Consider the following 57,671-nt stretch of genomic DNA (forward strand, 5'->3'; position numbering starts at 1 on the left):
GGCAAGGGGTATCGCCTTCCTTGTCGGCGCCTCGGATCCTGAACTCTACGCAGTCGCTCCAGGATACTTCCCGCTGCCATGGCTGTTTCCTCCTCTCTCCAACTCTCATCTCGTCCAGCCTATCTCATCATTATATCCACCCCTCCCCCTGTTTGAGAACTAATAAGCCCTAGGGTCACCGGCCCCGAACGCACCCTGATGGAGCTGGAGGTCATCGACGACTACACCTTCAAGTGTAAGTTCGCCCATCCCAAGCCCCTCTTCATCTACAGCCTGGGCCGCCTGACCAACGCGCTCTATGCCCCCGGCCACTACATGAAGCAGTTCCACATGGAGCTGACCGACGACAAGGACGCCCTGGCTGCGGCGGCCACCAACGCCGGCTTCGAGACCTGGGTCCAATACTACCAGGACCGCAACTGGTGGTACCTCAACCCGGACAAGCCCAGCGTCGGCCCGTGGCTGGCCAAGAACCAGCTCTCCACCGAGCTCTTTATCATGGAGCGCAACCCGTACTTCTTCGCGGTGGATGCCGACGGCAACCAGCTCCCCTACGTGGACAAGGTCACCCACCGCCTCTTCGAGACGCCCGACGTCTTCAACCTCTGGATCATCAACGGCGAGATCGACTTCCAGGCTCGCCACGTCCAGTTGGGGAACTTCACCCTCTACAAAGAGAACGAAGAGAACGGCGACTATCGGGTGCTCATCGGCGTCAGCTCCGGCCATGTGGCCATGCAGCCGAACCACACCACCAAGAACCCACGGCTGCGGGAATTCTTCAACAAGCGGGAGGTGCGCATTGCCCTCTCCCTGGCGGTGGACCGGGAGGCGCTCAACGAGCTGGTCTTCGATGGGCTGATGAAGCCGCGCCAGTACAGCCCGCTGCCCATGTCGCCCCAGTACTATGAGAAGCTCTCCAATGCCTACATCGAATACGATCCGGAGCGGGCCAACCAGCTTCTGGACGAGGCCGGCTATGCCGAACGGGACAGCGAGGGCTTCCGCCTCTGGAACGACGGCAGCGGCGAGCAGATCAGCTTCATCATCGAGGGGACGGCGGAGCCCGGCTCCCCGGATGAAGACGCCGTCCAGCAGGTGATCCGCTACTACGCGGACGTGGGCATCAAGGCCAGCTACAAGTCGGTGGAACGCTCCCTGTACGAGGAGCACTGGGCGGCCAACGAGATCGAGGCGGCCTGGTGGGGTGGCGACCGCACCGTGGTGCCTCTGGTGGCGCCGGGCATCTTCCTGGGCACCATCACCGACCGCCCCTGGGCCGTGGCCTGGGGCCTCTGGCGCAACGATCCCACCAACCCCAATGCGGAGGAACCGCCGGAGGGCCACTGGATCTGGGACATCTGGTCCCTGTGGGATCAGATCGCGGTGGAGCCGGACGAGGAGAAGCGCAACGAGCTCTTCCGTCAGATCCTGGACATCTGGGCCGAGGAGTTGCCCATGATCGGCTACCTGGGCGAAGCGCCGGCGCTGGTCATCGCCAAGAATGGCGTGCGCAACTACCTGCCCGGCATGCCCATCGACGACCCCACGGGCGACGAGCACTTCCTCAACACTGAAACCTACTTCTGGGAAGATCCGGAGAACCACGTGGCCTGATCCGGGCATCAGCCGCCCGGCGTCGGCCGGGGGAGGGCGCGGGCAACTGCGCCCTCCCCATCCCGGTGCCAGGCGGCTATCCCGTGACCTGGTTCTGTGTTTGTGTCATGCTTTGGGAGCGGTGAAATGGCGATCTACATCTTGCGGCGGATCCTCTTCATGATCCCGACCCTCTTCGCGATTTCGATCCTGTCCTTTGTGATCATCCAGCTGCCGCCGGGGGACTTCCTCACCTCCTACGCGGCCCAGCTGCGGGCACAGGGCGACATCGTGGACGAGGCGCAGCTGGCCGCCCTCCGGGAACGGTACGGCCTGGGCGAGCCGGTTTACAAACAATATTACAAATGGATGAAAGGCATTCTCCTGGAAGGCGACTGGGGCCAGTCCATGGAATGGCAAAAACCTGTCAAAGAGCTGATCTGGGAACGGCTGGCCCTGACCATGGCCATTTCCGGCTCCGCGCTGCTGGTCAGCTGGTTTATTGCCATCCCCATCGGCGTTTACTCGGCGACCCATCAATATTCCATCCTGGACTATACCATGACGCTGTTTAGCTTTATCGGCCTGGGGACGCCCGGCTTCTTGCTGGCCCTGGTTGTCATGTTCTGGGCCCAATCGGCCCTGGGCATGAACGTGGGTGGGCTCTTTTCCCAGGAATATATTCTGGCGCCATGGAGTTGGGCCAAATTCGTGGATATGCTCAAGCATATCTGGATCCCCCTGATTATTGTGGCGGTCGGCAGTACGGCCGGCAACATCCGCATCACCCGGGCCAACCTGCTGGATGAATTGAACAAACCCTATGTGGAAACGGCCCGGGCCAAAGGGTTGAAAGAAAGTCGCCTCATCTGGAAATATCCGGTGCGGGTGGCCTTGAACCCCTTCTTCAGCACCGTGGGCTGGTCCCTGGCGAGCCTGATCTCCGGCACCACCCTGGTGGCCATGGTGTTGAGCCTCCAGACCACGGGGCCCATGTTGTTGCGTGCCCTCACCTCCCAGGACATGTACCTGGCCGGCAGCTTCATCCTGCTCCTGAGTACCCTGACGGTGATCGGTACGCTCATTTCTGACATCCTGCTGGCCGTTGTGGATCCACGCATCCGGCTCAGTTAGGATGCGTCCCATGGTTGGGCAGCCAGACGGAAAACCGACCGGGTTTTCCAAACCGTTTCCACCATGCGGTACGCGCCTCTCAGTTTAGGTATCAGAGGGCGAGGAGAAGAGATCCATGCAATCTGTGGAAAAGACCTGGTACGAACAGGTTGAAGAGCTCGATTCCACGTTGGAGGATGAGCTCGAAGAAGAATTTTTCTCGGAAGACGAGGAAAAGATCTATGTGGCGTCCTACCTCAAGCTCATGTGGTGGCGCTTCTTAAAACACCGGATGGCGGTCATCAGCGCGGTGATTGTGATCCTCCTGTACTTCGTGGCGGCCTTCGCCGAGTTCGTGGCGCCCTACGACCCGGAGAACTCCTTCGTCCAGTACAAGCTGGCGCCCCCCTCCACCATCCGGATCATCGACAACGAGGGCAACCTGCGGTGGCCTTTCGTCTACAAGATGGTGCGAGAGCGGGATCCGGAGACCCTGCGCAGTATCTATGTGGAAGATCGCACCGTGATGTACCCCATCCGCTTCTTCGTCCAGGGGCCGGAGTATGAGCTCTGGGGTCTGTGGAAGTCCGATCTCCACCTGTTCGGTTTAGACGCCCCCCGGGAGGAACAGGGGCTCTTCCTGTTGGGTGCCGACCGGCTGGGACGGGATCTTTTCTCCCGGCTCTGTTACGGCGCCCGCATCTCCCTGACCATCGGCCTGCTGAGCGTGGTGGTGAGCCTGGTGCTGGGGATCTTGTTGGGCGGCATCTCGGGCTACTACGGCGGCACTATCGACAACCTGATCCAGCGCCTCATCGAGTTCATCCGCTCTATTCCGGAAATTCCCCTGATCATGGCCCTGGCCGCAGCCCTGCCGGCCGACTGGTCCATTGTTCGCCTCTACTTCGGCGTGACCATCCTGCTCTCCTTTGTGGGGTGGACGGGCCTGGCCCGGGTGGTGCGGGGGCGTTTCCTCAGCCTCCGGGAGGAGGACTTCGTCATGGCGGCCCGGCTCGCGGGCTCCAGCGAGATGCGCATCATCCTGCGCCACATGATGCCCTCCTTCCTGAGCCACATCATCGCCTCGTTGACCCTCTCCATCCCAGGCATCATTCTGGCCGAGACGGGTCTGAGTTTCATCGGGCTGGGCCTGCGCGCACCGGCCATCAGCTGGGGCGTGCTGCTCCAGGAGGCGCAAAACTTGCGCTCGGTGGCCCTGGCCCCCTGGGTGCTCACCCCCGGGCTGGCCGTAGTCCTGGCTGTGCTCGCCTTTAACTTCCTGGGGGACGGCATCCGGGATGCCGCCGATCCATACGCCAAATAGGAGTGACTCGGATGGTTAACACAACTGTGATTCAAGGTGCACCGCAGGCGGCCGCTTCTGCCGCAGGCAAAAATCAAAAGCTGCTGGAAGTACGCAACCTGAAGACCCACTTCTTCCTGGAGCAGGGCATCGTGCGCGCGGTGGACGGTGTGGATTTCACCGTCTTCCGAGGTCAGACGGTGGGCCTGGTGGGTGAAAGTGGCTGCGGCAAGTCGGTCATGGCCCGCTCTATCCTGCGCATTGTGCCGCCGCCAGGCCGCATCGTAGACGGGGAGATCCTCTTCCACCAGGGCGTGGGCAAGGGAAGCACAGGCCAGAGCGGCCAGGAAGATGTCATCGACCTGGTGAAGCTGGACCCCATGGGCAGCAAGATCCGCAGCATCCGCGGGGGAGAGATCTCCATGGTCTTCCAGGAGCCCATGACCTCCCTCAGCCCTGTCCATACCATCGGCAGCCAGATCATCGAGGCCATCGTCCTCCACCAGCCGGTGACCAAGGAAGAGGCCCGGGAGCAGGCCATCCACATGTTGGAGCGGGTCAACATGCCCCACCCCAACCGCACCATCGATCGCTACCCCCACCAGTTGAGCGGCGGCATGCGCCAGCGGGCCATGATCGCCATGGCCCTCTCCTGCCGGCCTTCCCTGCTCATCGCCGACGAGCCCACCACCGCGCTGGACGTGACCACCCAGGCCCAGATCCTGACCCTGATGCGGGATCTGCAGGAGGAGTTCGGCATGGCCATCATCTTCATCACCCACGATCTGGGCGTCATCGCCCAGATGGTGGACTATGTGGTGGTCATGTACCTGGGCCAGGTGGTGGAAATGGCCGACGTCAACACCATCTTTTACGATCCCAAGCACCCCTACACCCAGGCGCTACTCCGCTCCATCCCCCGGCTGGGCCGCAAATCGGCCCAGGGGCAGACTGGCCGTCTGACGGCCATCCGCGGCTCTGTGCCCGATCCCTACGCCCGGCCCCAGGGGTGCCCGTTCCACCCCCGCTGCCGCAAGGCCATCCGCGGCGTCTGTGATCAGCAGGATCCGCCTTTCCTGGAAGTGGAGGAAGGCCACAAAGTGCGCTGTGTACTGTACCAGTAGCGCCTGCCCTGCCCATCCCGGACAGTGGTTCGTCGGGCACAGCCGTGCCACAGAGCCCGACGAACTTCTGTCATGGCAATTACGCTAATCCACAACATCCAATTCCGCATCTTGATGAGAGGAGTCCAATCATGTCTGAACGACACGAACCACGCACCCTGTCCCGCCGGATGTTCATGCGGCTGTCGGCCTTCACCGCGGCGGGTACGGTGCTGGCGGCCTGTGGCGGCGGGGGCACCCCAGAAGCGGCGCCTCCGGCGGCAGAAGCCACCACCGCCCCGGCAGCCGGCGAAGGGGGCGCCGCTGCCAGCGCCGGCGCTGCCCCCTCCCAGTACAACGAGGCCCCCATGCTGGCCGAGCTGGTGGCCCAGGGACAGTTGCCCCCAGTGGACGAGCGCCTGCCCAAGAATCCCCGGGTGATCCCTGTGGTCGAGGAGATCGGCGAATACGGCGGCACCTGGTTCCGGGCAGCCGTGGGGCCGGGTGACGCCGGCATCCTCAACAGCCGCCTCTCCTATGAGAATCTGGTGCGCTGGAGCCAGGACGGCTCCACCGTGGTGCCCAACGTGGCTGAAAGCTTCGAGATCAACGACACTGCCACCGAGTTCACCATCAAACTGCGGGAAGGGATGCGCTGGTCCGACGGCGAGCCCTTCACCGCGGACGATTTCGTCTTCTGGTATGAAGATGTGCTGCTCAACACCGATCTGACTCCCTCCATCCCCAGCTGGATGCGGGACCCGGTGACTGGCGAGGTCGGGAAGCTGGAGAAGATCGACGACTACACCATCAAGTTCTCCTTCCCGAACCCCTACGGCCTCTTCATCCAGATCCTGGCCGGGCCTTCGGCCGGTGCCGGCGGCAACATCTGCGACTATCCCAAGCACTACCTGAGCCAGTTCCACCCCAACTACGTCAGCGAAGAGGAGCTGGCCCAAAAGACCCAGGACGCCGGATTCGACAACTGGTGGGAGCTCTTCGGCAATAAACGCAATTGGCAGAATCCGGAACAGCCCCACATCTGGCCGTGGATCCCCACCCGGGTGCCGCCGGATGTGCCCGTGGTGGCCGAGCGCAACCCCTACTACTACAAGGTCGATCCCGAAGGCAACCAGCTCCCCTACCTGGACAAGGTCCAGTTCGACATTGTGGAAAACGCCGACCTGCTCAACCTGAAGGCCGTGGCCGGCGAGATCGACTGCCAGTTCCGCCACATCCTGTGGAACAACTACCCCCTCTTCATCGACAACGCGGAGCAGGGCGACTACCGGGTCTTCCGCTGGAAGCTGGCCGAGGGTTCCAACTGCCTGCTGCACCCCAACATGAACCACAAGGATCCGGTGCTGCGGGAGCTCTTCCAGAACAAGAACTTCCGCATTGCCCTCTCCCTGGGCATCGACCGCACCCAGATCAACGAGCTGGCCTACCAGGGCTTCGGCCAGCCCCGTCAGGCTTCCCTGATTCCGGAAAGCCCCTACTTCAAGGAAGAGCACGCCACCCGCTACGCCGAGCACGACCCCGACCGGGCCAACCAGCTCCTGGACGAGATTGGCCTCACCGAGCGGGATAGCGAGGGCTTCCGCCTGCGCCCGGATGGAGAGCCCCTGACCATCACCATCGAGTACGCGCCCGTCTTCGGCCCCTGGCGGGATGCGGTTCAGATGATCACCGACCAGTGGAAGCAGATCGGCATCCGGGCCATCCCCAAGGAAGAAGATCGGACGCTCTTCTCCCAGCGGGGCCTGGCCGGCGAAGAGATGGACATGGGCGTCTGGATCATGGACCGCTGCCTGACGCCGCTGATCGAGCCCTGGTACTTCCTGCCCTACCAGGGGGGCACGCCGCCGTCAACCGCGGCCCTCTGGTGGCAGTGGTACCAGAGCCGGGGCGAGCAGGGGGAGGAGCCACCTGCCGAGGTGAAGCGCCAGTACGAGCTCTACGACTTGATCAAAGGCGCCTCGCCGGATGAGCTGCCGGCCCTGGCCGAGGAGTTCTTCGACAACGCCTCCGAGAACATCTGGTTCATCGGGACAGTCGGCGTCCTGCCCCACGTGGGCATCGTCAAGAACAACTTCCGCAACGTGCCGGAAGAAGCCGTTTCGGACTGGCTGCAACAGACGCCGGGCAACACCAACGTGGAACAGTATTTCAAGCGCTCGTCCTGAGCGTCCGCCATTCACCCCCGCCAGATGAATCGGTCGCGACGTGGTGTGGGGAGCCGGCAGATCCATGCCGGTTCCCACGCCACGTCTTGGGAGGAATTCCATGCTTCAGTATATCGTTCAGCGGCTGCTGTTGATGGTGATCACCCTCATCGCCGTCTCCATCGTCTCCTTTGTGGTCATTGAACTGCCGCCGGGGGATTACCTGACGGCCTACACGGCAACCCTGGCCGCCTCGGGCGACTCGGTGGACCAGGCCCAGCTGGAGGCGCTGAAGCACCGCTTTGGCCTGGATCTGCCCCTGTATCAGCGCTACTTCAAGTGGATCTGGGGCGTCCTGCACGGCGACTTTGGCTACTCCTTCGGCTGGAACAAGCCGGTGTCTGAGCTGATCTGGGAACGGGTGGGGCTGACCTTCCTGATCTCCTTCACCGCCCTCATCTTCACCTGGATCCTGGGCTTCGTCATCGGCGTCTATTCCGCGGTCCGCCAGTATTCCATCGGCGACTACATTTTTACTGCCTTTTCGTTCATCGGGCTGGGCATTCCCGACTTCCTGCTGGCCCTGGTTTTGCTCTGGGTGGGCTATCGGTATTTCGACACCAACGTGGGTGGCCTCTTCTCTCGAGAGTTCCAGACAGAACCCTGGTCATGGGCCAAGTTTGTTGACATGCTCAAACATCTCTGGGTTCCCCTGATTATTCTGGGCATCGGCGGCACGGCTGGCCTGATTCGGGTCATGCGGGCCAACCTGCTGGATGAGCTGCGCAAGCCGTACGTGGAAACGGCCCGGGCCAAGGGCGTGAGCGAGACCAAGCTGCTGTTGAAGTACCCGGTACGCATCGCCCTCAACCCCTTCGTGAGCACTGCGGGTTGGGCGCTGCCGGGGCTGATCAACGGCGCTACCATCATCTCCATTGTCCTGAGCCTGCCCACCACCGGGCCGTTGCTGCTCAATGCCCTGTTGGTCCAGGACATGTATCTGGCTGCCAGCTTTATCCTGATTCTGAGCGCGTTAACGGTGATCGGTACCCTTCTGTCGGACATCATGCTGGCCTGGCTAGATCCGCGCATCCGCTATCAATAACTAAGACCCGTCGAGGGCAGTTGGACTGCTGTCGCCGGTCACCTGTCCTCCATCGGGCAGAAACGATCTGACCTGTATTGAACCCATGTGGAGCATTCAACAATGGCCGTAGAAAAAAATCGTCTATCCCCAGAACCCATCCAGGGTCAGGAGACGACCTGGCTGGCCAACGAGGATGAGCTGGAGGAACTGGAAGCTCCGGAAGCCATCGGTGCGGAAGAATCCACCGTTTACACCGCCTCCCAGTGGCAGCTCATGTGGTGGCGTTTTCGTCGCCACAAGATGGCCATGGTCTCCCTGGGCCTCCTGATATTTTTATATCTGGTGGCGCTATTTGCCGAAGTGATTGCCCCCTACGACCCCAACCGCTACGACGCCAACTACGCCTACGCGGCGCCCCAGCGCATCCACTTCTTCGATGCGGAGGGGAACTTCCACCTGCGGCCCTTCGTGTACGGGCTGAAGTCGGTGCGTGATATGGAGACCATGCGGCTTGTCTTCGAGCCCGACACCTCTGTGCGCTATCCCCTCTACTTCTTTGTGGAAGGAGAGCCCTACAAACTCTGGGGGCTGTTTGAGGCCAACATTCACCTTTTCGGGGTGAAAGATCCAGAGGGCGTCTTCTTCCTGCTGGGCGCCGACCGCCTGGGCCGGGACGTCTTCTCCCGCATCGTCTACGGGACCCGCATCTCCATGTCCGTGGGCCTGGTGGGCATCCTCATCAGCCTGATATTGGGCATCTTCTTCGGCGGCATCTCGGGCTATTACGGCGGCTTCGTGGATTCGCTCATCCAGCGGATCATTGAATTCCTGCGCTCCATCCCCACCATCCCCCTGTGGATGGGCCTGAGCGCGGCCGTGCCCAAGGAGTGGTCACCCCTGAAGATGTATTTCGCCATTACGGTGCTGCTCTCGCTGATCGGCTGGACGGGGCTGGCCCGGGTGGTGCGGGGGCGCTTCCTCTCCCTGCGGGAAGAGGACTTCGTCCTGGCCGCTACCCTGGCCGGGGCCAGCGAGCTGCGGGTCATCTTCCGCCACATGGTCCCGTCCTTCCTGAGCCACATCATCGCCTCGTTGACCCTGAGCATCCCCAGCGTCATCCTGGCGGAGACAGCCCTGAGCTTCCTGGGGCTGGGGTTGCGGCCGCCGGTGATCAGTTGGGGCGTGCTGCTGCAGGAATCGCAAAATTTGCGGGCCGTGGCCACGGCCCCCTGGCTGCTGACACCGGGCCTGGCCGTGGTGCTGGCGGTGCTGGCCTTCAACTTCGTGGGCGATGGCCTGCGGGATGCCGCAGATCCCTATGCGGTCTGAGCCAGACGGCCAGGCAACCCCTGGGATGTTCCCTGGCGCGACTTGACACTGGCCGTCCAATCCCTGATACTCATAGGTACACAGGTTTCCTCGCCGCCACCGGCAGAAATCGCTGGCCGCCTCACTGTCTCAACATTGCCACCCGGCTTACGTCCGATTTCTGCAGGCAGCGAACGCCAGCCCAGTCCATCCCGGCGGCAATCTACCGGGAGCATCTGCCCAGCCGACACACCAGATTGCCGCCGTGGTATTGACGTCAGACCGTACTACGTACCCGTCGACCCTGAACCGTTGTTCATCACACAGAACCTATGGCTGAAATGAACGATACACTCGAAATTCCTGTGGCTCACCTGGAACGCCAGCTCCAGGACGGCTTCGTCCATGACTGGCTGGTGGCCGGCCCCCAGGCCATTCCCGTCGACCTGTCTCGCTATCGCGGGCCGGACTTCAAGCGCCAGATCGTCCGGGCCCGCTATAGCGCCGAGATGGAGATCGACCACCCACCGGCTGAACAGGCAAGCTTTGAGCTGACCGACGGCCAGGGTGGAACGGAGAAGTTGACCTGGCAGGCGATCCGCTGTCGCGCCGACCATTTCGTGGATCTCACCGGCTTCTACCACACCTGCCACTACCTGCGCGCCTGGGCCTACACCCAGGTCGTGACCCCGGCCAGCCGACAGGCCACCTTGGTGCTCACCACCAACGGCCCGGCCGACGTCTGGATCAACGGCAAGCACGTCCACCGGCAGGAGCACTTCCACCACCAGCTGCCCCACAGCGTGCGCTTCTCGGCTCGCCTGGTGGAAGGCTGCAACGAGATCCTGGTCCGCTTCGAAGAAGTGGCCGTGCGGGAATGCCCCTATGCCATGGCCTTCCAGATCAGCGACATCCCCACCGACGATCTCACCGTGCTCCTGCCCACCACCCTGGAGCCAGTCGCCCGGCGCCAGAAGCTGGAAGCCATCATGGACGCCGCCTACCTGGACCAGGATGTGTACCACCGGGAGCAGAAGCTGGTGGTCCGCTGGCCCAAGGACCTGAAACTGGCCGACCAGATCACGGTCCGGCTACAGACACCCTCGGGCCGCATCTACGCCGAAGGCCAGCCCCACGTGCGGGCCGGTTTCGAGCTGAACCTGGGCCCCGTCTACCAGGTACCGGAGGGGGACTACCAGATCCTCCTCATGCCCCACCCCGAGGAGTACTACGTCCACGGCATGCGCATCCAGCGACGGATCCCCCTGCGCATCGCCAACGGCGTCTATTCCCAGACCCTCTACGGCACACCCGAATCCCGCCGGCGAGAGGCCCTGGAAGATGCCGCCCGACGCAACCTCAACGTCTTCTCCGAGATCGCCAAGATGGCCCTGGGCCGCTGGCAGCAGGTGAAGACCAACGTGATCCTGGAGACGGTGGAGCGCATCAACCAACGGGCCGACTGCAGCGATTTCTACCTGGTGGGGCTGCTGGGGATGATGATCCGCTACATGGACGACCCCAACTTCCCGGAGGATCTGGTCTGGCCCCTGGCCGACTGTGTCCTCAACTTCAAATACTGGATGGACGAGCCCGGCGACGACGCCATGTGCTACTGGTCGGAGAACCACCAGATCCTCTTCCACACCTGCGAAATCCTGGCCGGCCAGCTCTACCCGGACCGGGAGTTCAGCAACGTCAACAAGCCGGGGAGCTGGCACCGGGAAAAAGGCGAGCGGCTGGCCCTCTCCTGGCTGCACAAGCGCGCCACGGGCGGCTTCCGGGAGTGGGACTCCAACACCTACTTTGAAGAGGACGTGCTGGCCCTGACCCACCTGGCCGACCTGGCCGAGAATGACGAGGTGGCCGAGCTGGCGGCGGTGGTCCTGGACAAGCTCTTCTTCACCATGGCGGTCAACTCCTTCCGGGGCGTCTTTGGCTCCACCCACGGCCGCACCTATGCCCCCTTCATCAAGGGCGGCCGTCTGGAGCCCACCTCCGGCCTGGGTCGCATCCTCTGGGGGCTGGGCACCTTCAACAACCACATCCTGGGCACCGTCAGCCTGGCCTGCGCCCAGGGTTACGAACTGCCGCCCCTGATCGCGGCCATCGCCCTGGACCGGCCCGAGGAGATGTGGAACCGGGAGCGCCACGCGGGTACCCTGGAGGAAGCCGTGGACTGTGCCACCGGCTCCTGGGAGATCAACAAGGTCACCTACAAGACGCCGGACTACATGCTGGCCTCTGCCCAGGACTACCAGCCGGGCCAGTACGGCTACCAGCAGCACATCTGGCAGGCAACCCTGAGCCCAGACGCGGTGGTCTTCGTCACCCATCCGCCCTGCCTCAGCGAAGAAGGCTCCCACCGGCCCAACGCCTGGCACGGCAACGTGGTCCTGCCCCGGGTCGCCCAGTGGAAGGACGTGCTCATCGCAGTTCACAAGCTGCCGGCGGACGACTGGCTGGGCTTCACCCACGCCTACTTCCCCTTCGCCGCCTTCGACGACGTGCGGATGGAGGGGGGCTGGGCCTTTGCCCGCAAGGACAACGGCTACCTGGCCCTGACCGCCGCCCAGGGGCTGCAGCGGGTGGAGAACGAGGACAGCGCCAACCACGAGCTGCGTTCCTATGGCCTGACCAACATCTGGCTCTGCCAGATGGGCCGTGCCGCGCAGGATGGCAGCTTTGATGAGTTCGTGGCCAAGGTTCTGGCCACCCAGCCTTCCTTCGACGGCCTGAACGTCTGGTACCGTTCCCTCCGGGGGGAAACCCTGCGCTTTGGGTGGGAGGGTCCGCTCCTGGTGGACGGCCGGGAACAGGCCATCACCGGCTTCAAGCATTACGACAACCCCTACTGCGTCGCCGATCTGCCCTGCGAGCTCATGGAGATTCGCTTTGCCGACCAGGCCATGCGGTTGAACTTCGCCCCGCCAACCTCATAGCAGGATGGAGCAGGGGGCGGCCTCAGGTGGAGGTCGCCCCCTGTCCGCCAGACCGCTCCCCCTCGACCCAGCTTGGTTTGACATCGCCTGACCCAACCTGCCTATCCCTGAATGACTTCCACACTTTGACTTCCACATGAGGAGGAACAAATCATGTCGACCCCGATCAAAATAGCCGTGATTGGCGCGGGCAGCGCCCAGTTTTCCCTGGGGCTGGTGAAAGATCTCTGCTTGACCCCCGGCCTGGTGGGCAGCCTGGTCCATTTCATGGACATCGACCCCGAGCGCCTGGCCATGATCCACCGGCTGGCCGAACGCTACCGGGACGAGCTGGGCACCGACCTCCAGATTGACAGCACCACCGACCGGCGAGTCGCCCTCCAGGATGCGGACTTCGTGATCAACACCGCCTCGGCCCAGAGCCACCACCACCAGCGAGCCATCCGAGAGCTGGCCGAACAGTACGGCTACTATTACGGCCGGGTGAATCTGGGCAATTTCTACAACCTGCGCCTGATGCTGGAAGTGGCCCGGGACATGGAGGAGATCTGCCCCGACGCCTGGCTGATCCAGTCGGGCAACCCCGTCTTCGAAGGCTGCACCCTCATGACCCGGGAGACCAGCATCAAGGTGTGCGGCCTCTGCCACGGCCACTACGGCGTCTACGGCATCGCCCAGACCCTGGGCCTGGACCTTTCCAACCCCCGGGACCTCACCTGGCAGGCGCCCGGCCTCAACCACAACATCTGGCTCACCCACTTCTTCTACCGGGGTGAGGATGCCTACCCGTTGCTGGACGAATGGATCGCCACCAAGGGCGAGGAGTACTGGCGCACCCACGTGGCCACCCGTACCCACGACATCCAGATGTCCCGGGGCGCCATCCACCAGTACCGCATGTACGGGCTCATGCCCATCGGCGATACCCCCCGACGGGGCGGTTGGTGGTATCATACCGATATCCAGACCAAGAAGTACTGGTTCGGGGAACCCTGGGGCGGCCCCGATACCGAGCTGGCCCGCCCCCTCTTCGTGGCCAACCTGGAAAAGCGTCTGGCCGAGATGACCCGCATCGCCAACGACCCCAAGGCCAGCGTCATCGAGGCCTTCGGCGCCGAAAAAACCCGGGAGCAGCAGGTGCCCATCATCGACGGCCTGGTCAACGACAACGAGGGCTACTTCCAGGTTAACGTGCCCAACAAAGGGGCCCTGGCCGGCGTGCCGGACGACGTGGTGGTGGAAGTGCCCGCCATCGTCAACAAGAAGGGCATCCAGCCCCTGCGGGTGGAGCCCCTGCCGGCCAAGATCATGGTGGAGCAGATCCTGCCCGAATGGCTGGACATGGAGCGGGAACTGCTGGCCTTCAAGACCCGGGATCGCTCCATGCTCCTCTGGAGCGTGCTGGACAGCCACCAGACCCGCTCCTATGACCAGGCGGTGGAGGTACTGGAGGCGCTCCTGGCCATGCCGGGCCATGAAGAGATGAACGAGTACTACCAGTTCCCGCCCAACAGCGCAGAGCTCCTGCTCCAGAAGATGAAGGATCAGGTCACCGCGTAGCCCAACGGCTCAGGAAGCCAGGCAGTGGACCCATCCCGTTCCGCTGCCTGGCCAGGAGGGAAGAGCATGACCATCTCAACAGCCAGCCAATCGCTGACCATCCCCGTGGCCCATGTGGACGATGCCGGGTCCGTGGCCGCGCTGCTGGATGCCCTGCGGGCTATCCACGGGCCGGCCTATGACTTCGCCGTGGGCCAGTGGGAGGGCGAAACCCAGGTCCACGCCCCTGCGGGACACATCCGCTACCGCTTCATCGTCCGGGCCCAGGAGGCTGCCATTGCCCTGCGGCCCGGCGACCGGGTGCGGGGTCCCGCACCCGAGGGACCCTACCAGCCCCTGGACGAGGAGTACGGCGAGGGGTACGGGCAGGTGATCGCCCCCCACCGGGAAGCCCTCTGGCCGGGTGACAGCCTCTGCGTGGCGGGGGACGAGGCGCCCGTCATCCTGTTCGGCCAGGGCACCTATTTCGATGTCATCGCCGAGAAGACGCCCTACCCGGCGCCCCGGCTGGCCCTGTTGCGCCACCTGACCGACAAACCCGGCGGCTGCGCAGCCTATCCGGGCGCCTTCCGGCGGGAAGCCCTGCCCCCGGTGCGCCCCCCGGCCGACGCAGAGGACCGGCGAGGGGTGAATCGGGTCAACCAGCACACCCTGGACATGCGCATGGACCGCCGGCCCACGCCCATTCGCCACTACCACGGCGTCATTCCTGTGGGTGGTGGCCAGGTGGTTCCCCACTCGGAGACAGCCATCGTCCTCTCCCGCCGGGTGTATGGCCTGCCCGAAGTGGAGCGGGAGGATGAAGGGCACATCCTCATCTATCGACGGCCGGCGGAAGATCCTGGCGACACCCTGGTGATCCCGGTGCGGCCCGGTTCCATCGTGGTGACGCCGGCCACCCCCGAGGGCGTGGCCGGCCACTGCTTCGAGAATGCCTTCGCCATGCTGGTGGCCATCCCGGGGTTCGTGGCCCCCTACAACATGATCGCCTGCACCGGGATGGACGCAGAAAAACGGTAGACAGGAAACGGGACAGGTGGTGCATGGTACGTAGTGCGTGGTGCGTGTACCCGTGCCGTGGACGCACCATGTACTACGCACCCCGCATGATGCACCCCACAAGATGCACGACGCAACCGCATGAAGCAACTCTCACTCTTCCTAGATCTCTGCGGCCTGACCCTGCGCCGTCTGGCCAGCCAACCCGGCCTGACCGTCATGTCCCTCTTGGGCGTGATCCTGGCCGTGGGCCTTTTAAGCAGCTCTGCCTTCTTTTCCCAGGCTGTGGACCGGGTGATCCTCAGCCAGGAGCTGGCCGAGCTGAGCCGGGTCACCGGCCGCATCCCCTTTTCCACCCGGGTCTACTTCCTCCCCTCTTCCCGCAAACCTGTCAGCCTGCAGACGGCGGAAGAGGTGGGGCGCAGCGTAGTGGGCACCCTGACCGGCGAAATCGGCCTGCCCCTGGACCATCTGGGCCTGCAGGTGGGCAGCGGCGGCATGATGCTCCTGCCCCTGGAGGGGGATACCCGCTACGGCAACAACAGCTCCTTCATCAACACCGTCAACCTGGTCTATGTGGCCGACGTAGCCGACCAGATGGCGCTGGTCGCGGGCGATCCCATGGACGAAGAGGGCGCCAGCCAGGGCAACGTGCTGGATGTGTGGATGCACAATCGTCTGGCCGAGGAGATGGGCGTCCATGTGGGAGAACGCTTCCAGGTGGCGGTGAACCTGAGCCAGCCGCGCCTGGAGATCCGCATCCGGGGGCTCTGGCAGGCGAAGGATCCCACCGGCCGCTTCTGGTTCACCGACCCGGACTCCACCCTCCGTGCCGCCTTTCTGGTGACCCGGGCGGACTACATCCGCTTTGTGGAGCCCCTGCTGCCGGCCCGATCCGGCTTTGTAGCCTGGCACATCATCCTGGATGACAGCCGCATCAACCCCAAGTACGCGGCCCGCTATGCCAACGGCTTTGAGCGGGGCATGGCCATCATCAACCAATACCTGCCCGGCGCCCGGCTGGATGTCTCCCCCCTGGACCCCCTGAAGGAGTTCGTCCAGCGCCAGAACACCCTGACCCTGGTCCTTCTGGGCTTCAACGTGCCGGCCTTTGGCTTCCTGCTCTACTTCCTGGTGCTGGTCTCCATGATCGTGGCCCGCTGGCAGCGTCGAGAGACGGCGCTGCTGGTCAGCCGGGGCATGAGCGCGACCAGCGTCCTGGGGCTGACCCTGGTTGAAGAGCTGCTGCTCTTTGTCGTGGGGCTGCCCCTGGGCATCGCGCTGGGAATGGGGCTGGCCCGCTGGATGGGGATGACCGAAAGTTTCCTCACCTTCACCGACCGGCCGCCCCTGCCGGTCTCCCTGCAGGGGATCAACTACACCCTCATCGGCCTGGCCCTGGGAATCTCGCTGTTGGCCCGGCTCCTGCCCGTGGCCCTCTCCACCCGCCAGAGCATCGTGGTCCAGATGCGGGAGCAGGCCCGCCCCCTCACCAAGCCCTTCTGGCAGCGGGCCTATCTGGATGTGGTGCTCATTGCGCCCACCCTGTACGCCTACGACCAGCTGGCCCAACGGGGGACTCTGGCCATAAGCGTGGAGGAAGGGCCAGAACAGCTCTTCCGGGACCCGCTCCTGATTCTGGTGCCGGCGCTCTTCGTGGTGACGGCGGCGCTGCTGGTGATGCGGATCTTCCCCTGGCTTATGAGCCTCTTCGACTTCCTGGCCAGCCGCACCCCCTGGCTCTCCCTGCACCTGGCCCTGCGACAACTGGGACGCAGCAGCCAGAACTACATCAACCCCCTGCTGTTGGTAATCGTGGCCCTGGCCCTGGGCGTCTACAGCCGCTCCCTGGCTGCCAGCCTGGACCAATGGCTGGAAGATCGCATCTACTACCAGGTGGGCACCGACATCAGCTTCGAGCCCTATTCGGAAAGCGCGGAGGAGATGGGGGACGCCAGCGTCTGGATTCCGCCCAAGGACGAATTCCGCCAGCTCCCCGGCGTCACCGGCGCCACCCGGGTAGGCAACTATCCCGCCCGCATCCACATCGCGGATCGGGAGATCCGGGGGCGCATGCTGGCCATCGACCGGGTGGACTTCAGCCAGGTGGCCTGGTTCCGTCCCGACTTTGCGCCAGAGCCGCTGGGCGCGCTGATGAACCGGCTGGCCCTGGCGCCGGATCACATCCTGGTCTCCCAGGAGTTCTTGACCCAGAACCAGCTTAACATCGGCGACAAGATCTCCATCCGGGTCAGCCTGGCCGATGAGTTCAGCTACACGGGCCAGTTCACCGTGGCCGGCATCTACCACTACTTCCCTACGGTGCAGCAGGGCGAAGTGACCGTCATCGGCAACCTGGAACATCTCTTCACCGAGACGGGCGCCGTCTTCCCCCACAGCATCTGGCTGGCCGTGAACCAGAGTGCCAGCGAAGAGGCGCTGGTACGGGGGGTACGTCAGCAGAACGTGGAGCCCATCAAGTTGCAGGATGCCCGGGCCCTCATCGCCGCCGAGCAGAGCAAGATGGAGCGGGTGGGCATTTTCGGCACCCTGACGGTGGGCTTTCTGGCCGCGACGGCCATGGCCGTGCTGGCGTTGCTGGTGCATAACTACGCCTCCCTGCGGGAACGCCTCTTCCAGTTCGGCGTTCTGCGCGCGATGGGGCTAAACCGAAACCACATCATCGCCCAGGTCGTGCTAGAATATGGATTGCTGACCCTGTACGGCGCGCTGGCCGGCGCCTTCATCGGCCTGGGCACTGCAGAGATCTTCGCACCGTTTTTCCGCATTCCCGACAGCGCGGGTGCACCTCTGCCGCCCCTGATCCCCCTCATCGCCCAGGACGAGAGCGTGCGCCTGGCGGTGGCCTTTGCCGCCACCATGGTGGCCATGGAGCTGGCGGTGTTGGCCCGGGCGTTCAGCATGCGCCTCTTCGAGACCCTGCGCATGGGTCACCAGGGGTAAAACGCCCGGTCGCTCGGATAAAAAGGGAAGAGAATGGGACCCCAATGGTTTGTCGAGGATGTGGTGAACCGGGCGCTCTTCAAAACCCTGGGCGCCTGGCTACGCAAGCTGCGGCCATCCCAGGCAGCGATGGACTCCACCGAGCATCCTCGCCCGCACCCACAAAATCAGGAGCATACCATGCAACTCTCTGAAACGTCCATGAAGGGGATTGCCCGCTACCTGCTGGATCCCGACCTGAACGGGGAACCCCTGCACCTACACATTTCCACCGTGGGGCCCGGCGAGCGCTCCCATCCGCCCCACCGGCACGGCGGCTACGAGGCATTCTACATGCTCGAGGGGGAAGGCACCCTGGAGCTGGATGGTGAGACCTACGTCCTGAAGGCAGGCGAGGCGGCCGTCTTCGACCCCCAGAAACTCCACGGCCTGGTCAACCACAGCCACGCCCCCATGCGCTATCTGGTCGTCCTGGCCAATCCAGGCGATTGACCCCATGGATCTGGCTACCTACCTGGCCCACTGCGACGCCCGCTACAGCCCCGACCAGCACATGGTCGGGGTTGCCTGGTCTGGGCCGGGCTACCATTCCACGATACCCAACGGCACCTGGGTGCACCCGACCCGGGAATCCCTGGACTATGCCCTGGCCCTGTTGCGCCGGGGCGAGGAAGCCGACGTTCAGCGGGCCGCCGCCATCATCGACAAAGTCCTTTCCCTCCAGGATACGAACCCCACCAGCCCGACCTATGGCATCTGGCCCTGGCTGCTGGAGGAGCCGCTGGCGCGGATGAAGCCGCCGGACTGGAACTGGGCGGACTTCTGTGGCATTCGCCTGGCCCAGATGCTAGCCCACCATGCCGGCCGTCTGCCCGAAGCCCTGGTGGGTGCCATGCGGGCCAGCCTGGCCCACGCGGCCTGGTCCATCTTTCGGCGCAACGTCCAGCCTTCCTACACCAACATCGCCATCATGGGGGCAGGCGTGGCCCTGGCCGCGGGCGAAATCCTGCCGTCGCCCCGGCTGCTGGACTACGGCCGGCGACGCCTCCACAACGTGGTGACCCACACGGCCCATCACGGCGGCTTCAACGAATACAACAGCCCGACCTATACCCTGGTGGCGCTGGTGGAGTGCGAGCGGCTGCTCCACATGATCCAGGATCAGGATGCCCGCGCGGACCTGGAAAGCCTGCGGCGGACGGCCTGGCAGACCATTGCCGAGCACTTTCACCCGGCCACCGGCCAGTGGGCCGGTCCCCACAGCCGGGCCTACCACGACCGTCTGACCGCGGCCCAGGCGGCCTACCTCAGCAGCCAGACGGGCGTGGAGATTCAGCCCCACCCCACCATGGCCGGGGTGGAGGCCGAAGCCGCCTGGCTGGTGACCGTGGATCATCTGCCCTGTCCCCCCGAGTGGGTGCCCCGTTTCCGGGCCCTGCCCCAGGATCCCCTGGTGGTGCGCCAGCGCTTCATCCGCCGGGAGGAGGAGGAGCGCTCCACCTGGGGCACCACCTGGTTCACCCGGGACGCCTGCCTGGGCACCGTCAACCACGACAACCTCTGGGTCCAACGCCGCCCCCTCATTGGCTACTGGCGCACCCCCGACGACCCGGCCGTGATCCTGCGGCTGCGCTTCCTGCGGGACGGCCAGGACTTCGCGTCCGCCTACCTGCAGAACGCGCAGCAGGCGAACACGGTGTTGTCGGTTATCAGCCTGCTCAACGACAAGGGCGACTTCCACGATCACCTGGATCGCCCTGGGGACGGCATCTTCGAAGCCGAGGAGTTCCGGGTGCGCTATGAGCTGAGCGGCGTCGGGGCCATGGTCCAGCCCCTGGACATCGACCGCTTCGAGCTCCATGCCGGTGGCTTCCGGGCCGTGATCCACACGGTTCCCAGTAACTTCGGCCCCTACACCCTGACCTGGGAGATCGACCAGGCAGAGGGCCGGGCCTGTGTGGATGGCATCTGCTACCGGGGACGCCGGCGGCGTTTCAACTTCGCCGAGTTCAAAAACATCACCATCGTGGCCGGGCTGGAACTATTGCCGGTGGGCAAGGCGCCGGTCAAGGGAGCGCCGAAAGTGTCCACCATTCAGCCCAACTGGGCCCAGGCAACCTGGTCCGTGGGTCGGGGGCTCGCTCTGGCGTTTCCCCTGCAGGTACACCGGTACCTGCCCGCCCGACCGGCACCGTCCAACGACGATGATGAGTAGACATTCCAATCCAATCACATGACTCCACTGAAGAAACCACAGATTTCACAGATGGGGTTAAAGGGCTCCCCCGCTGCGTCTCAAGGGCAAAGAAACCTTTTTTGCCATGGATCCAAAACACACCATCATCAATTGCGAACATCAATTGCGGAGAATCGATCATGTCGAATGAACGAATTCGGGCGGCTATCATCGGCACCGGTGGCATCGCCCGTTCCCACATGGCCGCCCTGCAGCAGGAAGAGGACCGGGTCGAAGTGGTGGCCGCAGTGGACATTGACAGCGACCGGGTGCGGGCCTTCAGCGAGCAGTACGCCATTCCCCGGGCCTACACCGACCCGGCCGAGATGCTGGCCAAAGAGTCGCCCCAGCTGGTCCACATCGCCACCCCGCCCAGCACCCACTGCGAGCTCAGCGTCCAGGCCATGGAGGCCGGCGCCTGGGTGCTCTGCGAAAAACCCCTCTGTGCTTCTCTGGCCGAGATGGACCGCATCGAAGAGGCGGAGGCCCGCACGGGGAACTACACCAGCAGCGTCTTCCAGTGGCGCTTCGGCTCTGGCGGCCAACACCTGAAGCGCCTGATCACCGAAGGCGCGCTGGGGCGCCCCCTGGTCTGCGTGAACCTGACCGTCTGGTACCGAACGCCCGAATATTACGCGGTCCCGTGGCGGGGCAAGTGGGCCACCGAGCTGGGCGGATGCAGCATGGGCCACGGCATCCACGCCATGGACTTCATGCTCTGGCTGCTGGGTGAGTGGGAAGAAGTGCGGGCCATGATGGGCACCCTGGACCGGGAGATCGAGGTGGAGGATGTCTCCATGGCCACCGTCCGCTTTGCCAACGGCGCCATGGCCAGCGTCACCAACAGCGTCCTCTCCCCTCGGGAGGAATCCTACCTGCGCTTTGACTTCCAGAAGGCGACGGTGGAGCTCACCCACCTCTACCGCTACACCAACGAAAACTGGCGCTACTCCATCCCCAACGGCGCGCCCTACGCCGATGAACTGGCCACCTGGCAGCAGATCCCGGAAAATGTCCCTTCCTCCCACGGCAGCCAGTTGCGCCACTTCCTGGACAGCATGGCCCGGGGTGAACGGCCACCGGTGAGCGGACCGGACGTGCGGGGAACCATTGAATTCCTGGCCAGCCTGTACAAATCGGCCATGACCGGCCAGCCGGTTACCCGGGGCTCCATCACGCCCGACGACCCCTTCTACCACCGCATGTGTGGCCCCTGCGACCAGTCCTGGCAGCGCCGGTAGGACCTGGTAAATCCCGGCAGAAATTCGTCGATCGGGCCTCTGGCCCGCGGCTTAGCCGATAGGTTTCACCAGAGGGAGTGCGCCCAGAGGGCACCCGGAATTTCTGCCGTGGTATTGACGCCAGACTGTACGGGTTGACGGCAAGTGGGTGAGATGGGATGGGCCGCTCGGTGCGCGGCCCATCCCGGCAAATGGGGGGTACAGGGAGAGCTACTGGACAACTTCGCCGGTGGGCGAAATCACGTACCAGACGTCACCCACGCCCTGGCCCAGGGTATCGCCCGGTCGTTCGTCCCGCGCGAAGTAGTAGAGGGGCCAGCCGTTGTAGGTCACCTGCAGGGTGCCGTCGGTGCGTTCAGTGATCCCCAGCAGGGCCGGGTCCACCCCCTCACCGGCCACCGGCTCCCCGTCCACCAGCAGGGGAGGCCAGCGGGAGGCGCAGGCATCGTAGCAGTTGCTCACGTTGGGTTCGTCCCGCAGGAACAAGTACAGGGTCATGCCGGCGCCGTCCATCAGGAACTCGCCCAACGCCTCGGTGGAGCCCACCTGGACGGTAGGGACCGCGCCGGCCGCCTCCTCTGCGGGTGCGGCTTCTTCAGCCGGGGCGGCCGCCTCTTCCGGATATTCCTCAGCCTCCTGGGCCTTCAGCCAGGCATCGGCCGCTTCTACCAGGCTGTGCTGGCCTTCATGGGCGGCCGTGGCCAGCCCGGCAGCCGCTTCCGCATCCTCGGCAGCAACGGCCTCGGCCAGCTCTTCCAGGGTGTGGCTCAGGGCCTCTGCATCCTCATGAAGCTCCTCGGGCCAGTCCGCCATGTCCACCACCCAGTAGAGGCTCTGGATCCAGCCGGCGTCGTCGGGGTTCACCACGCCGCCCTGGGTCAAGAGCTCTTCCAGGGCATGGAGGCCGGCGGTATTCAACTCGTGCATGGCAACCGCCACCTGGAAGCGCTGCTGTTGGGCCCGCAAGGCCTCAATCGCCAGGGCATCCAGGTTGGTCACGGCAAAGGCCGGGGAGACCACCTGGCCATCCACCTGGACGGGGCCGTCGGCGCCGGGGAATTCATAGACGCCCTCCTCACCGGCATCGGTGTGGAGCATGGCGTACAGGGTGGGCGTGGCCTGGTCCACGTCGATGGGCACCACCACATCCGTATTGGTGCCGTCGGCCACGGGGGCATAGCCGATCACCGGGCCGATGCTGCCATCTTCATCCCGGTGAATGACGATCCAGCCGGGACCGTCGCTCACCACTTCGGCCACGGTGACACTGCCCTCCCGAATGGCCTGGTCGTGCACGGTGACCGCGGCGCTCGCCTCGGCAGCGGGTGTATCATACTGGGCATGGGACCGGGCCGTCACCAGGGCCGGGTGGGAGAGCACGCCCACCGCCAGGAGGGAGACGACGATGAGAATGGCCAGAATGCGGGTTGGATGGGACATTGGGACGACTCCTTTCTATTTTTCGCAGGATAGGCTGTCGATGGTCCAGACCTGCCAATTTGGAAGAAATGGGCAACAAGAACCCGGCCAGGAGCCATGATGGCCTCTGGCTTTTCAAAACTGCGACGTTCCACTGTGGACGTTGGGTTCTATGGATCAATACGATAGTCAGACGGCTTCCAGATTGGGGAGATGAAGCCCAATTGGGTGTAGGATGAAGGTCACATCATACCTGCCCGAGGTGAAATCGACGATCTGCGCCTGCGGGCCACGATCGAGGAGAAGAAAGCACCATGACCAATCAAGCTACCTGGAAGAAGCGCACGCCCCTGCTGGTTGCCGGGCTGATCAGCGGCACCTCGGCCGACGGCATCGACGTGGCCATTGCCGAAATCCATGGCCACCCCCATGATCCCCAGCAGCCCCTGGGCCTCGCCCTGCAGGCCTTTGACACGGTGTCCTGGCCATCGCCAGAGCGGGCGCTGATCTTCCAGCTCTTCAGCGGGCAGGCGGATGTGGCCACCGTCTGCCGGGCCAACTTTCGCCTGGGGAAATGCTTCGCCGATGCCCTGATCCAGGTGGCCCGGGCCGGGAACATCCCGCTGGACAGGTTGGACCTCATCGGCAGCCACGGCCAGACCATCTGGCACGATGTCCAGGACGGGCAGGTGACCAGCACCCTGCAGATCGGCGAGCCGGCTGTCATCGCTGCCCGCACCGGGGTGACCACCGTGGCCAACTTCCGCGTGGCCGACGTGGCCGTGGGCGGACAGGGCGCGCCCCTGGTGAGCATCTTCGACTGGCTGCTGCTGCGGCCGCCGCCCCGGCTCAACGGCGTGGCGGGCGGCTGGCGGGCTGTCCAGAACATCGGCGGCATCGGCAACGTGACCTTCCTGCCACCGACAGACAGCCAGGCGGCTCCCCTGGCCTTCGACACCGGGCCCGGCAATGTTCTCATGGATTGGGCCGCCCACTGGGCCAGCGACGGCGCCCTGAGCTACGACCGGGACGGCTTGCTGGCCCGCCAGGGGCGGATCGTTCCGGACCTGGTGGCCCGCTGGCTGGAACATCCCTACTTCAGGCTCCCTCCGCCCAAGACCACCGGCCGGGAGCTTTTTACCGAGGAGCTGGCTGCCCGGTGGCGCGCAGAGGCGGAGGCCGCCGGCGCCAGTCCCACGGACTTCGTGGCCACGGTCACCGCCCTGACCGCGGCCAGCATCGCCGATGCCTATGCCCGCTTTGCACCCGGCCCGGTGGCCCAGGTAGTGGTGGCCGGCGGCGGCAGCCACAACCCAACCCTGATGGCCCGGCTCCGGGAGCAACTGGCGGAACGGCTGGGTCACCCCGTGGAGGTGATTCCCCACGACGCGCTGGGCTTCAACGCGGACGCCAAAGAAGCCCTCACCTTCGCCCTGCTGGCCTACCTCTGTGCGCTGGGGCAACCGGGCAACGTCCCTGCCTGCACCGGTGCCCGCCATCCCCAGGTGCTGGGCCAGATCGCGCCGGGCCGGAACTATTCGGGGCTCTTTTCCAGGTAAGGTAGTTGGAAGGCAGACAAGAAGCTGTCGCACGGAGCTTGCTTCTGCTTTGCCAGCTATGCTATGCTGCCACCCAGAATCCGCACGATTTCGGTAGTCTGCCTAAGGAGAATCCCCCATGCCTCGCAGAATCTGCTTATTGGCGGTGACCGTGCTGGTGGCACTGGTTACCATCACCATTCCCGTAGCGGCCCTGCATGCCGAAGACGCATGGACCCGACTCGATGGCCCCCTGCTGCCGGGCGGCCATGTGTACGACCTGGCGGTGGCACCCTCTCACCCCCGGCGCCTCTATGCCGTGGTCAGCCATCCCCAGGGGCTGCGTCTATTTCGGAGCGACGATGGTGCGGCGAACTGGTACATGCCAACCGGTACATTCCTGCCCGTCCCGGGTGGCATGGCTTCCGTTGCCGTGGATCCATCGGACGCGGATCGGCTCTTTGTCGCCACGGGAGGGGGTGTCTTTCGCTCTGTGGATGGCGGCGTAAGCTGGGAAATGGTCAGTTCGATCTCCGGCTACGTAGCCATGCCGGCGTCAGATCATCTGTATGTGGTGGGACGCCTGCCTGATCAGGAAGAGAGTTCCTGCCAGGAGCCCTGGACCTTTGCCCACAGTGCCGATGGCGGTGAAAGTTGGGTTCAGACAGAGCTGCCCTGCGTGCGGGAGGTGGTGAGCCTGAACAGCCCGTCAGATAGTCCGAACTTGATTCTGCTGGGGGTTGAAACGCTGGATCGTGGCATTACCCTCTTGCGTAGCACGGACGGCGGTCAGTCTTGGAGTGACACGAACCTGCGTCTCTTATTCCGCTATCGCTCGCGCGACGTAGCCTTCGATCCTCGAGATGGTCTGATAGTCTACGCGTTCAACCACCGAACCCTGTACAAGAGCAGCGATGGTGGGCAAAGCTGGCAGAGCTGGACGTTCACCGTTCCGCTCGATGCTGACTTCACGCAACTGACGGTGGATCCGGAGGGTCAGCTCTACCTGGCAGCAAAGGAGGTGACTGTCACTTCGCCATCCTCTTACACCTCTATGCTACGCATCTATCGCAGCGAGGACGGCGGCCTGAGCTGGTGGCGCTCTCAGCAGACATTTCCCGAAACATGGGCAACGGACCTGGTGGTGGCGCCCGATCAACCTGAGCGTCTTTACCTGGGCTTGAGTGAGGCCGGGATCTGGCGCAGTGATAATCGGGTCGGCCTGTGGCAGGAAAGCAACCAGGGCATCGAAACGCCCGCCTGGATCTCCCAACTCGCCGCCGTGCCCCAAAGCTCAATCCTATACGCCGCTGCACGCTCCGGAGGCTTCAGCCGCACAGGGCTGTTTCGCAGTGAAGATAACGGAGAAACCTGGACTCAGGTATTGTTGGACGTGCCTGTGATGGGGATAGCCGTGGCAGCTCAGGGGGAGCAAGAGCTGGTGCTGGCGACCACGGTTCAAGGACAACTCTATTCTCTCCAACGCCAGGGCACCCCTGGAGGAGAACAGGTACGGGCCATCGAGCCTCTGAACATGGTAGTCAGAGACGTGGCCATCTCGGTCCAGGATCCTGGCGTTCGACTCCTGGGCGGGTGGAGGTCGCTTGGGGAGTACCAGCGAGAAGGCCAGATCGCCCTGTGGCAGAGCGGCGGAGAAGGCTATGGTTCCTACTGGCGCACCCAGGTTCTAACAGGAACCCGAGAAGTATTGTTTGTGGATATTCATCCGGATAATCCCCGGATCATGGTGGCTGCAGGCCTCGATGAACATGACAGCGATGTCATCTTTCTCAGCACAGACGGCGGCCAGAGTTGGGACGAGCTTTTTCGCGGCGAAGTAGATATTCCGTTTCAGTGTCGCTATCTGGACGTGCAGTTGAGCCGAGGCAGCGTCTACATGCTGTGCCCTGTCTATCCAATATACACTACCCCTTTGTCGGAGAGGATGTGGAGCCCGTGGCTAGCCGGTCTACAAGGAGATCCGTCGGCCCTGGTGCTCCTGGCTGAAGATAGCCCCATCTTGGGCACACATGATGGCGTCTGGTGGTGGCGGCGTGATCAACGCCAGTGGGAGCTATTGGGGTTGGCCGACCAATGGGTCACGGCCTTGGAGATAGGAGGCAGCGAAGGGGAATGGCTCTTTGCAGGCAATACGCTAGGCGTCTGGCGCCATCCTTTGCCGACGGTCCCGCCCATCCAGCTTTATCTCCCTGCCGTTGGCCAAGAGACGTCGCTCCGCCACTGAGGAGTCAACACTAAAGTGCACCAAACGAACGGGTTCCGGCATCCCCGGGGATGCCGGAACCCGTTCGTTTCAATCCTGTGTGGTTCGGCTGGAAAATCGGTTGCCTTTGGCCGACGCCAGAGGCGGCTCAGGGGTGCTTATCCCTGGCGACGTCGCCAGGCCACACCGCCCACCAGGGCCAGCAGGACCAGGCCGGCCACCGCCACACTCGAGGGCAGGGAATTGGCGGCCACGCCAGTCTGGGGTAGCTGGTCCGGTGGGGGTACCTCCTCTTCGGCCGTCTCGGACTCTTCCGCCATCTCTTCCTCCTCGGCCGGAGACTCTTCCGTCATCATCTCCGGCGCGGTGGCGGTGAAGGGCGTCACAACCACCGCGTCATCCACCCGCACCGGCCCATCGGCACCGGGGAACTCATAGGTGCCGAGTTCGCCTGCATCCACATGGAGCATGGCCCAGAGGGTCGTCTCGCCGTAGATGGGCTCATCCAACACCACCACCACGTTATCCGTGGTGCCGGCCGGAACCGCCGTCTTGCCGATCACCGGCCCGGGACGGCCATCCCCATCGGCGTGGATGACCAGCCAGCCGGCTTCCGCAGCCACCACCTGGTCCACGGTCACCTGGGTGCCGTCCGTTTCCTGGTCGGACACGTGCACGGCAGGGGTTTCGGCCATGGCCTCCTCTTCGCCCATTTCTTCTTCGGCCATGTCACCGGAGGCCAGGCCGGCAAACTTCACCACCGCGCCTGAACCCGGCGCACCCACGCCGTTGACAGTCACGTAGGCGTCGCCCGCCTCGTTAAAGGCAATGGCCGTGGGGAAGGAGAGACCCTCCACCACCGTCTGGGAAGCGTCGCCCTCCTGGACCCGCACAATGGCGCCGCTGTTGGGCACAGGACCCTGCTCGCCGAAGACCGCGAACTGAACGGCATACAGGGAGCCGTCCGGGCCAGCCTGGACGTCGGTGAGCATGGTCAACCCGGTGGCGTAGTCCACGGCCGCGCCATCCGCCGAGATCTGCATGACCTTGGCAGAGCCGGGAGTGAACGGGAAGCCGGGGAGGAGCGCCACATAGACGTTGCCATCCGCGCCCACGGTCACCCCCGTGGGCACCGGATCGGTCTCCATGGCGTCACCCCGGATGGGGTTGGGGAAAGGAGCGGGCACGCCTTCGAAGACGGTCACCAGCTCGATGGCACCGGTGGCCGGGTCCACCTTCAGGAGATCGTTGGCCGCGGCGTCCGCCACCCAGAGCATACCGTCGGGGCCAGCCGCCAGGCCATAGGGGTGGGAATCATAGATCAGGCCGTCGGGATTGTTGGCTGCCTCAAAGGCCCAGGTGTTGGCCACCGCCGTGATGGCGCCATCCTCCACCTTGACCACCGCCGCGATGGTATCCACCGGTGGGCTGGTGGTCGGATCGCCCAGCCATTGGCTGCTGGTGGCGTAGAGGGTGCCATCCAGGAGGGCCAGGCGGGCCCCACCCAACATATCCTGGCCGGCCGAAATGGAGGGCAGGTTGGCCACCACCGTCTGCTCGCCCGTCTCGTCGATGCGGACAATGCGCGCCGAATCGCCGTACCGGGCCGTCACCTCCTGGCCCGACGCCGGATCCAGGAAGGGGAACTCGGTCTCCCCGCCCAGGCCACTGTCGATGACCCAGATGCTGCCATCGGGGGCCACCAGGATGCCCATGGGGCCGTTGAAGCCCTCAGCCACCAGCTCCCCGGTGTGGGAATCGGCTAAGGCAGTCCCTCCCCAGGGTGCAAAGGTGAGCAGCAGGGCCAATACCAGAAAGAGGGACAACAAACGGGGTTGACGTAGATTCATGTCGATCTCCTTTCATGAGTACTGGGAATCAAACAACCGTTTGGGGACGCGAAAAAGCGGTCAATGCACGAAGTCAGAGGTGGAACAGGCGGCGCCTCAATTTTGGGCCATCAACCTTGAGCCATCAGGAACGCCACCAGGGCCTCCAGATCGCCCAGAGGGAGATGCCGGTAGGAAGGCATCCGGTGTGCGGTCAACCGGTAATCTGCGACCAGGTAGAGATCCGGCTCGACGATGCTTTCCCGGATGTATTCTGCGGCTGTGGTGGCCTTCCCCGTGTAGCCTGGCTCCTGGATGCGGGCCGCGGCCACCACAGCCATCCGGTTGTGGGAAGGGCCAAAGATGCCACCGGCGCCGATCGATGCCAGTTCATGACAGGTGCCACAGTAGTTCTGTCGGTACACCTCTTCGCCACGGGCCACCCAGGCCGGCGGATACATCGGAACAGATGTACGCCCGCCTTCATCGGGCTCTGGGGATGGCTCAACCGGCTGGGCCTCAGATGGCAGCGACGCAAATGCATTCGTTTGTGGCGCGTCGGGCAGGCTCGAATCGGCGGGCATGGGGCCGATGGGCTGACAGCCCAACAAGAAAAAGCCCAAGACAGTGATCAGGCAGGAAAGTCCTAACCAACGGAACAAAAAAAAGGGAATCACTACACGTAGTCCAGGTGGTGAATTAGCCCGTCGCCACAAGTCATCCGGAAACGGGCTAACATCAGGTGAGGTGCGACCTGGCCATTATACATGTTTTATAGATAAAGTGGCAACCGTCAAAATAATGAAATGATGAAATCATGAAACAATGATGGAACAAACAATCAAGAGGGGCGGATGCTCACACGCGTCGAGGCCAGCTCCGTTTCAAGGAAGCTGGCCTCTCGCACACACCTATCACACACACCTATCACATACGCCTATCACATGCACCTATTCGGAGTAAGGGCTTACGTCACAGCCCGGCGGCCAAAGAAGAGGGAGATGATGAACAGAGCCACAAACACCCAGAATAGAATCTTGGCGATGCCGGCTGCGGCACCTGCGATACCGCCGAAGCCCAGGGCCGCGGCGACCAGTGCCACAATCAGGAAAATCAGTGCCCAGCGTAACATAAGTATGCCTCCTTCATGATTGAACGCTCTATCGCTTATCGTGCGATTGTCGTGCGGTACAGTTGGGATACAGTCCAGGAACGGTAGAAAAGGGGTGAATCCATTGGCTGCGCCGGCCAGGGGTGCTGCACCTCTGGCCCTGGGCCGTGGGACGTCTATGCCCCACGGCCCAGGGAGGCAGCCGCCTTAACCGACCACGTACCGGTTGTAGTACCCGTGGATCTCAGAGGTCCAGTACGAGTGGCTATGGTCGGGCCAGTGATCCCGGTCGAAGCCCGGCGCATTCTCCAATACTTCATCATCCACATCCAGGATGAAGCGATGGTTGTCGGCGTCCAACTGCAACAGTTGCCAGGGGATGGCGAACAGCTTGTTGGTACCCAACAGGTTTTCCAACAGGCCTTCGTCGAAGGAGAGCACCGCGTATTCGATACGTCCGTCGTCCACACGGATCATCAGCTCCTTCAGCGTCCCCAACTTCTCCCCCTGGGGGTTCACCACATCATCGCCCATCATCGTGGAGGCGGAAAGCAGTCTTGGCTGTGCCATTCGAATCAACTCCTCTCGTATCAACTTCCTGTCTGTCGTGCCTGTCGTCGTGTCTGTCTTGTCTGGGAGGTTAGCCAGGAAATTACACGCTGATGTACACGTGTTGGGCCTGGGCCTCTTCCATCATCTGGGAGATGGCATCCGCCTGATCGGAGGGGACTTCCACCACGACCATGCTGGCGCCATCCTGGATGCTGCGGACGAAAAAGGCTTTCTCTTCGTCCTCAAAGCCATACTCATCCAGCACATCGTCGATGTTCAGATCTTCAGCATCGAAGCCGGTGGTGCCCACATGGATGACGCCGGCCGGCGCAACCCCAGCGGTGCCGCCATCATCGGTGCCCGGTACGGCCACGACGCTCTTGGTGCCCAGCACCCCCCGGTCGATCACCCGATAGTGGTCCTCCATCCCGTGATCCTTCAGCTGATCCACCAGCTCGGTCAGATGTTCGTCGTCAAACAGGCCAATGACGTAGCTCATCTCTGGCTCCTTTCGTATGGTTTTCCAGCTCTCTTCACGTGTGTTTCTCTTCACGTGTGTTCCATGCCATGCGTTCGGTGGTATCTTCCATGTTTCTCGTTCATTCCGGCCCTTGAAGCCGGGGATCTTGCGATCCGGCGTGGACATCTACAGAATAGCGCACGGCGCGGCAGCCAGCCACGGCGCGGCGGACAGTCCTGGCCTGTCTCTGGCGACCGGCCCGCCCTGTCCTATCCGACAGGGGCAAAGCGATGAAGGGCGCATGAAGGCGCATGAATTGGATCTTGACAAACGCCCCTCAGACGGGTATAAATGGGGTACAAATCGAGTTCCACAACGACGGTGAACCAGAAGAGTAACCGCCAAAGCGGGTTCCAGAGAGTCTCCGGTTGCTGGGAAGGAGATAACAGCGCAGGCGGTGAATGGGCTGGGGAGTCGGACATCGAACGGATGATGCTTTCAATAGCCATCCCAGTAGACTGTCCCGGAAGCGCCACCGTTATCCAGGCGCAGGGAATCGGAGCAGGGCTCCTGTTCCCACAGAGTGAGACTGGCGACTTCCCTTGCGTTTCACGCAGGGGTTTTTATTTAGGCCCCAGGGAGTGGCCGCCGGTCTAAGCGGGGTGGCACCGCGGGGTATCTGGCCTCGTCCCCATACACAGGTTCGGTACGAACTGTGTGTGGCGGCGAGGTTTTTTTGTGGCATCCGTTGGACAACAGAGAGCTACTGGCACGGGGGTGCAATCTCATGTCTCACTATCAGCCGACGCTGGAAGAGATCCGGTCCCTGGCCACCCAGGGCAACCTGGTGGCCGTCCATCGGGACCTGCCGGCCGACCTGGAGACGCCGGTCTCGGTCTATCTCAAGCTGCGGGCCAACCACCGGGGTCCCAGCTTCCTGTTGGAATCGGTGGAAAAGGGGGAACAACTGGGACGGTACAGTTTCATCGGCGTGCACGCGCCCATGACGGCCGTGGCCACGGGCGACACCACGGTCATCGGTGGGGCCGGCGGCTCCGTCCTGGAGATCCAGCATGGGGATCCCCTGGATGTGGTGAAAAAGGTCATGGCCGACCGCAGGCCGGTCAACCTCCCGGGCCTGCCCCGCTTCACCGGAGGCGTGGTGGGCTACTTCGGCTACGACCTGGTTCGCTTCATGGAGCGGCTGCCCACCACGGCCAGCCGCGACCTGGACGTCCCCGATATGATCCTGCTCTTCAGCGACAACCTGGTGGTCTTTGACCACGTGCGCCACAAGATCACGGTCATCGCCAACATGCGCATGGAAGGCGACCTGCGGGCCGCCTATGCGGACGCGGTGGCCCGCATCGAGAACATCGTGGCCGACCTCCGCCGCCCCCTGATCCCACCGGAAAGCAAGCCCTGTGCCAACGGCGCCCAGTGGCACAGCAATTTCACCCAGGCCCAGCACGAGGAAAACGTGCGCCGGGCCAAGGAGTATATCGCCGCCGGGGACATCTTCCAGGTGGTCCTCAGCCAGCGCCTCAGCCGGGAGACCGAGGCGGATCCGTTCACCATCTACCGGGCCCTGCGCATGCTGAACCCCTCGCCCTACATGTTCTTCCTGGATTTCAGCGGGGTGGCCGGGGTGGACGGCGACCCGGTGCGGCTCATCGGCTCCAGCCCGGAGATGCACGTCCGCCTGGAGGATGGCATCGCCTACCTGCATCCCATCGCCGGCACCCGCTGGCGGGGGCGCTCGCCCGAGGAGGACGCGGCCCTGGCCGAGGAACTCCTGGCCGACCCCAAGGAACGGGCCGAGCATGTGATGCTGGTGGATCTGGGGCGCAACGACCTGGGGCGGGTCTGCCAATACGGCACGGTGACCGTCCCCACCATGATGGCGGTGGAGCGCTACAGCCACGTGATGCACATCGTCAGCGACGTACGGGGGCGCATTCAGCCCGGCCACGACGCCTTCAGCCTGCTCCGGGCCACCTTCCCGGCGGGCACCGTCAGCGGTGCCCCCAAGGTGCGTGCCATGGAGATCATCGAGGAATTGGAGGGCACCCGCCGGGGCCCCTACGCCGGCGCGGTGGGCTACATCGACTACGACGGCACCATGGACACCTGCATCACCATTCGCACCATCACCATGAAGGGGAAAACCTGCTACCTCCAGGCCGGCGGCGGCATCGTGGCCGACAGCGACCCCACCTACGAATACAACGAATCCCTGAACAAAGCCCGAGCCCTGGCAGTGGCAGTAGAGCAGGCGGAGAAAGGGCTATGAAAATTGAAGATTGAAGATTAAGGAGAACCCACCATGACCGAACGCAAACGTATCCTCACCGGCGACCGACCCACGGGCAAGCTGCACCTGGGCCACTACGTGGGCAGCCATCGACATCGGCTGGCCCTGCAGGACAAATACGAATGCTTCTTCCTCATCGCGGACCTGCACATGCTCACCACCAAGCCGGACAAGGAAGACATCCTGGCCATCGCCGACAATGCCCGGGCCATCGTCCTGGATCATCTGGCCATCGGCATTGATCCCCACAAGGTCACCTTCTGCCTGCAGTCGGCCATCCACGAGACCTACGAGCTGCAACTGCTGATCAGCGGCCTGATCACGGTGGAGCGCCTCCAGCAGCTGCCCACCATCAAAGACATGGCCCAGGCCGCCCACTTCGAGCAGATCCCCTACAACCTGCTGGGCTACCCGGTACTCCAGGCCGCGGACATCCTGCTGCCCCGAGCGCACCTGGTGCCCGTGGGGAAGGACAACGAAAGCCACGTGGAGCTGACCCGCCAGATCGCCCGGCGCTTCAACAACGCCTACGGGGAGGTCTTCCCCATTCCCGAAGCCTACGTGGTGGGCGGCACCCTGGTGGGCACCGACGGCCAGGCCAAGATGAGCAAGAGCCTGGACAACGCCATCTTCCTCAGCGACGACACCGCCACCGTGCGCCGGCGGGTCATGGGCATGTTCACCGACCCCAACCGCATCCGGGCCGACATCCCCGGCCGGGTGGAGGGGAACCCGGTCTTCATCTACCACGATTTCTTCAATCCCAACAAGGAAGAAGTAGAGGATCTGAAGGCCCGTTACCGGGCCGGCAAAGTGGGCGACGTAGAGGTCAAGGAGAAACTCTTCATCGCGCTGGAGAACTTCCTGGCACCCATCCGGGAGCGACGGGCCTACTACGAAAGCCAGACCGGCCTGGTGGACGAGCTGATCTACGAGGGCACCCAGCGGGCCCGGCAGGAAGCCCAGGCCACCATCCTGGAGGTGAAGAAAGCCATGGGCTTCACCGGCGTCTGGAACAAAATCAGCCGAGCGGCAGAACGGCGACGGAAGAAGGCGGAGAAGGCAGCCGCATCGACTGCCTGAGAGGAGCCACCCATGATCGCGGTGATAGACAACTACGACAGTTTCACCTACAATTTGGTGCAGTTCCTGGGTGAACTGGTCCGCCGGGAGGACGCACCGACCGCCTATCGGGGGGCGGAGATCCGGGTCTGGCGGAACGATGAAATCGACGTGGAGGAGCTGGCCGAGCTGCGCCCCAGCCACATCGTCATCAGCCCGGGCCCCGGCACGCCCGAGAAGGACAGCGGCATCAGCAACGACGTGATCCGCATCCTGGGCCGCCACACCCCCATCCTGGGCGTCTGCCTGGGCCAGCAGTGCATCGGCCACGTCTTCGGCGGCCAGGTGGTGCGGGCGCCCCGCCTCATGCATGGCAAGGTGAGCCCCATCCTCCACCAGGGGGTGGGCGTGTTCCGGGGGCTGCCCAGCCCGTTCACCGCCACCCGCTACCACAGCCTGATCGTGGCCGAGCCCTTGCCCCCCGAGCTGGAGGCCACCGCCTACACGCCGGAAGGGGAGCTGATGGGCCTGCAACACCGGACGCTGCCCATCTACGGGGTCCAGTTCCACCCGGAAAGCATCCTGACCGAGTGCGGCAAACAGCTGCTGGACAATTTCCTCCAGATCCGGGCCGGCAACGGACAGGATCGTGGAACAGGACGATGAGCGGACAACAGGTCGCCCAACTGACCCCCTCCATCCACCGCTACCTGACCGCCGCGCCCACCAGCCATTTCCTGGGCCAGCCGGTGGAAATGGTAGACGCCTGGGAAGGACGGGACAACCTGCTCTGGCGGGTACGCTGCCGGGGCCAGGAGGCGGTGCTCAAGCTCTACCTGGATGCCGGCCAGGCCCGCAGCCGCCGCCAATACGACGGCCAGCAGCTCTTCGTCGCAGATGGTCTGGCCCCCCGCCCCCTCTGGTACGACCGCTACCCCACCGGCCTCTCCCGCCAGGTGCTGATCTACGAGTGGGTGCCGGGGCAACCGGTGGACGCCCGAGACGATGGCGAGATGGTGGGGCTGGCCCAGGCGGTGGCGGCCCTCCACCGGGGCGATGTGAGCCAGGTGCGCCGCTTCTGCCCCCACCCGGTCAACCTGGACTTCTACTGGCGTATTGAACAGGGCAGCTTCGCCCAGATCCACGCCTGGCTGGATGGACTGCCCGCGCCAGAGCTGGCCCGCCTGTTTAAAAGCTGGGTAGAACGGGCCGACGCCCTGGTGGCGGAACACCTCCCCCTCTGGCAGCAGGCCGTGCCTACCCCCGTGCACGGAGACTTGAAGCTGGAGAACTGCCTGGCCCACCGGGGGCAGACGGTGCTGGTGGACTGGGAGATGTTTGGGCTGGGCGACCCGGCCCTGGAGGTGGCGCGCTTCTTGCACCACAGCCAGGCCGATTTTCCACCCCACGGCCAGGAGAGATGGCTGGACAGCTACCTGGCCGGACTGCCCCAGCCGGCCCTGGATCAGCGTATCCAGGTCTACCGCCGCCTCCTGCCCTTCCACGATGTCTGCTACCTGCTGCTGGGACTCCAATCCCTGGAGGAAGGTTCCAGGAGCGAAGAGGCGGCCGCCTCCCGGGCGTTTCTCCAGGAGACCCTGGCGGCGGCCCTCATACGCTGTGGCACGGCTCTGGAACAGCCCGTGGACGAGGCCACGGCAGCAGCCTGGGCAGAGGCGCTCTTCCAGGCGGCCCTGGCCGATAACTTTTGACCTGATTGAAGGAGGACCCATGTCTCAAAGTGCCATTCAAACGGCCATTCACCTGCTCTTCGCCCACCAGGATCTCACCGTGGAGCAGGCCGATGCAGCCATGAGTGAGATCATGCAAGGGGAGGCCACGCCCGCCCAGATCGGCGCGTTCCTGGCCGCCCTGCGCATGAAAGGCGAAACGGTGGACGAGATCACCGGCTGCGCCAACGCCATGAAGCGCAGCGCCGTCCAGGTTCGACCCCAGATCAACGGCGCGGTGCTGGTAGATGTGGTCGGCACCGGCGGCGACCGCAGCGGCACCTTCAACATCAGCACCACCGCGGCCTTCGTGGTGGCCGGCAGTGGTGTGAAGGTGGCCAAACACGGCAACCGCTCGGTCAGCAGCAAATGTGGCGCGGCCGATGTGCTGGATGCCCTGGGCGTCAACATCAACCTGACGGCAGAGCAGGCCGCAGCCTGCATCGAAGAGGTGGGCATCGCCTTCCTCTTCGCCCCTCTCTACCACCCGGCCATGCGCTTCGCCATCGGCCCCCGCCGGGAGATCTCCGCCCGCACCATCTTCAACATCCTGGGCCCCCTCACCAACCCGGCCGACGCCAGCAACCTCCTGGTGGGCGTCTACGACCCCGCCCTGACCGAGCCCCTGGCCCGGGTCCTGGGCCAGATGGGCAAGCGGGCCGCCTACGTGGTCCACGGCGCAGACGGCCTGGACGAGCTGAGCATCACCGGCGTCAACCGGGTGAGCCACTACCGCAACGGCCAGGTCCGCACCTTTGAGCTGGACCCCGAGGCGTTGGGCCTGCCTCGGGCCGAACTGTCGGCCATCCTGGGAGGTGACGCGGCCCAGAATGCCCGCATCACCCGGGGCATCCTCAGCGGTGAAATCCATGGCCCCATGCGGGATGCCGTGCTCCTCAACGCCGCCGCGGCCCTGACCACGGAGGAGGACGACCTGAGCCAGGGGCTGGCCATGGCCCGGGAAAGCCTGGACAGCGGCGCCGCGTTGGACGTCCTGGAGCGCTTCATCCGCATGAGCCAGTCCTTTGCTGGAGACGCACCATGAGCCCATCTAAGCTGGATATTGCCAAACACAAAGGCGAGGTGCTGGACCTCATCATGGCCTGGAAACGCCAGGAGGTCCCCAAGCAGATGGAGGAAGTTCCCCTGGCCCAGGTGAAAGCCTTTGCCCACCTGGCGCCGGAGCCCCTGGACTTCGCCGGCGCCCTGACAGCCCGGCCGGGCGCCAGCCTCATCGCCGAGGTGAAGCGGGCCAGCCCTTCCAAAGGGCTGATTGCCCATGACTGGGATCCAGAGCTCATCGCCGAAACCTACGCCCGCAACGGCGCGGCGGCCATCTCCTGTCTGACCGACGCCCGCTTTTTCCAGGGCAAGCTGGCCTACCTGACCGCCATCAAGGAGCGGCTGCGGGAAATCAAGCAGCCGCTGCCGGTGCTGCGCAAGGATTTCATCTACCACGAGTATCAGGTCTACGAAGCCCGCATGGCCGGCGCGGATGCGCTGCTCCTCATCGTCGCCGTCCTCAGCGACCGGGAGCTGCGGGAACTCTACCAGCTCACCACCGACCTGGGCATGCAGGCCCTGGTGGAGGTCCACGACGAGGCCGAACTGGAGCGGGCCCTGGCCATCGACGCCCACATCATCGGGGTCAACAACCGGGATCTGCGCACCTTCCAGGTGGACCTGGAGAACACGGCGCGGCTGCGCGCCCTGATCCCTGCCGGCAAGGTGGTGGTGGGCGAGAGCGGCATCCGCACCCCGGACGACGTCCGCCGCATGGCCGAGATGGGCTGCGATGCCATCCTGGTGGGTGAAACCTTCTGCAAGCTCCCCCAGCAGGAGCGGGCGGCCCGGGTGCGATCCTTTGTCAAAGCCGGCCGGCGCTGAGGTGATTTCACCGCTGACCATGCCAGGAGAGGCATCATGACCCTCCATCAGGAGATTCACCAGAAGATCCACGTCAAAATCTGCGGCATCACCAACCTGGCTGATGCCCGGGTGGCCATGGAGGCCGGGGCCGATCTGCTGGGCTTCATCTTCTACCCGAAATCCCCCCGCTACGTGGAGCCCGAGGAAGCGGCCCACATCGTGGCCGGGCTCCGCCAGGAGCACGACGCTGCCCGGCTGCCCCGCTTTGTGGGCGTCTTTGTGAACGAGCCCATGGGGCGGGTGGCGGCCCTCCTGGCCGAGATCGGCCTGGACTACGCGCAGCTCCACGGGGACGAAACGCCAGAGCAGGTGGCCAGCCTGCCCGGCCACGGCTTCAAAGCCCTGCGCCCGGCGGATAACCGCCAGGCCGAGGCGGAGGCAGCCCGCTTCGCGTCATTGGGCCCGGCAGATGGCCCCCGCTACCTGCTGGATGCCTACGACCCGGCAGCCTACGGCGGCACCGGTCGCCGGGCAGACTGGCAGGTGGCCGCCAGCCTGGCCCGGCGCTATCCCGGCCTGCTCCTTGCCGGCGGCCTGACCCCGGCCAACGTGGCCACGGCCGTCCAGGCGGTGGCGCCCTGGGGTGTGGATGTGAGCAGCGGCGTGGAAGCGGCTCCCGGCCGCAAGGATCACGACGCGGTGCGCGCCTTCATCCGCCAGGTCAGGCAGTCCTGGCCCGGATATTGAACAGGAAACCGAGGATTGTAGACAGCCCTCGGGCACGTCGGTTATACTCTTCCTGACGCCAGAATGCCAGACACAGCGCACGGAGCATCCAATAGCCGTCATTGAGCTGTTTCAGCAACAGATGAGAGAAGCGCCATGGAAATTTTAGGGGGTCCCCTGTTTGCGGTCGCCGGGGCCGGCGAATCCCACGGCCCGGCGGTCACCACCATTGTCTTCGGCTGCCCCCCCGGCCTCTACATCCGCCGCCAGGAGATCCAGGCTTACCTGGACCGCCGGCGGCCGGGCAGCAACAAACATGGCACGCCCCGCCGGGAAGCGGACAAGGTGATCCTGCTCTCCGGCCTCTACCAGGAAGACCACGAGCGGCTGCTGGCCGGCGGCGAGATCGCCACCTGGGTGGACGGCGTGGAATCCCGCACCGAAGGCTACGAGGAAGGCTTCTCCACCGGCGAACCCATCGCCGCGGTGGTGTTGTCCACCTCCAAACGCAGCGGTGACTACGCGCAGTTCGCCGGCCCCACCGGCGAGGTGCGCCCCGGTCACACCGACCTGGTCAAGTACCACAAGTCCCGGGGTTTTGTGGACGTGCGGGGCGGCGGCCGCTCCAGCTACCGCTCCACCATCTCTGACGTCATCGGCGGCTCCATTGCCCGCCGCTTCCTGGCCGACCATTTCGGCACCGCCATCCTCTCTTCCATCAGCCAGGTGGGGCCCCTCCAGGCGCCCACCAGCCTGGCAGAGCACTTCGGCCGCTGGCTGGCCGAACATCCCGGCCAGGCCATCCCCCAGGACGAGATCCAACGGGTGTTGGCCCGGCTGGAGGCAGCGGAGATCTACACCCTGGATGCGGACTTCGCCCACAAGGCCGGCCAGCTCATCAAACAGACCCGCATCGAGGGGGACTCCCTGGGCGCAGCGGTGGAGGTGGTGGCGGTCAACGTCCCTCCCCTGGTGGGTGAACCCCTCTACCAGAGCCTGAAGGTCCGGCTGATGGGAGTGCTGGGCGGGCTCAACGCAGTCCAGGCGTGTGAGATCGGCGCGGGCGTGGCGGTGGTAGCCCGGCGGGGCAGCGAAAACAACGACCCCATCCGCAGCACCGGCTACCAGCGCAACAGCCACGGCGGCCTGATCGGCGGCATCACCACCGGCATGCCCCTGGTCTGCAAGGTGAGCTTCAAGCCCACCTCCACCATCGTCAAACCCCAGCAGTCGGTACGCAAGAACCTGGAGGAGATCGAGTTCCAGCTCCAAAAGGGACGCCACGACCCCTGTGTGGGCGTCCGGGCCGGCGTCACCCTGGAATCTCGCCTGGCCATCGAGCTGATGAACGCGGTGCTCATGCACCAGGCCCAGCGGGTGGATGTCAGCCAGTTCCGCCTCTTTCCCCAGGGCGTGCCGGATCCATCGGCTCCTTGAACACCATGGCCACGCCGCCTCTACCCGGCCAGCCCCACCTTCTGCTGCTGAAGGGCCACCCGGGCACGGGCAAGAGCACCCTGGCCCGCGCCCTGGCCCGACACCTGGGCTGGCCACTGCTGGACAAGGACGATGTGAAGGACCACACGGTCGGGTTGCCCCGGGGCAATGAGCTGGCCTACGAAATCCTGTGGCAGCTCACCGAGACCCAGCTTGTCCTCGGGCTGAGTGTGGTGGTGGATTCGCCGCTCTCCTACCCCATCGGCTATGCCACCGGCTGCCGGTTGGCTCAACGCTACAGAGCCCGCCTGCTGGTGGTGGAGACCCTCCTGGATGAGGCGACGTGGCGCCAACGCCTGGATGCCCGCCTCCCGGATGCTTCCACCCACAAGGTGAGCAGCTGGCCGGCCATGCAGGCGTTGCTGGCCCGGTACAACGGCTGCTGGCGCTATCCCATCGCGCCCGAGCATCACCTGCCCGTGGACACCGCGCGCCCCCTGGAGGTCCAGCTCCACCAGGTGCTGGCCGCAATCCGTTCAACAGTGACCAACCCCAACGAGACAGAACCATGAGCAATTTTCCTGCCACCCGCAACATCGTGCTCACCGGCTTCATGGGCACGGGCAAAACCACCGTGGGGCGTCTGCTGGCCGAGCGCCTGAACCGCCCTTTCGTGGATATGGACGACGCCATTCAGGCCCACTTCGGCAAGCCCATCCCCGACATCTTCGCCCAGGAGGGCGAAGCGGCCTTCCGGGCGGTGGAGGCAGAGCTCTGCCGGCGCTTCGCCCGGGAAGCGGGCATCGTCCTGAGCACCGGCGGCGGCGCGCTGGTCAACCCCGCCAACCGGGAGGCCCTGGCCCAAACCGGCGTCATCATCTGCCTCACCGCCTCCGTGGATGAAATTCTGAAACGGGTGGAGCAGGCCGATGACCGCCCCCTGCTGCCCGGCAGCCAGGCTGAACGGGCCCGCCGGGTGCGTGAACTGCTCCAGGCACGGCGCCCCGCCTACGCCGCCATCCGCCAACAGGTCGACACCACGGGCTACACGCCGGAACAGGTGGTGGAACGGGTGCTGGAAATCCTGGAGGCGGAGATGGAGGTCCCCGGCATGACCCGTATCCCGGTCCAGGGGCCAGAGGGGAGCTACCCCATCTGCATCGGCGAGGGGCTGCTGGCCCACAGCGGGCGGCTGCTGCGTAACCGGGGGCTCCGGCCAGGGCCGGCCGCCATCGTCACCAACCCCATGATCGCGCCCCACTACGCCGCTCCCGTGGCCGAGAGCCTGCGGGAAGCTGGCTTCGAGCCCGTCATCTGCCAGATGCCCGAGGGCGAGCAACACAAGACCCTGGAGACGGTGGCCTCGCTCTACGACCAGTTCCTGGCTGCCGGCCTGGACCGCCGCAGCCCGGTGATTGCCCTGGGCGGCGGCGTGGTGGGCGACACCGCGGGCTTTGCCGCGGCCACCTACCTGCGGGGCGTGCCCCTGGTCCAGATCCCCACCTCCCTGCTGGCCATGGTGGACTCCTCCGTGGGTGGCAAGACGGGGGTGGACCTGCCCCAGGGCAAGAATCTGGTGGGCGCCTTCAAGCAGCCGGTACTGGTCATCATCGATCCGAACGTCATGGCCACCCTGCCGGCGCCGGAATTTCGGGCCGGCCTGGCCGAGGTCATCAAACACGGCATCATCGGCGCGCCAGAGCTCTTCCGGCAACTGGAGGAGCACGGCCCCCTCAACCTGACCCAACTGGTGGCCGACGCGGTGCGGGTGAAGGTCCAGGTGGTGGAGGAAGACCCCTTCGAGCAGGGGCGTCGAGCCACCCTGAACCTGGGCCACACCTTCGGCCATGCCATCGAGCTGGTCAGCCAGTTCAGCATTCGCCACGGCGAAGGTGTGGCGGTGGGGCTGGTGGCGGCCGGGCACATGGCCGCCGACCTGGGCCTCTGTGACCGGGCCCTGGCCGACCGCATCACCCGGGTGGTGGAACGCCACGAGCTGCCCATTTCGTTACAGGGCTATGACATCGAGGCAGTCATGGAAGCCATGGCCCACGACAAAAAGCGGGCCGGCAAGACCCTGCGCTTCGTGGTACCCTACGCCCTGGGCGATGTACGCCTGATCGATGACCCCGGCCCCGAGGTGGTCTACCGGGCCCTGGCCCGGGTGCTCCAGCCGTAAGGGGGCCAGGACATTCCTGCCGGGGCCAGGGATGGCGTGAAGGACGAAGCCCCCACAAAGGGCCACCAACCACCAAAGACCCAAGAGGGAAGACGAAGGGCAGAGTGAAACCATGGCGAAGATTGCCGTCATTCACGGTCCGAACTTGAATTTGCTGGGCACGCGCGAGCCCGAGATTTACGGAACCATGACCCTGACCGACATCGACGACGCGCTGCGGACAGCGGCCGGCGCCGACCACGAGCTGCGTTCGTTCCAGAGCAACCACGAAGGGGCCCTTGTGGACTTCATCCACCAGGCCCGGGAGTGGGCGGATGGCATCCTGATCAACCCGGGCGCCTTCACCCACTACTCCTACGCCCTGCGGGATGCCATCGCCGGGGTGAAGCTGCCCACGGTGGAGGTCCACCTGAGCAACGTCCATGCCCGGGAGCCCTTCCGCCACACGTCGGTCATCGCGCCGGTCTGCGTCGGCCAGATCAGCGGCTTTGGCTGGCGCAGCTACCTGCTGGGCCTGCGTGGCCTGCTGGATCATCTGGCCGACAGAGGGTAAGGGATGGGGGTTAAACGTGGATAGCCGTCCTTGGAAGGTGATGCGGAAGGTGATGCCGGCAGAGACGCCCCGCCCCCAAAGCGCCGGCGGAGTCGGAGGGCGACCCAGCCGCCTGATGCTGGCCCTGGTGACCTGCCTGGCCCTGGGGCTGCTCCTCGCGGCCTGTGGAAGGCGCGGCCAGACCACGCCGACGCCCCCGCCAGTGACCACAGCCGTCGCAGCCGAGAGCCCGAACCCGGCTCCGTCCACGCCCATGGTTACCCCCGCAGGCGAGTCCGCCCCTATCCTGCCCACGCCTACGTCAACCCAGGCGCCCACGCCGGTCAGCGGTCGCCTGGTACTCTGGCACAGTTGGGCCCAGGCAGATGGGGATGCCCTGGCGGCCGCGCTGGAACGCTTCCAGCAGCGCTACCCTGATGTGACGGTGGACACCCTCTTTGTGGCCGATCCGGACTTGCTCCAGAGTTACGGGGAGGCGGTCCAGGCCGGTGGCGGCCCCGACCTGGTGCTGGCCCCCAACTGGTGGCTGGGCCAGATGGTGGCGGCTGGTGTGGTGCAGCCCCTGGACGGCCTGGTGGACGAAGCCGCCCTGCGGGATTACTGGCCCGCGGCCCTGGACAGCCTGCGCTGGCAGGGCCGCCTCTACGGGCTGCCCATCTACATGGAGCTGGTCAGCCTCTACTACAACCGGGCCCTGGTGGATGAGGGCCGGCTGCCCAACACCCTGGACGACCTGCTGGCCCTGGCCCAGGAAGACCCACGCCAGGGCATCGGCCTGTATCTGAGCCTCTACCACCTCTACTGGGGCATCCCGGCCTACGGCGGCCAACTGCTGGACGCCGATGGTCGAGTGGTGCTGGACCAGAACGACGGCGCAGCCCGCTACCTGGCCTGGCTGGTCCAGGCGGACCAGACGCCGGGGAACTTCATCGACCAGGACTACGGCATGCTGCTGGATCGCTTTAAGAAGGAGGAGTATGCCTTCTTCGTGGACGGGCCGTGGAGCCGGGACGAACTCCAGCAGGCCCTGGGCGAGAAGCTGGATGTCACCCTCTTGCCGGCAGGCCCGGTGGCCCCTGCGCAGCCCTGGTTGAACGCCAGCGGCTTCTTCATCAACCCCCAGGCCTCGCCTGAGCAACAGGCGCTGGCGCTCCTGTTTGCGCGGGAAGTATCCGGCCCCCTGGGCGGTCCGTCCATGGCTGGGCTGGCCCGGCGGCTGCCAGCCTTCCGGGGCGCCGAACTGGGTAACGATCCGATCCTGCAGGGCTTCTTCCGCCAGGCTGCCCATGCCCAGGCCCTCCCTGCTGTGCCGGAGATGGAGCAGGTGTGGGCCTATGGCGGGGACATGTTTCTCAAGGTGCTGGCCGGCGGTGCCGATCCAGCGCAGACGGTGGCTGAAACCAGCGCTCTGATCAACGAGGCCAACGGCAAGTAGCTGCCGGGGGCTAACGGTGTACCAGGGGCAGGAAAAGTCGCTCGTCCTGGAGTGGCCCCTGCCCCGGTGCCACCTGGAAATCCGAAGCCAGGACGTTGAGGCCCGTCTCCTCATCCCACACCGCTTCATTGGCGAATCGGATCGAGTAGGCAGGGTTCTGGCGCAGAGACTCATAAGGATCGGGTAGCCACAGGGCAAGCCGATAGGTGCCAGGCACCACATGGGCGGGGATGGCGACGGAGACAGAGAAGAGATGCTCCGCGCCGGGCGTCCATCGCCTGGGGTCCACATCCGGCAGGGGCAATTCATACCACCGCCCCCCTCCCATCAGTACCACGAAGACAGGCCGGGGGTTGTAGGGGGGAGCAAAACCCACGTTGGTCAGCGCCACCTCCAGGGACAGGGCGCTGCCTGGCACAACCGATGGGGCAAAGCGGGCCCTGTTCAGGACCAGGCGATAGCCCAGACGGCGGCGGATGGTCTCCATGCAGCCGCCATCTCTCCAGCCGTCCAACACTTCCTGCCGATAGCCGTTGTTGATGAACGACCAGTGGAGCATTTCCAACTCGGCCAGGGCGTTGGGGCAGTCGGTCCGGGGTGGGTTATACTGACAGGTTTCGCCGCCGATGGGGGTATAGAGCCCTTCCTGCGCGACGAACTCTTTCCAACAGGCGATCTCATCCTGGCCGTCACAATAGGTAGAATGGTGTTTTGGCTCCTGCCCCGTGGTGGATCGATAGGTGGTATCGTCGTCATCCCGCAGGAAACAGTCGTTGTGGTGGCCCACCCGGCTGGCGTCGGTACCGGAGAAGGCCTCGGCACTGGTCAGCGGTCCTCCGTAGAACAGCTCTTTGTAGCGGGGATACCGCAGCTGGAGGGGACGATCTGCCGGCAAGGCGGCCAGAAGCGCATCGACAATGGCCCGCCGGTATTCCAGCGGATGCAGGTACCTGGAGCTATGCCACTCTCCCCAATGGCCCACAAACCCGGCCTGGAGCGCGGCGATGACGTCGGCATTCTCCGCCAGAATGGGCGCCAGCTGCTCGATATGGCGCAGGGCCAGGTCGATGGGGACGTCCGGGTTTGCCTGCGCCGGATCGTCGGTCCAGCCGGGGCCCCAGTTGTAGATAAAGCGAATCACCAGTTTGAGCCCCTTTTGCCGCGCGTCTTGGAAGGCCCCCCGGATGACCGAGAGCCCCTCGGCATCCAGCTCCCGATCCCGATAGTTGTCCAGCCGAAAATAGATCCAGACCAGGGAGTCGGCCGGGTCATCTCGCCTGATGCCGGAGAACTGCTCCGTTCCCTGGTCGGGCCAGATACTCTTCTGGCGCATGAAGCCCCGCTCTGGGTTGGGAAAGTCCTCATCAGATGGGACGAACATCACCTCCCGGGGTGCAGAGGGGGTGGGGGGAGGCACAGTGGGCGCAGCGGTGGGTTCAGGGGATGGGCTGGGCGTTTCCACCGGGGCGGGGGTGGCAGTGGGGGCCGTGGGCGTTACGGTAGGAGCGGATCCATTGCCAACGCAATTGGCGCTACCTGCGTCGGTAAAGGTAGGGGCGTCCTGGGAGACCGTGGCCGGGATGAACTCCCAGTCATAGCGGTCCGGGTGCAGGGTCAGCTTCAGCACGCCCCAGGCCGTGTCGTTGCGCACCTCGCTGTTGGGCTGAATCTCGGAGAACGAGTAGAGGCTTGCGCCGCCCGTCCCCACCACAAACTGGCGGATGCCCCGGGCCGGATCGGCCTGGCCTTCCGGGTCCTGGGGAGCAAAACGTTCGTAGGTATGGTCGTGGCCGCTCAACACCACGTCCGCCCCATACTCGTAAAGGACCTCCCAGAAGGCACGCACGCTCCTGTTGTTGCCATGGCGGCCTGAGCTGAAGCGGGGTTTGTGCCAGTAGGCCAGGGTACAGGTCCTGGGGTTGGCAGCCAGATCGGCGCGCAGCCACTGCACCTGGGGAGAATCGGCGCCACGGTCGATTTCGCTGTTGAGGACGATGATGTGCCAGTCGCCCAGGTCGTAGGAGTAGTAGCCCTTGCAGTCGCTGGTGCAGCCGGCATCCAGCGGCGAGGCCGCCTCGCCGAAGTAGGTGTAATAGCCCGCCGCGCCGGGCACGTGGTAATCATGGTTGCCCGGCGCGGGGCGGGTGCGCCCTTTGTGGCGGCCCCAGCCAGGCCCGTAACACTCCTGAAATTGGGTCAACGTCCCATCAGGATAGGCGTTGTCGCCCAGGGTAAAGACAGTGCCGGCAATCCCATCCAGCAATTGGGCAGTTGCCTCATCCTGGCTCCGGCTGCAGTGGGCAATGTCCCCGGCCCCCACCAGGACCGGAGCCTCGGCCTGGGTGTGGCCGGTACCCGGCCACAGAAGAAAAGCCGCCAAGACCAGGCCCATGAAGAGGCTGCCGGCCCACCAGTCACCAAGCTTGAGCATGTTCAATCTCCTCCATATCGCCGGGGCCCGTAGCCCGTCACGCTAGAGACACATTGTACCTCCCCGGGCCCTTTCCACACAGGGTGACCAATCTACCACTGTCGGGCGTGCAGGCACTGATTCATCTTCTCTTCCCAGTCTGCCTGGGGACAGGCCAATTCAAACATTTGTTTTGCGTCCCGATCGCTTTGGTGTAGAATACACGTCAGGTGAACGGCAGGGCACATGGCAGACACAAAGCAGGGCTTCCAACTTTTTAATCTGGAGACCATGTCCGGCGTGTTTCCAGGCACGCGGACCCGGGTTTTCCAGCGGGTACGCCTGTATCGTCGGGCCGGGTCGCCCCGAGAGCTGCGCTGGTTCCAGCTTTTGTGGTATGAGGCGCCGGCCGCCTGCCTGGTCGCCGAGTATCAACCGGGCGCGCCGGGTGAACCCCGCCCCCTGCTGCGGCTGGCCGGGCCGCCCGGTGAAGAGTTGCTGCCCCGGCTGGAGGCCGCCCTGGCGGCGGCGGGTTGGGCATTGCACAGCTGCGGGAGCTGCGTCCACTGGCGCAGCCGCGGTCAGACCGTGGCCGATGGCCTGCCCCTGGGGCACTGTGGATGGCGGGACGAGCGGCTGGCAGAGGAGCCGATCCCGGCTCTGCTCACGGCCCAGTCCGGCCTTGCGCTGGGCTGTCAGCACTGGCAGGCCCGGGATGCAACATCGTCGGTGCCCCTGGCCGAAGAGAACGAACCCCTGCCGCCCTTGCCCAAAGCGGCCGAACTGGCGAAAGAACAGGAACGCTTCTGGCCCCGGCTGCGTGCCTGGCTGACGGGTGCACGGAAACAGCCGGCTGGAACGCCGGCCTGGCAGGTACGTCTGGTGGAGCGCAGCGGCGTGGGCGCCGGCACAGAGCCCTGCTTCGCCTGTCAAGGCCGGATTGCGAATCTGGGCGCCCTGACCGTGGGAACGGCAGAAGGGGACAAACAGACTTTCAGCGTCTGGCGCTGCCGGCTCTGCCACACCCTGTACCTGAACGATTGGATCGACCGGTGGGAACGGCTGGAGAGCCTGGAAACGGCAGAAACCTACTACCGTATCGCGCCGGCCGAAGCGCTCCAACTCCTCCGGCTCATTGACAGCGTGAGCGGTGGCGAACATCCTGCCCGCCGGGAAGAGCGAGACGACTACCGGCGCCAGATCCTGGCCTTTCTGAGCAGGCTGGAGCCCTTGACCCACCAGGTGAAACAAGGACGGTGACGTTGGATTCCACCACCACGTGCGATACCACCCGCATCGACACAGATCAGACTTACCTCAAGATTGAGAGCCGACCGGCCCGGCTGAACGCCGCGCGCTACACGAGGCTCCCCTTCCCCAACATCGGCCCCGTCCAGGAAGTGGCCTTCGACGTGGGCGTGACAGCCGTCAACGGCCCGGTCACCCTCAACGGACTGGTCTTCAAAGGCTATCATGAACACCAGTTGCTCTTCGAGCAGCGCTGGCCCGCCCGCATCATCCAGGCCCGCACGGGCGAGCAGGACCTGCGCATCCCTGTGGACACCGGGCTGGCCGTCCGGGGGCTCCACTTTTTGATCCACGGCTACGAACCGCTCACCACCATCGAGGTGACCGCGGTGGGCAAGAGCGAGCAGGAAGACGGCCTGGTGACCCAGTCGGTCCTCCAGATCCCCGTGGTCTTCCCGGCCCAGCAGACCGACCTGCACTTTCCCCTGGAAGGGACCTGGTGGGCCATCCAGGCGGCGGACTGGAGCGACCAGCACAAGCTGGAGGTCTTCAGCCAGACCTATGCCATCGATTTTGTGAAGTTGGGGCCGGACAACCAGTTCTTTCGAGGTTCAGGCCTGGCGCTGGAAGACCACTACAGTTGGGATCAACCCGTTTACGCCACCGCCGGCGGCAAGGTGGCCTACATCTGTTACGACATGCCCGACCTGGCGCCGGGCACCCGGCCGGATCCCCGCATGTTCCGGGACGATCCCCGTCGCCTGCTGGGCAACGCGGTGGTCATCAGCCACGGCAACGGGGAGTTCAGCTTCTTCGGCCATCTGCAACAGGCCAGCATCGAGGTGAACGTGGGGCAGGTCATCCGCCGGGGCACCCGCATCGGCCGGGTGGGCAACAGCGGCAATTCACCAGGTCCCCACCTGCACTTTCACCTGATGGAAGGCCCCAACGCCTTCATCGACCAGGGGCTGCCGGTTAAATTCAGCCACTTCTGGGCGGGGGGACAATTCTTCCAGGAGCTGATGACCATTCCCACCCGGATGATCGTCACCGGGCCGGCCCGGCAGGAAACCGGGGACGAGGCTTGAGTCGCCATGGCCGCGCGCAGGTCGACCCCAGAGCAGGACGTCGAATTCTACACCGAGGTCGACGATGAGCTCTACCAGGAGCTGGCGGAGCTAACCGGCCAGCGGGTGGTCCACATCTCGGTCTGGGAAGAGTCGGTACTGGACGCCATCCAACCGACCGATCTGGAGCTGGATGCAGATTCAGCTGGCCAGGCCCATTTTGACCTGGACCTGTACCTGGCCGACGGTGTGTACTTTGAGCTCTACGGCACCCTCTGTTACCCCAGCCTGGAGGAAGAACCCCAGACGGGGCTGGAGGCGGTCTCAACCTGGCTGGCACGTCTGGTCCACGGCGGGCTGTGGCTGGAGGAGGTGGCCGTGGATGAGGAAAACGCCCTGGTATTGGTGCTGGCCCGCCAACACCGGCCGGTTTGTTACCTGGTGGTGGGGGCCTGGCTGCTGGCCGAATGGGAAGAGCTGCCCGCTGAGGCATGAGACTTTAAAAAAAGGGATGGCGCCGCAGAGGTCGCAGCGTTCACCCTCTTTGCCGATTCGATTATCATCCCATCATCCACAGGAGAAGATACGCCATGATTCCCTTAACCGCAGTGAGCGTCTCCAACCGTGAGACCAACCCCTGGCTGGCTTCCGTGTATGCAGGCGTGCTGACGGCCATCGCGGCCTTTGCCACGGTATTACTCTTCCGGGCCGAGATCCCGGTGCTCTACATCCTGGCCTTTCTGTTGATCGGCGCCGGGCCGGTGCTGGGCTATCAGATTGCCACGGGGCAGTTGGGCAGCAACTGGAAGCCCCTCATTGGCGGCATCCTGGGCTTCATCCTGCTGATTCTGGGCTTCATCCTGTGGCCTATCCTGGTGGGCGCCCTGAGCAAGGAGCACTCCATCGGCAAGCTCTTCCTGGGCAGCCTGATCGGGATCATCCTGGGCATCGTGGTGTTCCTGATCGTGGCTTCGGCCATGGGCCAGGACCCGGCCTGGCTGGGCTACGGCTTCACCTTGTTGTGGGCCGTTTGGGGCGGAAGCTGCGGCGCTATCATGACCGCCTGGCGACAGCCGATGTCCTGACCAGTCCCCTGAACCGAGATCGCCTGAAAATCGGGACAGTAGCAGCGGGCGGTTGCCCGCTGTTTTTTTTGGCTGCCCCCCTTGTACAATTCGCCCAAATTGCATGCCCGGCCCCAATTTTATACAATGTGCCCGAAATGTCCGTTTGCTGAATCCCTGCTGCTCCTCCTATAATTCAGAGGATGCCAGCAGATTTAACGTGAACAGCCAGGGCACCCTTCTGGCGAGGGAGGGAACAATGCGGGCATCGCCTGTATCCCAAGGCCAACAGGCGCTTTCCTGGGTGGTTCCAAGGAGGAGGGGCAGGCAACGGCAGAAGAACCTGAGCCCAGGTACCAGCCTGGACCACGAACCGCCACACGCGACACGTTGTGCAATATGTACAAGAACACAGCAACGATTGAAGATATCTATCGCCTGGCTTTACCGCCTGGAACCGAGCTCTTGACGGGCGGGGAATACCTGAACCGCACCGTCAGCTGGGCCTGTAGCCTGCGTCCCAGTCCGCCGGCTTTCCCCAAGCTGGACGGGAACGAGCTTGCCCTCATCGACATGGAGGATCTGCGGCGGCTGGACCCCAACATGCGGCTGGACCGGGTGGTGCGCAGCCTGCAGGATGCCCGCATCGCGGCCGTGGCCGTCCAGGGTGAGTTCCACCGGGCCGCCGTGGACGTGGCCCGGGCCGCCCGCATTCCTCTCTTCCGCCTGCCGGATGATGTGCCCCTCATCCAGGTGGAACGGGCCGTCATTCGCCTGATCGTGGACCGGGCGGGCTACATCGCGCAGCGCTCGGCGGAGCTCCAGCGGGAACTCAACCAGATCGCCCTGGACGGGGGCGGCATGGAGGAGATCGCCCGGCACATTCACCAGTTTCTCCAGCAGCCCATCGTGGTCCTCCGGGAGGATGGCGAGGTGGCAGCCATGGCCGGCCTGGAATCCCTGCCAGAGGGCGAACGCCACGCCGTCACCGGTGCCCTGCCTAACATGATGGCCCTGCGCAGTTGGGCTGTCACCCAGCCCACCCACACCCTGTCCCAGGCAGTGGGCGTGTTGCCCATGCTGGTGCCGGCGGGCGGCAATGGCGGCGAGACAGGGGGCTTCCGGGAAGCAGTGGTGGCGCCCATTTTGGCCAACGAGTCTGTGCGGGGTTTCTGCCTGGTCCTGCGGGGAGAGAACCACAGCCTGGACGTCACCGCGGTGGAGGAGATTGCCGTCCTGCAGGGCGCCGCGGCAGCAGCCCTGGAATGGGCCAAGCAGAATGCCATCGGCATCGCCGAGGAGCGAATGCGGGCGGCTTTCCTGGACGAGCTGCTGGCCGCTGAAATTGCCGACGAGCAGGCGTGGATCCAGCGGGGCGCGTCGCTCAAATTTGACCTCACCCGGCCCCACGTGGCCTGGATGGTGGAGGCCCACAACGTGCCCGACTGGCCCACGCCCCTGCTCCGTTTCGTGGAGAAACAGGGTATCACCGCGCCCTACAGCCGGCGGGAAGAAGGCATCCTGCTCTTCTGGCCCATCGACAATCCCAAGAGCGGCCGGGAGTTGAAGGCTGTGGCCAATGAGTTTGTGAACCAGATCCAGGCCCGCTATCCCAAGGCCAGGCTGGTGATCGGGATCGGGCGCCCCGCTGTGGGACCCGCCCGGTGGCTCCAGAGCCAACAACAGGCCCGGGAAAGCTGGCGCCTGGGGAAGGAATGGAAGGGAGCGCCCGTTACCTACTTTGGGGACCTGGGGCTCTACCAGCTCCTGACCGCCCTGGGCAACAACCCGGAAGCGGCCCGCTTTTTCCGCAAAACCCTGGGCCGCCTCATCCTCCACGACGACAACCGCAATGCCGAGCTGGTGGACACCCTGGAGGCCTTCTTTGAGTGCCACGGCAACCTCAGCCAGACGGCCAACCGGCTGCACATCCACCGCAACACCCTGACCTACCGGCTGGAGCGGATCGCCAACATCACCCAGCTCGACCTGAACGACCCCGACGCCCGCTTTTCGCTCCAGCTGGCCCTCAAGCTGCGACCCCTCATGAAAGGGTGATTGGGGATTGGGTAATCACCCCTCCGGAAGGCGATAGGCCGCGATGACGGCGGTGCGCTCCTGCAGGCCGTCGTGATAGCGGATCAGCCAGGAGGGCAGCCAGGCCACGGCCACCGTCTGGACCTCCACATCGGCCCGGCGAGGCTTAAGTTCTTCCACCTCCACCTGGTCCAGGCTGTTGGCCCATTTGCGGGTGATGGCGTCGCTCTGCTCCTGCAGTTCCTCCTGCAGCTGCTGGATGTCCTGTTCCAGTTCCTGGATCTCTTCGGTCAATTCTTCCACGGCATAGCCGGCCTTCATGGTCATGCGGCGCCGGCTGGCCGCGGTGCTCAGGGCCCGGGTGCTGCGCCGCCCCAGGAAGAAGCCCAGGATGCTTTCGCCGATCCCGATCCACTCGTGTTGGCGTCGAGCTGCCAGATCCGCTTCCTTTTCGCTTTTCTCCCGACGGGCCCGCTCCAGCTTGTCCCGCAGGCGGTCGAGCTGGGTGGCATATTTGGCCTCCAGCCGGTCCACTTCGGCGTCCCGGGCTTCCCGCGCCGCCTGTTGCAGCCGTGCCAGGAAGGCCCGCTGTCGTTCGCCCGGCATCTGGTAGACCTCCAACTCGGGATGAACCTGGATGGGCAGCCGGCTGTTGTAGTAGAGCCAGTCGGAGAGGCTGCGGGCCAGTTGCTTCAACTCCCGGGCACCGTTGATGCTATCCGGCACGGGGGCGAAGAAGGGACCCTGGGCCGGATCCACCTGGCCCGGCGTCCGCAAGAGCTCCCTGGCGGTCAGCGGGAGCACCTCGGCGCTGCCCCAGTCCACCCCCACCGGCCCGGCCCCCGCCGGGGCCAGGAGCAGCTTCTCCTCCTTCACGTCGATCTGGCGCTTGCGATCCAGGAAGCGCACCGAGGCCACCCCCAGCGCGGCCGGCTCGTAGACCAGGGAGATGCCCAGGACTGTGACCGGTCGGGCGACCTCGGCGGTGAGCTGGCGCACCGCGTCCGCGCTGCCCACAGCCAGCGGCAGGTACACCTGGGGGACGTCCGACTCCAAAATGGGCGGCGTGCGGCCAAACCCGGCCGGCACGGCAGCCATCGCCTCTGGCTTCGCTTCGGCCTGGCCGGTGGCCTGACCGGCGGGAACGGGGGCAGATGGCTCCACAGCAGGCCGGGCCGCCGGCGGAGGAGCGGGGCGAGGAGTCAGCGTGGCCCTGCGCGCCTCCATCAGCTGACGCACCTGGGGCCGGGTCAACGGCCCTCGCAGGTAGCTCATGGCCCATCGGGTCTGCATCACCCGCGGCCCATCCCCATGGACGTTGTGTAACAGAAAGATACGGCTGTCCATCCGGTTGATGAGGGTGCTGAAATCGATGTCCTGCCGGCCGCCGACCTCGGCCAGGATGCCCTTGAGGCCAGCCAACAGTCGCTCCTTGTCTCGCTCGGCCTGCAGCTTGCCGATAAACCAGGTGCCCGCGTTGGTCAGGCCCTTGTAGTCGATATCCACCGGGTTTTGGCTGACCAGGACACAGCCCAGCCCGCTGGCCCGGGCCTGTTTCAGGAGGGTCAGGAGGGGCCGTTTGGAAGGCGGTTCGGCGGTGGGCGGGAAGAAGCCGAAGATATCGTCAAAATAGAGCAGCGCCCGCAGGCTGGTGGTGCCGCTCTGCCGTCGCACCCAGGTGGTGACACTTTCCAGCAGCAGCGTCACGAAGAACATGCGCTCGCTGTCGCTCAGGTGGGCCAGGTAGAAGATGCTGTGGCGGGGTTTGCCCTCCTCGGTGAAGAGAAGCCGATCCACATCCAGGGGTTCACCCTGGAGCCAGCTCTGGAAAGCCGGCGCGGCCATCAAGTTGTTGAAGGCCAGGGAGAGCTCAAAGCGCTCCTTTTCGGGGAAGAAGGTGTCCACATCAAAGACACCCAGCCGGCGCACAGGCGGATTCTGGATGGCCAGGATCATCTGGGCCAGGTCCAGGTCCTGATTCTGACGCCAGAAGTGCTCGAAAATGTTGGAGAGCAGAATGGCTTCCCGGCTGCGAACCGGATCCCCCTGCACGCCCACCAGGCCCAGCAACGCGGCCACCGTGCCCTGGATGCGATCCCGGACCAGCTCGGCGTTGGCCTCAAAATCCACCCCCGGGGCCGCCAGGCTGCCCAGGATGTTGACGGGCACGCCGGCGTCGGAGCCGGGGGTGAAGATGGTATAGTCCACCGTCTCCTGCAGGGTCCGGATGCGATCCGGACCGATGCCCCAATCCCGAAGGCCATCCCGCCAGAGCTGGGCCACCTGCTGGGCATAGCTGGCCACGTCCATGTCCTTGCGCCGGGCATCATCCACATTCACCCACGGGGCGAAATCTTCGGGCCGAAGCTCGGGGAACTGGAGCAGGAGGTTGGTGAGGTCCCCTTTGGGATCGATCAGCAGCGCGGGCACCCGATCCAGGCCGGCCTCTTCCAACAGGTCGATACAGAGGCCGGTCTTGCCGCTGCCGGTCATGCCCACGCAAATGGCGTGGGTCGTCAGATCCCGGGCGTCGTAGTTGATGGGCACGTTCAGGCGCTGTCGCCGATCCAGATCATATTCGGCGCCCAGGTAAAAGGTCCCCAGGTGCTCCGGTGGTGCTTGCATGGGCTCTGTCATCCGCCTACTCCTGGGCGAAAAACGGGAGCAACTCATGGCTGTCCAGGATCCGCCGCACCTGGATCAGCCGCCGCTTCTGAAGCTGGCGAGGGAGCCCCCACAGGGCGGCCAGCTGACCTCGCAGCCGGGCCCGGGCCGCCTCCCCCCGGATGTGCCGGAGGGCATCCAGGGCAATGGCCGCCTGGGCGGCGGCCATACGGGGCAGGTGGCGCAGGAGGAGCCCCCGGGGCATATTTTTCACCAGCGTCCAGATGGTGTTACGGCCCACATAGTAGCTGGCCAGCACGTCGCCGCCGGTGGCGCTCAGGTGGTGGTAGACCCGGGCCTGGGGCACAAAGACGGCCCGCCAGCCCAGCAGATGGGCCCGGAAGGCAAAGTCCACATCCTCCAGGTACATCCAGAAGTCCTCGTCGAAGCCGCCCAGGGCCTGCCAGACATCCTTGCGGTAGGCAACGGCTGCACCACAGCCGCTGAAGATGGCCGTCTCGGCATCGTACTGGCCCCGATCCTCTTCCCAGACGCCCCGGTTGCGGGGAATGCCGTCCAACCCCAGCAGGTCACCGGCAGAATGGAGGCGATCCCGCCGGTCGAAGAGGAGCAGCTTGCTGGCAAAGATGGCGGCGTCCGGGTGGGCACAGACGCCCCGCACCAGCTCGGCCAGCCAGGTGGACTCCGGCTCGGTGTCGCTGTTCAACAGCACCAGGATGCGTCCCCGGGCTGCGTCCGCGGCGATGTTACAGGAGCGGACGAAGCCTTCATTGCGGCGGTTGACCAGCACCCGCACGTCGGGATGGTTGGCCTCGATCCAGGCCACCGAATCGTCGCTGCTGGCGTCATCCACCACGATCACCTCAAAATCCCGAAACGTCTGGCGCTCCAACGCGGCCAGGACGGTGGGCAGGAAGCGCATGCCGTTGTAGTTGGGGATGATGACGCTGGCGAAAGGGGCATGGACTGGCTGCAGGGGCGGGTAGGTGCGCTCTGGCCGCAGGGTGAAGTCTTCCGGCGCGGCCCGGAAGGTGTCCAGGTTGAGCGCGATCTGATGGCGCATGACCACCCGATCCTCCTGGCGCAGGGCGCTGTAGGTTTCATCCTGCTGGATGGGATCCGCCTGGCCGGCGGATGGACGCCGCCGGCGGTTCGTTGGGCGGGTCGACTTGGGTTTGCCGTCAGTCTGTGGTTGATCGCTCATGGCGTTGCTTCGCGTGTGCTCCTCGGTTGCAGATTCGGTTCCACCTGCAGGTACGCGGCCAGGGCCTCCTGCCACGGCCGCAGACGGATGCCCAGCGCGGCCGCGGCCTGGTTGACCAGCACCGCGTGGCGGGGGGGCGGGGCCGGGCGGGGCCACTCCTCGGCGGAAATGGGCGTAAAGGGGACCTGTCCCCGTCCACTGCCCTCCAGGACCGCCCGGGCAAATTCCAGGCGGCTGGCGCACCCTTCGTTCACCAGGTGGTAGATGCCATAATGGCCGCTTTCCACCAGCTGCATGGTGGCCTGGGCCACGTCGGGGGCGTAGGTAGGGTTGCCAAACTCGTCGGCGACCAGCCGTAGGGTGCCTCCCTCTCGGGCTGCCCGGTCGGCCGCGGCCGCGATTTTGGTGGGGAAGTTGTTGCCGCCGGGGCCAAAGAGCCACGCCACCCGCACGATGTAGAGCCGTCGCAACAGGCGGCTGGCGGCCACTTCCCCGGCGTGCTTGCTGCGGGCGTAGACGCTGGCCGGCGCGGGCAGGTCATACTCCCGGTAGAAGCGGCCCGGCTCGCCGGCGAAGACCTCGTTGGTGCTGATCTGCACCAGGGTGGCCCCACAGCGCTCGCAGCCCTCGGCCAGGTAGGCCGGCCCCAGGGCATTGGCCGCATAGGCGGCATCCGGCTCGGCTTCGGCCCCATCCACGTGGGTCCAGGCCGCGGCGTTGATGACCAGATCCGGCGCCAGGGCAGCCACCTCCTGGGCCACCTGGGGCCGGGTGATGTCGTGCTCGGGCCGCTGCCACACCGTCACCGTATGGCCGGCCTGCCCGGCAAGCACCGCGTGAAAGGCCCGACCCAACTGTCCCCTACCACCGACGATCAAGATATGCATAACCCGATCCAGATAAATTGATAATTAAAAATTGAAAATTAATAATTGTTAATTCGGAATACGTGACTTGACAAAATCGCTTCAAGCACCCCAATAAAATCAATAATTATCAATTATTAATTTTCAATTATCCATTACTCATTTCCACCCGCATGGCCGGGTCCCGCAGGATAGGGGAGACCAGGGGCACGAACCGGACCGGTCCCAGCCACTGGCGGTGCATCCGTTCCCCTTCCTTGCGCAGGAGCCAGAGGGTCTGTTCATATCGGGCACCCAAGGGGATGACCATGCGGCCGCCATCGGCCAATTGCTCCCACAGGGGGCGGGGCAGGTAGGCCGCAGCAGCGGTAACGATGATGGCGTCGAAGGGGGCGGCCTCCGGCCAGCCGGCCGCGCCGTCCCCCACGGCCAGGTGGGGGCGATAGCCAAGGCGATGGAGCACTTCCCGCGCCCGGGCAGCCAGGGAGGGAAAGCGCTCGATGGAGTAGACCGTTTCCCCCGGAACTCCCTCCGGCGTGGCCGTCAGCTCGCAGAGGATGGCCGTCTGGAAGCCGGAGCCGGTACCGATCTCCAGCACCTTGTGGCCAGGCTGAAGCTGAAGGGCCTGGGTCATCAGGGCCACCACGAAGGGCTGACTGATGGTCTGGCCTTCGCCGATGGGCAACGGTGCATCCCGATCCGCCCATTTGCGCAACGCCGGGTCCACGAATTCCTCCCGGGGCACCCTGGCAAAGGCGGCGCGCACGCGCGGGTCGGTAATTTCGGGCCAATCCCTGGCCCACGGGAAATCGTCCGACGTTGCGTCTGGGTTGGTGCTCATACCTCTGTTTCCCCTCCTGAGCCGGGCCCTGGGGCGGTACACCTGGTACAACCTGGCGTAGTACAACCTGGCGTAAATAACACGGCAGAAATTCGGCGGTACTATCTCTCATGGAAACTCTCATGGAAACCATCGGCTAAGCCGCGGGCCAAAGGCCCGATCGGCTGAGCCGCGGGCCAGAGGCCCGATCGGCGAATTTCTGCCGGCATTTACCAGGGGTGATCCGCCCGGCGGGCAGCCTTCCATGCAGCCCG

Annotated in this window: 44 protein-coding genes and 1 other annotated feature; of the genes, 33 read left to right on the plus strand and 11 right to left on the minus strand. The window is 64.8% G+C overall.

Features of this window, described 5'->3' with window-relative positions:
• The first annotated feature begins 198 nt into the window (after positions 1 to 198).
• The 14 genes from FKZ61_RS10750 to FKZ61_RS10815 all read left to right on the plus strand — a co-directional run bounded on the left by FKZ61_RS10750 (position 199) and on the right by FKZ61_RS10815 (position 21,617).
• A complete protein-coding gene (locus tag FKZ61_RS10750; RefSeq protein ID WP_141610126.1) occupies positions 199 to 1,617 on the plus strand; it encodes an ABC transporter substrate-binding protein in 1,419 nt (472 codons plus the stop codon).
• A 126-nt stretch (positions 1,618 to 1,743) separates the two neighbouring features.
• Positions 1,744 to 2,730 (plus strand): ABC transporter permease, encoded by a 987-nt coding sequence (locus FKZ61_RS10755; RefSeq protein WP_141610127.1) that lies wholly within the window; start codon positions 1,744 to 1,746, stop codon positions 2,728 to 2,730.
• A 115-nt stretch (positions 2,731 to 2,845) separates the two neighbouring features.
• Positions 2,846 to 4,033, plus strand: coding sequence for an ABC transporter permease (locus FKZ61_RS10760; protein ID WP_141610128.1), 1,188 nt, complete (start codon positions 2,846 to 2,848; stop codon positions 4,031 to 4,033).
• 11 nt (positions 4,034 to 4,044) lie between these two features.
• Positions 4,045 to 5,136 (plus strand): ABC transporter ATP-binding protein, encoded by a 1,092-nt coding sequence (locus tag FKZ61_RS10765; RefSeq protein ID WP_141610129.1) that lies wholly within the window; start codon positions 4,045 to 4,047, stop codon positions 5,134 to 5,136.
• A 131-nt stretch (positions 5,137 to 5,267) separates the two neighbouring features.
• Entirely contained in the window at positions 5,268 to 7,301 is a 2,034-nt protein-coding gene (locus tag FKZ61_RS10770; RefSeq protein WP_141610130.1) for an ABC transporter substrate-binding protein, read from the plus strand.
• Positions 7,302 to 7,401: 100 nt separating this feature from the next.
• Complete coding sequence (locus tag FKZ61_RS10775) at positions 7,402 to 8,385, plus strand: ABC transporter permease (protein WP_141610131.1); 984 nt, start codon at positions 7,402 to 7,404, stop codon at positions 8,383 to 8,385.
• 102 nt (positions 8,386 to 8,487) lie between these two features.
• A complete protein-coding gene (locus FKZ61_RS10780; RefSeq protein WP_141610132.1) occupies positions 8,488 to 9,696 on the plus strand; it encodes an ABC transporter permease in 1,209 nt (402 codons plus the stop codon).
• A 320-nt stretch (positions 9,697 to 10,016) separates the two neighbouring features.
• Positions 10,017 to 12,617, plus strand: a complete 2,601-nt coding sequence (locus FKZ61_RS10785) for a hypothetical protein (RefSeq protein ID WP_141610133.1) — start codon at positions 10,017 to 10,019, stop codon at positions 12,615 to 12,617.
• A gap of 153 nt (positions 12,618 to 12,770) precedes the next feature.
• Positions 12,771 to 14,177 (plus strand): family 4 glycosyl hydrolase, encoded by a 1,407-nt coding sequence (locus tag FKZ61_RS10790; protein WP_141610134.1) that lies wholly within the window; start codon positions 12,771 to 12,773, stop codon positions 14,175 to 14,177.
• 66 nt (positions 14,178 to 14,243) lie between these two features.
• Entirely contained in the window at positions 14,244 to 15,197 is a 954-nt protein-coding gene (locus FKZ61_RS10795; protein ID WP_141610135.1) for a hypothetical protein, read from the plus strand.
• A gap of 120 nt (positions 15,198 to 15,317) precedes the next feature.
• On the plus strand, positions 15,318 to 18,140 hold the full coding sequence (locus FKZ61_RS10800; RefSeq protein WP_141610136.1) for an ABC transporter permease: 2,823 nt from the start codon (positions 15,318 to 15,320) through the stop codon (positions 18,138 to 18,140).
• A gap of 33 nt (positions 18,141 to 18,173) precedes the next feature.
• Positions 18,174 to 18,632 (plus strand): cupin domain-containing protein, encoded by a 459-nt coding sequence (locus tag FKZ61_RS10805; protein ID WP_141610137.1) that lies wholly within the window; start codon positions 18,174 to 18,176, stop codon positions 18,630 to 18,632.
• Positions 18,633 to 18,636: 4 nt separating this feature from the next.
• Positions 18,637 to 20,355, plus strand: coding sequence for a hypothetical protein (locus tag FKZ61_RS10810; protein WP_141610138.1), 1,719 nt, complete (start codon positions 18,637 to 18,639; stop codon positions 20,353 to 20,355).
• A gap of 161 nt (positions 20,356 to 20,516) precedes the next feature.
• Positions 20,517 to 21,617, plus strand: coding sequence for a Gfo/Idh/MocA family protein (locus FKZ61_RS10815; RefSeq protein ID WP_141610139.1), 1,101 nt, complete (start codon positions 20,517 to 20,519; stop codon positions 21,615 to 21,617).
• Positions 21,618 to 21,827: 210 nt separating this feature from the next.
• On the opposite strand, the gene FKZ61_RS10820 is transcribed toward FKZ61_RS10815, so the two are convergent.
• Positions 21,828 to 23,057 carry a COG4315 family predicted lipoprotein gene (locus tag FKZ61_RS10820; protein ID WP_211358516.1) on the minus strand — a complete coding sequence of 410 codons (1,230 nt, stop codon included), beginning with the start codon at positions 23,055 to 23,057 and terminating at the stop codon, positions 21,828 to 21,830.
• Between the two features lie 293 nt (positions 23,058 to 23,350).
• On the opposite strand from FKZ61_RS10820, the gene FKZ61_RS10825 reads away from it, so the two are divergent.
• Together FKZ61_RS10825 and FKZ61_RS10830 are read left to right on the plus strand one after the other, a co-directional pair.
• Positions 23,351 to 24,595 (plus strand): anhydro-N-acetylmuramic acid kinase, encoded by a 1,245-nt coding sequence (locus FKZ61_RS10825; protein WP_141610140.1) that lies wholly within the window; start codon positions 23,351 to 23,353, stop codon positions 24,593 to 24,595.
• A 118-nt stretch (positions 24,596 to 24,713) separates the two neighbouring features.
• Positions 24,714 to 26,819, plus strand: coding sequence for a beta propeller repeat protein (locus tag FKZ61_RS10830; RefSeq protein ID WP_141610141.1), 2,106 nt, complete (start codon positions 24,714 to 24,716; stop codon positions 26,817 to 26,819).
• Between the two features lie 137 nt (positions 26,820 to 26,956).
• On the opposite strand, the gene FKZ61_RS10835 is transcribed toward FKZ61_RS10830, so the two are convergent.
• The 5 genes from FKZ61_RS10835 to FKZ61_RS10855 all read right to left on the minus strand — a co-directional run bounded on the left by FKZ61_RS10835 (position 26,957) and on the right by FKZ61_RS10855 (position 30,789).
• Entirely contained in the window at positions 26,957 to 28,648 is a 1,692-nt protein-coding gene (locus FKZ61_RS10835; protein ID WP_141610266.1) for a ScyD/ScyE family protein, read from the minus strand.
• Between the two features lie 110 nt (positions 28,649 to 28,758).
• Positions 28,759 to 29,211 carry a c-type cytochrome gene (locus FKZ61_RS10840; RefSeq protein WP_326838564.1) on the minus strand — a complete coding sequence of 151 codons (453 nt, stop codon included), beginning with the start codon at positions 29,209 to 29,211 and terminating at the stop codon, positions 28,759 to 28,761.
• Positions 29,212 to 29,594: 383 nt separating this feature from the next.
• Positions 29,595 to 29,759, minus strand: coding sequence for a DUF1328 domain-containing protein (locus FKZ61_RS10845; protein ID WP_141610143.1), 165 nt, complete (start codon positions 29,757 to 29,759; stop codon positions 29,595 to 29,597).
• A 186-nt stretch (positions 29,760 to 29,945) separates the two neighbouring features.
• On the minus strand, positions 29,946 to 30,308 hold the full coding sequence (locus tag FKZ61_RS10850; RefSeq protein ID WP_141610144.1) for a PRC-barrel domain-containing protein: 363 nt from the start codon (positions 30,306 to 30,308) through the stop codon (positions 29,946 to 29,948).
• An 82-nt stretch (positions 30,309 to 30,390) separates the two neighbouring features.
• Entirely contained in the window at positions 30,391 to 30,789 is a 399-nt protein-coding gene (locus FKZ61_RS10855; RefSeq protein ID WP_141610145.1) for a hypothetical protein, read from the minus strand.
• Between the two features lie 333 nt (positions 30,790 to 31,122).
• Positions 31,123 to 31,446 (plus strand) — a binding site (T-box leader).
• 91 nt (positions 31,447 to 31,537) lie between these two features.
• On the opposite strand from FKZ61_RS10855, the gene trpE reads away from it, so the two are divergent.
• The 12 genes from trpE to FKZ61_RS10915 all read left to right on the plus strand — a co-directional run bounded on the left by trpE (position 31,538) and on the right by FKZ61_RS10915 (position 44,055).
• Positions 31,538 to 33,043: an anthranilate synthase component I gene (trpE, locus tag FKZ61_RS10860; RefSeq protein WP_141610146.1), complete on the plus strand. Its 1,506-nt coding sequence runs from the start codon at positions 31,538 to 31,540 to the stop codon at positions 33,041 to 33,043.
• 33 nt (positions 33,044 to 33,076) lie between these two features.
• The gene (gene trpS / locus FKZ61_RS10865; RefSeq protein ID WP_141610147.1) at positions 33,077 to 34,147 is read left to right on the plus strand and encodes a tryptophan--tRNA ligase; all 1,071 of its coding nucleotides are present in this window, start codon (positions 33,077 to 33,079) and stop codon (positions 34,145 to 34,147) included.
• A 12-nt stretch (positions 34,148 to 34,159) separates the two neighbouring features.
• Positions 34,160 to 34,792, plus strand: a complete 633-nt coding sequence (locus FKZ61_RS10870; protein ID WP_141610148.1) for an anthranilate synthase component II — start codon at positions 34,160 to 34,162, stop codon at positions 34,790 to 34,792.
• Positions 34,789 to 35,838 carry a phosphotransferase family protein gene (locus FKZ61_RS10875; RefSeq protein WP_141610149.1) on the plus strand — a complete coding sequence of 350 codons (1,050 nt, stop codon included), beginning with the start codon at positions 34,789 to 34,791 and terminating at the stop codon, positions 35,836 to 35,838. Before FKZ61_RS10870 ends, FKZ61_RS10875 begins: the two co-directional genes overlap by 4 nt.
• Before the next feature lie 19 nt (positions 35,839 to 35,857).
• Positions 35,858 to 36,901, plus strand: a complete 1,044-nt coding sequence (gene trpD / locus FKZ61_RS10880) for an anthranilate phosphoribosyltransferase (protein ID WP_141610150.1) — start codon at positions 35,858 to 35,860, stop codon at positions 36,899 to 36,901.
• Positions 36,898 to 37,743, plus strand: a complete 846-nt coding sequence (trpC, locus tag FKZ61_RS10885; RefSeq protein ID WP_141610151.1) for an indole-3-glycerol phosphate synthase TrpC — start codon at positions 36,898 to 36,900, stop codon at positions 37,741 to 37,743. Before trpD ends, trpC begins: the two co-directional genes overlap by 4 nt.
• Before the next feature lie 36 nt (positions 37,744 to 37,779).
• Positions 37,780 to 38,472, plus strand: a complete 693-nt coding sequence (locus FKZ61_RS10890; protein WP_141610152.1) for a phosphoribosylanthranilate isomerase — start codon at positions 37,780 to 37,782, stop codon at positions 38,470 to 38,472.
• 135 nt (positions 38,473 to 38,607) lie between these two features.
• On the plus strand, positions 38,608 to 39,888 hold the full coding sequence (gene aroC, locus FKZ61_RS10895) for a chorismate synthase (RefSeq protein ID WP_141610153.1): 1,281 nt from the start codon (positions 38,608 to 38,610) through the stop codon (positions 39,886 to 39,888).
• Between the two features lie 5 nt (positions 39,889 to 39,893).
• The gene (locus tag FKZ61_RS10900; RefSeq protein WP_229964218.1) at positions 39,894 to 40,460 is read left to right on the plus strand and encodes an AAA family ATPase; all 567 of its coding nucleotides are present in this window, start codon (positions 39,894 to 39,896) and stop codon (positions 40,458 to 40,460) included.
• Entirely contained in the window at positions 40,457 to 42,067 is a 1,611-nt protein-coding gene (aroB, locus tag FKZ61_RS10905; RefSeq protein ID WP_141610155.1) for a 3-dehydroquinate synthase, read from the plus strand. The genes FKZ61_RS10900 and aroB overlap by 4 nt, the downstream gene beginning before the upstream one ends.
• A gap of 112 nt (positions 42,068 to 42,179) precedes the next feature.
• Positions 42,180 to 42,620, plus strand: a complete 441-nt coding sequence (aroQ, locus tag FKZ61_RS10910; RefSeq protein WP_141610156.1) for a type II 3-dehydroquinate dehydratase — start codon at positions 42,180 to 42,182, stop codon at positions 42,618 to 42,620.
• A gap of 16 nt (positions 42,621 to 42,636) precedes the next feature.
• On the plus strand, positions 42,637 to 44,055 hold the full coding sequence (locus FKZ61_RS10915) for a sugar ABC transporter substrate-binding protein (RefSeq protein ID WP_141610157.1): 1,419 nt from the start codon (positions 42,637 to 42,639) through the stop codon (positions 44,053 to 44,055).
• Between the two features lie 10 nt (positions 44,056 to 44,065).
• On the opposite strand, the gene FKZ61_RS10920 is transcribed toward FKZ61_RS10915, so the two are convergent.
• Positions 44,066 to 46,486, minus strand: coding sequence for a DUF4832 domain-containing protein (locus FKZ61_RS10920; protein WP_141610158.1), 2,421 nt, complete (start codon positions 46,484 to 46,486; stop codon positions 44,066 to 44,068).
• 225 nt (positions 46,487 to 46,711) lie between these two features.
• On the opposite strand from FKZ61_RS10920, the gene FKZ61_RS10925 reads away from it, so the two are divergent.
• The 5 genes from FKZ61_RS10925 (at position 46,712) to FKZ61_RS10945 (ending at position 51,902) form a co-directional block, all read left to right on the plus strand.
• Positions 46,712 to 47,725, plus strand: a complete 1,014-nt coding sequence (locus tag FKZ61_RS10925) for a hypothetical protein (RefSeq protein WP_141610159.1) — start codon at positions 46,712 to 46,714, stop codon at positions 47,723 to 47,725.
• The gene (locus FKZ61_RS10930; protein WP_141610160.1) at positions 47,722 to 48,801 is read left to right on the plus strand and encodes a M23 family metallopeptidase; all 1,080 of its coding nucleotides are present in this window, start codon (positions 47,722 to 47,724) and stop codon (positions 48,799 to 48,801) included. Before FKZ61_RS10925 ends, FKZ61_RS10930 begins: the two co-directional genes overlap by 4 nt.
• A 6-nt stretch (positions 48,802 to 48,807) precedes the next feature.
• Positions 48,808 to 49,275 carry a hypothetical protein gene (locus FKZ61_RS10935; protein WP_141610161.1) on the plus strand — a complete coding sequence of 156 codons (468 nt, stop codon included), beginning with the start codon at positions 48,808 to 48,810 and terminating at the stop codon, positions 49,273 to 49,275.
• Positions 49,276 to 49,370: 95 nt separating this feature from the next.
• Entirely contained in the window at positions 49,371 to 49,865 is a 495-nt protein-coding gene (locus FKZ61_RS10940; protein WP_141610162.1) for a hypothetical protein, read from the plus strand.
• Between the two features lie 378 nt (positions 49,866 to 50,243).
• Positions 50,244 to 51,902 carry a helix-turn-helix domain-containing protein gene (locus FKZ61_RS10945; protein ID WP_141610163.1) on the plus strand — a complete coding sequence of 553 codons (1,659 nt, stop codon included), beginning with the start codon at positions 50,244 to 50,246 and terminating at the stop codon, positions 51,900 to 51,902.
• A 15-nt stretch (positions 51,903 to 51,917) separates the two neighbouring features.
• Here FKZ61_RS10945 and FKZ61_RS10950 read toward each other — a convergent pair whose 3' ends face one another.
• From FKZ61_RS10950 to FKZ61_RS10965, 4 genes are all read right to left on the minus strand, one after another.
• Positions 51,918 to 54,506 (minus strand): hypothetical protein, encoded by a 2,589-nt coding sequence (locus FKZ61_RS10950; protein ID WP_141610164.1) that lies wholly within the window; start codon positions 54,504 to 54,506, stop codon positions 51,918 to 51,920.
• Between the two features lie 16 nt (positions 54,507 to 54,522).
• On the minus strand, positions 54,523 to 55,710 hold the full coding sequence (locus FKZ61_RS10955) for a glycosyltransferase family 2 protein (RefSeq protein ID WP_211358517.1): 1,188 nt from the start codon (positions 55,708 to 55,710) through the stop codon (positions 54,523 to 54,525).
• Entirely contained in the window at positions 55,707 to 56,597 is an 891-nt protein-coding gene (gene rfbD, locus FKZ61_RS10960) for a dTDP-4-dehydrorhamnose reductase (RefSeq protein ID WP_141610165.1), read from the minus strand. Before rfbD ends, FKZ61_RS10955 begins: the two co-directional genes overlap by 4 nt.
• Before the next feature lie 127 nt (positions 56,598 to 56,724).
• Positions 56,725 to 57,417, minus strand: a complete 693-nt coding sequence (locus tag FKZ61_RS10965; RefSeq protein WP_141610166.1) for a protein-L-isoaspartate(D-aspartate) O-methyltransferase — start codon at positions 57,415 to 57,417, stop codon at positions 56,725 to 56,727.
• Positions 57,418 to 57,671: the final 254 nt, after the last annotated feature.

The organism is Litorilinea aerophila (genome assembly GCF_006569185.2).
Classification (GTDB): domain Bacteria; phylum Chloroflexota; class Anaerolineae; order Caldilineales; family Caldilineaceae; genus Litorilinea; species Litorilinea aerophila.

Coding starts and splice junctions, on each gene's coding strand:
- aroB (WP_141610155.1), top strand. CDS start 40,457: ATGAGCAATTTTCCTGCCACCCGCAACATCGTGCTCACCGGCTTCATG.
- FKZ61_RS10945 (WP_141610163.1), top strand. CDS start 50,244: ATGTACAAGAACACAGCAACGATTGAAGATATCTATCGCCTGGCTTTA.
- FKZ61_RS10825 (WP_141610140.1), top strand. CDS start 23,351: ATGACCAATCAAGCTACCTGGAAGAAGCGCACGCCCCTGCTGGTTGCC.
- trpD (WP_141610150.1), top strand. CDS start 35,858: ATGTCTCAAAGTGCCATTCAAACGGCCATTCACCTGCTCTTCGCCCAC.
- FKZ61_RS10845 (WP_141610143.1), bottom strand. CDS start 29,759: ATGTTACGCTGGGCACTGATTTTCCTGATTGTGGCACTGGTCGCCGCG.
- FKZ61_RS10770 (WP_141610130.1), top strand. CDS start 5,268: ATGTCTGAACGACACGAACCACGCACCCTGTCCCGCCGGATGTTCATG.
- FKZ61_RS10925 (WP_141610159.1), top strand. CDS start 46,712: ATGGCAGACACAAAGCAGGGCTTCCAACTTTTTAATCTGGAGACCATG.
- FKZ61_RS10810 (WP_141610138.1), top strand. CDS start 18,637: ATGGATCTGGCTACCTACCTGGCCCACTGCGACGCCCGCTACAGCCCC.
- FKZ61_RS10965 (WP_141610166.1), bottom strand. CDS start 57,417: ATGAGCACCAACCCAGACGCAACGTCGGACGATTTCCCGTGGGCCAGG.
- FKZ61_RS10785 (WP_141610133.1), top strand. CDS start 10,017: ATGAACGATACACTCGAAATTCCTGTGGCTCACCTGGAACGCCAGCTC.
- FKZ61_RS10760 (WP_141610128.1), top strand. CDS start 2,846: ATGCAATCTGTGGAAAAGACCTGGTACGAACAGGTTGAAGAGCTCGAT.
- aroQ (WP_141610156.1), top strand. CDS start 42,180: ATGGCGAAGATTGCCGTCATTCACGGTCCGAACTTGAATTTGCTGGGC.
- FKZ61_RS10820 (WP_211358516.1), bottom strand. CDS start 23,057: ATGTCCCATCCAACCCGCATTCTGGCCATTCTCATCGTCGTCTCCCTC.
- FKZ61_RS10790 (WP_141610134.1), top strand. CDS start 12,771: ATGTCGACCCCGATCAAAATAGCCGTGATTGGCGCGGGCAGCGCCCAG.
- FKZ61_RS10775 (WP_141610131.1), top strand. CDS start 7,402: ATGCTTCAGTATATCGTTCAGCGGCTGCTGTTGATGGTGATCACCCTC.
- FKZ61_RS10855 (WP_141610145.1), bottom strand. CDS start 30,789: ATGAGCTACGTCATTGGCCTGTTTGACGACGAACATCTGACCGAGCTG.
- FKZ61_RS10875 (WP_141610149.1), top strand. CDS start 34,789: ATGAGCGGACAACAGGTCGCCCAACTGACCCCCTCCATCCACCGCTAC.
- FKZ61_RS10935 (WP_141610161.1), top strand. CDS start 48,808: ATGGCCGCGCGCAGGTCGACCCCAGAGCAGGACGTCGAATTCTACACC.
- FKZ61_RS10800 (WP_141610136.1), top strand. CDS start 15,318: ATGAAGCAACTCTCACTCTTCCTAGATCTCTGCGGCCTGACCCTGCGC.
- FKZ61_RS10795 (WP_141610135.1), top strand. CDS start 14,244: ATGACCATCTCAACAGCCAGCCAATCGCTGACCATCCCCGTGGCCCAT.
- FKZ61_RS10780 (WP_141610132.1), top strand. CDS start 8,488: ATGGCCGTAGAAAAAAATCGTCTATCCCCAGAACCCATCCAGGGTCAG.
- FKZ61_RS10830 (WP_141610141.1), top strand. CDS start 24,714: ATGCCTCGCAGAATCTGCTTATTGGCGGTGACCGTGCTGGTGGCACTG.
- rfbD (WP_141610165.1), bottom strand. CDS start 56,597: ATGCATATCTTGATCGTCGGTGGTAGGGGACAGTTGGGTCGGGCCTTT.
- FKZ61_RS10920 (WP_141610158.1), bottom strand. CDS start 46,486: ATGCTCAAGCTTGGTGACTGGTGGGCCGGCAGCCTCTTCATGGGCCTG.
- FKZ61_RS10870 (WP_141610148.1), top strand. CDS start 34,160: ATGATCGCGGTGATAGACAACTACGACAGTTTCACCTACAATTTGGTG.
- trpC (WP_141610151.1), top strand. CDS start 36,898: ATGAGCCCATCTAAGCTGGATATTGCCAAACACAAAGGCGAGGTGCTG.
- FKZ61_RS10750 (WP_141610126.1), top strand. CDS start 199: ATGGAGCTGGAGGTCATCGACGACTACACCTTCAAGTGTAAGTTCGCC.
- FKZ61_RS10850 (WP_141610144.1), bottom strand. CDS start 30,308: ATGGCACAGCCAAGACTGCTTTCCGCCTCCACGATGATGGGCGATGAT.
- trpS (WP_141610147.1), top strand. CDS start 33,077: ATGACCGAACGCAAACGTATCCTCACCGGCGACCGACCCACGGGCAAG.
- FKZ61_RS10765 (WP_141610129.1), top strand. CDS start 4,045: ATGGTTAACACAACTGTGATTCAAGGTGCACCGCAGGCGGCCGCTTCT.
- trpE (WP_141610146.1), top strand. CDS start 31,538: ATGTCTCACTATCAGCCGACGCTGGAAGAGATCCGGTCCCTGGCCACC.
- FKZ61_RS10890 (WP_141610152.1), top strand. CDS start 37,780: ATGACCCTCCATCAGGAGATTCACCAGAAGATCCACGTCAAAATCTGC.
- aroC (WP_141610153.1), top strand. CDS start 38,608: ATGGAAATTTTAGGGGGTCCCCTGTTTGCGGTCGCCGGGGCCGGCGAA.
- FKZ61_RS10940 (WP_141610162.1), top strand. CDS start 49,371: ATGATTCCCTTAACCGCAGTGAGCGTCTCCAACCGTGAGACCAACCCC.
- FKZ61_RS10815 (WP_141610139.1), top strand. CDS start 20,517: ATGTCGAATGAACGAATTCGGGCGGCTATCATCGGCACCGGTGGCATC.
- FKZ61_RS10955 (WP_211358517.1), bottom strand. CDS start 55,710: ATGAGCGATCAACCACAGACTGACGGCAAACCCAAGTCGACCCGCCCA.
- FKZ61_RS10835 (WP_141610266.1), bottom strand. CDS start 28,648: ATGAATCTACGTCAACCCCGTTTGTTGTCCCTCTTTCTGGTATTGGCC.
- FKZ61_RS10900 (WP_229964218.1), top strand. CDS start 39,894: ATGGCCACGCCGCCTCTACCCGGCCAGCCCCACCTTCTGCTGCTGAAG.
- FKZ61_RS10950 (WP_141610164.1), bottom strand. CDS start 54,506: ATGCAAGCACCACCGGAGCACCTGGGGACCTTTTACCTGGGCGCCGAA.
- FKZ61_RS10840 (WP_326838564.1), bottom strand. CDS start 29,211: ATGCCCGCCGATTCGAGCCTGCCCGACGCGCCACAAACGAATGCATTT.
- FKZ61_RS10805 (WP_141610137.1), top strand. CDS start 18,174: ATGGGACCCCAATGGTTTGTCGAGGATGTGGTGAACCGGGCGCTCTTC.
- FKZ61_RS10755 (WP_141610127.1), top strand. CDS start 1,744: ATGGCGATCTACATCTTGCGGCGGATCCTCTTCATGATCCCGACCCTC.